The following is a 57,671-nucleotide window of genomic DNA, read 5'->3' on the forward strand; positions in this document are numbered from 1 at the left end:
ACTCAGCGTTAAATACTTCCTGGCCTTTGAGGAAAGGGTGGCGAGTCTGTGGCTTTTAGGGTTTAAATCAACTTATTCAAACCACAATTTGGGTCCCAGCGGCACTATCTGGGTTGGGTTAATGGTTTTGTGACTGAAATAATAATGCTGCTTGATGTGGGTAAAATTAACGGTTTCATGAATGCCCGGCATGTCATACAATCTGGCCAGGTAAGCCTGCAAGGCCGGGTAATCACTGATGCGGCGTTTATTGGTTTTAAAATGACCATAATAAACGGCATCAAAGCGAACCAATGTCGTAAAAAGCCGCCAATCCGCCTCCGTCAGGTGTTCGCCCACAAGCCAGGTCTGATGGTGTAAATGCGCCTCCAGTTCGTCTAATGTGGCGAATAATTCCTCATAGGCTTCCTCATAAGCCGCCTGGCTGGTCGCGAAACCACAGCGGTACACGCCGTTGTTAACGGTGCGGTAAATTTTATCATTCACAGCGTCGATCGCACCCCTTAAAGCCTTGGGATAGAAATCCTGTTCATCACCCGTCAAGTGGTTAAACGCCTCATTGAACTGACGGATAATATTCGCCGATTCGTTGCAAACGATGGTTTCGCTTTTTTTATCCCAGAGTACCGGCACAGTAACCCGCCCGGTGTAATGCGGCACGGCTTTGACGTAAAGCTCATAAAGGTAGCGCAAACCATACAGCGTATCACCGCTGGCCCCCATGCCTGTTTTGAATTCCCAACCGTATTCCAGCATATGCGGATGCACAATGGACACACTGATGTAGTCGTTCAGTTTTTTAAGCGTTTTGAAAATAAGTGTGCGGTGCGCCCAGGGGCAGGCTAAGGAAACATAAAGATGGTAGCGGCCTTTTTCAGCGGGAAAAAGCGCCTTCGCATCGGCTTCAATGGCCTGATTAAACTGGGCCGATTCGCGTTTGAAGGCGCCACCGCTTTTAGCGGTATCATACCATTGATCGCGCCATTGCCCCTCAACCAGTAATCCCATGCTATCTCCTTTCGTTAACCGAGCAGGAAGCGAAAACTTTTCTGGATTTCATTCAAACTGAATTTATTCAGGAACAGAGAAAAGCTCATCCAGGCGCTTAAAGCCGCCAGATCACGAAACGGCGGCGGCAGATAAACCGGTGCGGTAAGCAAATTCATATTGCGTAATTCGTTAAGCAGCGGCAAATCATCGAGCACCAGCTTGCCGGCAAATAACAACGGGATGGAATCAATATGCCGTTGGCTGATGGCAAACCGGATGAAGTTATAAATCATCACGAAGCCTTTGGCATAGGAGAGATCTTTGGTAAATGGACCGCCGTCCGGGGTGCTGCCGCGGAATACACGTACGGTTTGATTGTAACTGTCATCCTCGCTTAAACCACACTCGATAAAATAACGGTAAATATCAACAAACGTGGCCCCTTGCCTGACTTTATCCAGGGCAATCACGCGATTGGTAATTTTACGTATGCGGCCAGGATAGGAAGAAAAGGTTACGACCTCGGTAATAACAGCCAGGCCTTCCTGAATCACACTGCTTGAAGGCGAACCTTTTGACAGAAAAAAGCAATACGGTTGCGTGGCGCCATTTAAGGTGGTGCCGACATGCACCCAACCTTCATGGACCTCGAGATAGCGAAGATCACGATCGCTGAACATGGCTTGCTGGCTTAATTTGATGCTGTCAGCGCCCGCTGCCGCATCAGCCACCATGTCGTCACTGACCATCACGGTGATTTTGCCGGGATGCTGGGAAAAAAACGAACTTAAACGGGACTCCAGTATGACCTGCGCTTCCTGCGGGGTGTACCGCTTCATGTCCGCATCGGATTGTAACTGCACATCCAGCGCCGTTAACACATCAAACAGAAGCGTGCCTAATTCAGACAGGCGCGGCCCACCTGAATAAAACGCGTCATCAGGGCTTCCATAAAGCTCCATCGATAACTCAGAAAAAGAAGGTGTACCCCGCGCTTCCAGCATTTGCACAGCGCGGCAATACTCTTCGCACTGACGTTTAATCAGGCGGGTAACCGGCGAATATTGCCCCAACTGGTTAATTGTATCGCGTAAAATCAGACGGAATTCTTCCTGCTTTTCCACTGCATCAAAGGGTAACGGTTTTCCCAGGTAGTAATCCCGGTTGACTAAAGGCAACTTTTGGGCTTTCTTTTGGAAAAAGTCTTTCTTGATGCTCTCATCCCATTTGATGCTGTCTAAAATGCGAATTTTACGTTGCGCTTCCACCAGCCTTCTGGAGATATCCTGAATTATTTCTGACTCATTGGTTTCCATAGACATACGCGTCAACCTCAAAAGTTGGCCGCTCCTTTCCTGCTTTATTCAATCTTAGCAGATGGCGGCTCAATACTCACAATTGCTTTCTTATCCTGAGCGGGCAAGTCATAAAAATGACTGACATTGTCACTCGTCAGCGGCGGCGGTACCACAAGGCCCGGGCCATTGCGGCTTTGCAGGTATTTTTGATCGCTATTGCTCTTAATATGCGAACACCCGCTGGCAATCAGGGCTGACAACACAATAAAACTGACTTTTTTCACAACAAACCTCTTTAATTATATCAATTGTAATTTTTGTAATACCTGCTCAAGCTCAGGTTGATGCGCTTCACTTAAAACAGTCATCGGCAAACGCAATTCGCCGCCGATTAAACCCATCTTGTTTAAAGCCCATTTGGCTGGAATGGGGTTGGACTCAATGAATAACAGCTTGTGCAACGGCGCCAATTGCTCATTGATACGCAGAGTGCCGGCCTGATCATCATCAAAAGCCGCATCACAAAGCTTTGCCATCTGCCGGGGCGCCACATTGGCTGTCACGGAAATAACCCCTTTGGCACCCGCTAAAAGCCATTGCGCCGCTGTTTCATCATCACCACTGTACACGTCAATGCTGTCACCGCAAAGCCTTAATATCTGCTGAAGGCGGGACATATTCCCAGTTGCTTCCTTGATGCCGATGATATTGGAAATTTTAGCCAGGCGCGCCACGGTTTCCGGCAATAAATCACAGGCCGTTCGACCTGGAACATTGTAGAGAATAATAGGTATAGCCACGGCAGACGCAATCTGGCTGTAATGTTGATAAAGGCCTTCCTGAGTAGGTTTAATGTAGGCTGGCGTCATGATAAGCGCAGCATGAGCCCCGCATTCCATCGCCATTTCGGTCAAATGGATGCACTCTTTCGTGGCATTCGCGGCAGTACCGGCAATAACCGGAATGCGCTCGCGCGCCTGCTCAATCACGGTTTTTATCACCAGTATTTTTTCATCACGGTTTAATGTGCCAGCTTCGCCAGTGGTTCCTGCTGCAACAATGGCGTGTGTACCAGCACTGATATGGAATTCGACTAATTCACGCAAGCGTTTCACATCCACCTTGTCATCCAGTAACGGCGTGACTAAAGCCACAATGCTGCCACGAAACATATCAACCCCTGATTCACGTTTATTTACCCAATACTACTGGTGCCCCGATAATTTCTCAAGTTCGAATCAAAAAAGACCGCAATGACAAATAATGCACAATTTGACTTAATTTGTACTAATATGACTAATGAAGGAACAAATAGAGAGGAACTTTACCATGAAAAAAACACTACCTATAGTGCTCTTTATAGGATTATCAACAACTATCCTTGGTGGATGCACCTCAACGCAAGTAGGGACAGCCGCAGGCGCAGGTATTGGCGCAGGTATCGGTTACGCTGTTTCTGGTGGCGATGCGCTGGGTACAGCCATTGGCGCAGGAGCTGGTGCCTTGATTGGTAATCAAATCGGCCAGGAAGACGATCGACGTCGTTACTACCGCTATTATTACTACTAATAGCCATTTTGCCTCAATCCTTCACGGGATGTGTTGAGGCAAAATAAAAATTCATTGCTATACTGATTCTGTTACTGGTTTAATCTAACGTATAAACTGAATCATTCCAACCTGAAAGCCAATCTGGTTTATTCAGGTTGACGCATTGGCACTAACAGGACGCTTCACAAGAACGATAACAACAAGGAATGTTCGTATGCAATTAAAAGATAAAGTTTCAGTGGTTACCGGGGCCGCCAGCGGCATAGGCAAAGAAATCGCCCTGCTTTACGCCCGCGAAGGCAGCAAGGTCGCCATTGCTGATTTAAATCTCAGTCAAGCCCAGGTCGTGGCTGACGAAATCAAAGCCAAAGGCGGCCAGGCCATGGCCGTCGCCATGAATGTGACCGACGAAGAACAGGTCAATAACGGCATCGATGCGGTCGCCGATCAATTTGGCGGTATCGATGTGTTAGTCAGTAATGCCGGTATTCAGATCATTGAGTCTGTCGACAAGCTGTCTTTTTCTGACTGGAAAAAAATGCTGGCCATCCATCTTGACGGCGCCTTTTTAACGACGCGCGCCGCCTTGAAATACATGTACCGCTCAAACAGCGGCAGCATTATTTACATGGGCTCAGTCCACTCCAAAGAAGCCTCGTTGCTAAAAGCACCCTATGTGACCGCCAAACACGGTCTGCTTGGCTTATGCCGCGTGGTCGCCAAAGAAGGCGCCGCTCATGGCGTACGAGCCAATGTCATTTGCCCAGGCTTTGTCCGCACACCCTTGGTTGACAAGCAAATTCCTGAGCAAGCGAAAGAATTGGGTATTTCCGAAGAAGATGTCATAAAAAAAGTGATGCTGAAAGAAACCGTAGACGGTGAATTTACGACGACTAAAGACGTGGCTGAGACCGCCTTGTTTTTTGCCTCATTTAAATCCAACGCGCTCACAGGTCAATCGCTTATCGTCAGTCACGGCTGGGTAATGGAATAGTGGCTGCGCGGCTAAAACCGAACCGCCAGCATGATTATCTGGCGTGTTCCTTACAGGGAGGCGGCGCCTTAGGCACTTATCAGGTGGGGGTCTTACAGGCGCTGCAGGAAGCCAATTATTTTCCGGACTGGTTTGTCGGCACCTCCATTGGTGCTATCAATGCCGCTTTGGCAGCGGGCAATCCGCCGGCAGAACGTTTCCAGAAAATGCTATCTTTCTGGGAAAGCGTTACCACACCCACGTTTTTTGACGTGGATGCCTGGCACAACGACCATGCCGGCAGGCGCTGGGAACATTTCATGTCTGCCCAGTCTGCTTTATGGTTTGGACAGCCTGGATTTTTTACGCCACGCTACCCGCAGCCGGAATTAAGTATGGAAAGCGCTGTGGACAAGATCAGTTACTATGACACGTCCGCACTGAAAGGAACCCTGGAGCGCCTCATTGATTTTGACCGCATCAATGCCGGCGAAACCCGGTTGAGTGTCGGTGCGGTTGAAGTCTGTTCCGGTTCCATTGTTTACTTTGACTCTGCGAAGGAAACCCTTGGCCCTGAACACATTATGGCCAGCGGCGCGTTACCGCCCGGTTTCCCTGCCATTGAAATCGAGGGCAAATTTTACTGGGACGGCGGCATTTCCAGCAACTCCCCAATCAGTTATGTGTTAAGCCAGAATCCATCCAAAACCCTGCTGTGCTTTATGGTGCATTTGTTTAATTCACTGGGATTAAAGCCCTCTTCCCTGGATGAAGTCCTCAAACGCAAAAAGGACATCGAGTATTCGAGCCGCTTTGCTGAAATCGTCAACATGCACAAAGAAATCCACTCGCTCAAATACCGCATTAAAATGCTGTCAGCATTTATTCCTGAAACAGCTAAAGATAAAAATCCTGACGTAGAAGACTGCCTAAGCTGCGGTTGTGACAAAACCGTGGCCCTGGTACGTTTTCTTTATCCAGGGGACGATACGGATTTAGCTTCCAAGGATTACGAATTTTCACGCAAATCGGTGATGGAGCGTATTGCCGCAGGCTACCGCGATGGGCGCCGCGGCATTGAACGATCCCCATGGCATGCACAAATACCTGAGCTGTCTGGAATTGAAGTCTATGATATGGCGGTTACCCCCACTCATCTTACAGGAGTTTTATCATGAAGGAATCTGAAGTCAAAGATCAGGCATTTGCCATGCCGTTTACCTGTCCATGCTACCCTCGCGGCCCTTATCGCTTTATTAACCGCGAATATTTGATCGTGACTTATGAAACCGACATGGACTTGTTGCGGGAGGTCGTGCCTGAACCCCTGGAAGTCACAGACCCCCTGGTTAAATTTGAATTTATCCGCATGCCGGACTCCACAGGCTTTGGTGATTACACCGAATCAGGCCAGGTTATTCCAGTCCGTTTTCAGGGCAAAAGCGGCGGTTATACTCATGCCATGTTTTTAGACGATTTGCCGCCCATTGCCGGTGGCCGCGAAATCTGGGGATTCCCCAAAAAACTGGCGCAACCCACCCTGGTTGTCGACAAGGAAGTTTTAGTCGGTACACTCGATTATGGCCACACCCGCATCGCCACGGCTACCATGGGTTACAAGTTTCAGGCGCTGGATAGTAAAAAAGTAGCCGAATCGATGTCCGCCCCCAATTATTTACTGAAAATCATCCCCCATGTCGATGGCACAACCCGCATCTGCGAATTGGTGGAGTACTACCTGACTGACTTGACCATTAAGGGAGCCTGGTCCGGACCGGCACAGTTGGAGCTGTTTCATCATGCCTTGGCCCCTGTCGCATCCTTACCGGTTAAACGGGTGGTGAATGCGGTGCATCTGCAATCCGATTTAACCCTGCCGTACGGCAAAGTCGTTCATGATTATATGAATCAGTGAGGCGTGTTATGAAGGGTATGTTTTTTGCTTTTAAATTGGAAATTGTATGTAAGCATCCTGCGCTACGTTAGATAGGAAATTATTACATGCTCATTATTATCGGTTACATTGTTATTCTACTCTGTGTTTTTGGTGGCTTTGCCCTGGCAGGGGGCCATCTGGCGGCGGTTTTTCAGCCGCTGGAACTGCTTATTATCGGGGGTGCCGCAATCGGCGCCCTCATTGTGGGCAACAACCCGACGGTGTTAAAAGCCATTGGCAAAGCCTTACCAGCTGTATTTAAGGGCCAGAAATCAGAAAAAGTCCTTTACATGGATTTGCTGGCACTGCTTTATGCCCTGCTCAACAAATCCCGCCAGGAAGGTTTGATGTCCCTGGAAACAGACGTTGATGATCCGGCGAACAGCCCCATTTTCACGAATTTCCCACGCTTGATGGCCAAACACCATATCATTGAATTCATTTGCGATTATTTCAGGCTGATTATCACCTCCAATCTGCAGCCTCATCAGCTGGAAGCCCTGATGGACAGTGAAATTGAAACCCACCATACCGAAGAAATGATCCCGGCTCAGGCCATCACCAAACTGGCAGACGGTATGCCGGCTTTCGGGATTGTTGCCGCCGTATTGGGGGTCGTGCACACCATGGAGTCGATTCACCTGCCCCCTGCCGAGTTGGGGGTTTTAGTGGCTCATGCCCTGGTAGGAACCTTTTTGGGTATTCTGCTTGGTTATGGCTTCGTCGGCCCCGTCGCCAATGCCATGGAACAACGCGCCAACTCATCCCAGCTCATGCTCAATTGCATTAAAGTAACTATACTTGCCAGTATGAATAATAATCCACCGATTATTGCCACTGAGTTTGGTCGCAAAGTGTTATTTTCTGCTTCAAGGCCTTCGTTTAACGAGCTGAATGAACAAATCAAATCGGCTTCGACGATTGCAAAACCCGAAAGTGAATAGTAACAAGAGGTTTGTGTGGACGGCAACGACAGCAAAGACAAGGATAAGGAAGCCCATCCCCCGATTATCCGTAAAATCAAAAAGCATGGGCATGGTCATCATGGCGGCTCCTGGAAGATTGCCTACGCCGATTTCGTGACGGCCATGATGGCGTTTTTTCTCCTCATGTGGCTGCTGGCTTCTCTAAATAAAGCACAAAAAGAAGGCTTATCCGAATATTTCAAACAGCCGCTGAAAATCGCCCTGCTCGGTGGTGACAGTATGGGTTCGCGCGACATCAGTGTTCAGGGCGGGGGGCAGAACATTGAAAAGAAAGATGGCCAGGTTTCAGCCAGTAATCAGCCCATTAATGAAAAAAAGGAAGCGGCTAAAATCAAGGATCCGGGTAGTCAGGCCGATGAAATGAAGCAGTTGGAAAAATTAAAATCCGATATCATGCTGGCCATGGCCAAAGATCCAGCGCTTGCCGATCTGAAGGATCAATTGCTCATGGATGTGGTTTCTGAAGGCTTACGCATTCAGTTAATTGATAATAAAAACAGACCCATGTTTGATATGGGCAGTGACAAAATGGATCCGCAAATGCAACAGATCCTGATTAAAATTGCCAAACTTCTTAACAAAATGCCTAACAAGGTCAGCATTCAGGGCCATACAGATGGCCATCCCTATCAGAACCCCGAAGATTTGGAACTCACAAACTGGGAGTTGTCGACACTGCGTGCCAATACTGCACGGCGGGCATTGATCAAGGCCGGGATGAAAGACGATAAAGTGCTTGAAGTGACCGGTTTCGCCTCGACAGTCCTGTTCGACAAATCCGATCCCTTTAACCCCAATAACCGCCGTATCAGCATCATTGTGATGAAAAAAGAAGCCGAAGAGCAATTGCTTAAAAACGTGGCCCCGAAAGCCACAGACAAGAATATCTCCATGCCTGACGCTTCCCCATCCAAAACCGGCGTCACGCCGACGTCAACCACGACGCCAACGTCAGCCACAACGCCGACGCCAGCTACAACGCCAACGTCAACCACGACGCCAACACCAGCTACAACGCCAACGCCGGCTACAACGCCAACGCCGGCAAAAACTCAATAATGAGGCCTTAAGCGGTCATTTCCGAGCTCATGATGCATTGACCCTGCTCGCCCAACATGAGCATAACGCGGGTTTTAAACGGTTTGTAGATATGGAAAATAATCCGGTACAAAATGACCTGCTCATCGCCAATAGACTGGGGCGTTGGCGGCATGTCCGACATGAATGCATAATAATTGCTTAATCCCAAGGGGTGCAGGGTGTAATTAACCTTTTCCGATTTCAGTTGTTTTAAATAAGCCAAGCCGCGGTTGCGTGTAAAATCATAATCGTAGTCAATCACCACATCGGCATCACGGAGAAAGGGAGGACACTGCTTGTTACGCTCAACCGTGGTCAATTTTAATACTACACTACCCTGCTCAGGTGCTGCCTCACAAAACAAAGTGGTGACTAAAAGAAAAAGAAAAAGGAACGTTTTCATCATCCTTCCGTGATAAATCAAAACGTTAACCTTACCGTTCAGCAGTAAAAATAACAAGTTTATTAAGTTTAAGCCATCAAGACGGGACACGCTATATTATTGACCAGAGCCAGGGCATGGCCATTTTTTGGCTCTGCTTTTTCATTAAATAATCCATGACGCCTGGGGGCTTGAAGGGGCAGCTTGGCCAGTTCTTCATCCACACGCTCAGTCAGGCATACCTGGGTGTAGGTCCCCCCTAACAGCCCGCGAATCTGGCGAATAATCCATAACTCGGAACGTAATTGCCGAATGTATTGCAATTGCGGGACCTTGTCGCCATTTAAGGCCTGTCTGAAATCAGACAAAATCTTGCGCAGATGAGGGTTATTCGCTTGGGCGATGATGAAGCAGTCTAATGCGGAAATAGCTAAATCTTTTCTCATTTTGAGGGTAAAGCGTCCATCCTCACCTATGGCCTGAAACACCGCCAGCAACTCAGTCAGATTGGTGGCTTTCTTTGCTTCATTCAAATGAGCGGTAGGCAGTTGATAGTCCGACACCTGGCTGCGAAGCTTTCGTGTCATCGGGTAATTAAGTCCCTGATTAAGCAAATGATTGACTATAAAAAATGGGTTCTTTCTGGGATCGTTAAGGGCAGTTTTCTTTTCTTTGACCGATGAAACCAGACTTATTGCCAGCTGCATGGGCGTCACACCGTCCTTGTTTTTCCGGCGGGCAAAGCGGCTAAACGCATCCCAGGTTTCATCATAACGATAATCACCCAGGCGAATGGCTGTGTGCAGAGGCGTGTCTTTTTCCTTAAAGCCATGGGTTTCATCGTTTAATAAATACTGGTGAAAATCTGTTTCTTTCTTGAAATCAACCCGTAACTTTTCTTTAACAAGCGGGTCTACCCCGGTAAAAATTTCATCTTCAATGCATTGGAGATCACTGTCCGCATCCACATGCAGGCTTTTAACAAAATTGCGAAACTCGGCAATCGAGAAAAGCACGGCTCGCAAACGCGCTTGCCTCGCCACCACAGCATTGGTAATTAAGGTAATCTGGGCGCGATCGGCCGGATTATTCCGGTCAAAGCCCATGGCCACATCGTCTTCAATTAATTGCCGGGGAATCAGCACGTGTTTATAAAATTCCTGCCACTTGGCCCGAACAAACGCTTCATTGGTCGATAAAGCCGCAAAGGCCGTCATTTCATTGTCATCATTATAAACCTTTGGATCAAACGGCTTAACGAACAAGCGACGGCTGGTTGGCCAGTAATGATTCTTTGAATCGAGCAGCTTGGGGAAATGAAGCAAATCGCGCTCGGTAATGCTAAACGCGTCCTTCTGATAGAGCCAGTTGGCTACCCGGGCATGCCCATGCGACATGACACTGTCGGCCATCATCAGGTCGTGATCGATTTTCATGAAAACGACGTGCGGTTTAAGGCCATTTGCCGTCATCTTCCTAGTCAGGTAAAAACAAAAATTGCCTTTATGCAGATCATCTTCTTCAAGCGTATAAGCCGCCGCCAGAACACTGGCTAAGGAAGCCATGTCAAAGGTCAGACTTCCGTCCTTAAAGGCGCTGGTGAGACGGGTAAAATACCCAGCGGGTAAGTCATTAAAAAAATAGACAGGGATATTTTCCGGTTCCGCGTACGTCCTGGGTTGAAGATCAATGATTCCATCTGGGCCGATGGCATAGAATTGAGCGCCATCCCCTTCACGGTCACTGGCGGTATAGCCAAGGTACTCCGACAACACACCGGTAATTTTGCGCCCATCCATAACCAGTGCCTGTCTGGCTGTGAGCCTCGGTTTAAGAAAACGGGAGACGAGGCCGCTGAAAGCCACCTCCATTTGCGAAGCCATGCTTTCGCCGTGTTTGTTTTCTTTATAAAAGATGCTTTTTTTTGTATCGCCGTCCCTAAGCTTTGCCTTAAAAACGGCATGCCCCGTGCGCTTTAACGCTTTTTTATCCTCAATACGTTTTAGTTTTACCCGCTCTGGCATGATATCAGGCTATAAATACAGCAGAATTGGATATTATTTTATCAGTTTTCAGGTTCATTGAGAAGCCCTATCTGCTCAAAATTTGGATTTTTCATCTTCCTCAATGGTCAAGTCCACTTCACCTCCAATGCCGCGCTCTTCCGATAGTCGAATCTGAAGACCGACATTATTTTTCGAATCAGCAAAGCGAATGGCATTTTCTTTACTGATTTTGCCGGCTTTGTATAGATCAAACAAGGCCTGGTCAAATGTCTGCATACCCTGTTCGCGCGAACGAGCCATGACCTCCTTGATTTCATCGACCTTCCCTTTTTCAATCAAATCGGCAATATAAGGCGAATTGATCATGATTTCCACCGCAGGGACACGCTGGTTATGTAATCCCGGTATCAACCGCAGTGAAATGATGGCACGCAGGTTCAGGGATAAATCCAGCAACAACTGGTGCCTCGCATCTTCCGGGAAAAAATTGAGAATGCGATCCATGGTTTGGTTGGCATTGTTTGCATGGAGGGTCGACAAGCATAAATGCCCTGTTTCGGCATAGGAAATGGCATGTTTCATGGTATTGCGATCACGAATTTCCCCGATAAGAATGACATCAGGCGCTTCGCGCATGGCATTTTTTAAGGCATTGTCATAATCCAGGGTATCAATGCCGACTTCCCGTTGATCAACAATGGATTTTTTGTGTTTATAAAGGTATTCAATCGGATCTTCAATGGTCAAGATATGACCTCGATGATTTTCGTTACGGTAATCAATCATCGCCGCCAGGGTGGTGGATTTACCTGAACTGGTTGATCCCACGACCAATACCAACCCTCGCAGTTCCATGACGATGGAGTTTAATACCGCCGGTAACTGCAATTCTTCAATGGTTGGAATAATGCCTTTAATGTAACGTACGACCATGGCGGTTTCGCCGCGCTGCCTGAAGAGATTGACCCGAAAACGTCCTATTCCGCCAATGGAAATCGCCATGTTGAGTTCCATGGTGGCTTCAAATTCCTTGCGTTGCTCGTCATTCATGATGGACGCGGCGATTTCAGCCATTTGCTGGGATTTAAGCGGTGCTTGTCCTATAGGAGAGGTAATGCCTTCAATTTTGATATTGGGCGGCGCGCCTACGCTGAAAAATAAATCCGATGCCCCGCGATCAACCATTAGTTTGAAGAAAGGTGTTATATCCATATAGTTGAACCCCTGTTCTTTTTCTATCTTAATTGTAGATAAAAAAATCAATTAAGCAATTTTTGCGCTAAAATTAACACGTGTGACACGATTTTTCTCGAGTGGTTCTTCCAGACGTACCGTCGATTTACAGGTTTATCATGATGAGACATTTTTCACGCGACTCCGTGTATATCCCTAACCCACGCTTGCTGGCGGCTGTTTATTTTGCCTTAATTGCCATTGTGTTGACGATTTTGGTCAACACCGTGCTGTATGCAGCGGGATTCGATCAGTCCATGCATATCTTTAAAGCCATTCTTTTAGGGGGTCTCGTCGCTGCCCTCTTTGGCGCTTTATTTGGCCGCCGCATCCTTAGCGTAAAGCAGCCTTGTTGGCCTAAAGCCTTCCTGTTGGGGTTTTTAATGGCCATTGCCGCCATACCCGTGTATGATTTGGGTCTTCTTTACCTGATGAAAGATCAGCCGCACAACGCCTTTAACGAGGCATCTTTTGAACAAATAGTCATCATGTATTTGTTTGTCGTGGCGGAGAGCTATATACTGGCAGGATTGTGGCTTGGTTTAGTCGCTGGATTGGCCGCCGTTTATTTACGAAGCAAAATAATTTACACCCTGCTTCACATGGAGCACAATCCACAAAAGCTTAGGCAACAGCGCAGTCAAAGAAGCTATAAACGCAGACTGCGCGCGCATCACCATTAAAAAGGGGCAACCATTGACTCATCAATCATCGCTCAACGCCCGGGTTATCGGGGCTGTGTATTTTGGGGTATTTGCCCTGTTGTTCCTTTTTTTTGCCAAATACACCGTTTTAAGCTTGTATGGACGCCAAATCCTGCCCGCATTCCCGGCCCTCTTTTATGCCGTGTTCATTGGCGCCTTGACCGGGGCGGTCTTTGGCGAAACACTGGCTAAGCCAGGCCGCTGGTGGCGTGCTGTGCTTTGGGGACTTTTAATTGCTGTTCTCGTTTTGTTTGCGATAAGCCTCGGCACATTTATCCATACGTATTACAGTGATCCTGCCTTCATGAGCCGTGCCCAGCACTGGCAAGACTATTTTGTTATTTTTGGCGTGATTTTCCTCTCCATGCTACTGGTTTTAGGGATATGGCTTATCCCTTTACTCGCGTTGACCGCCCTTTATTTCAATCAACGTTTCATGCCCGGCATTCGAGCCGTCGAACAACACCAGATTCATGCATCAAAGGCAGTAAAGACCACGGATGAAGACCATCAATAATCGACAGGAACTGCTGTTGCAAATGGCTTCGGGGGCAACAGTCATTACCCCCAATAACCGCCTGGCCATGCAATTGCTTAATGATTATGCCTTAACGGCACTGTCCCCGGTCCTGGCCAAACCACGCTGTGTTTCCTATCAAGCCTTTTTATTGTCCCTGTACAAGGGCTGTGCCCAAACTAGCCGCCATCCCGTCCCGCGGTTATTAAGCACAGAGCAAGGGCGTTTTTTATGGCAACAGGTTCTGACAGAGCACTTGGGCGCGGCTCCCAATCAGGGGCTGATTCAGCAGGTACAGGACAGTTGGACGCGTTGTCATTTATGGCAAATAGACAACCGGCACCCTGCTTTTGAGAGCACCGTGCAAACCCGTCTGTTTCAACAGTGGCGAACCCTGATGGACCAGCGGCTGCATGCCCTGGATGCGATAACGACCGAGCAATGGGTGCCTTATTTTTTAGCGCATCCTCCGCATGACCTCCCTCATCAGGCGATCATCTGGGCCTGTTTTGACGATTACACCCCACAGCAGCAGGCATTGCAGGCGTATTTTTCAACCCGGGATATCGCCCAGCATCACGTCGATTGGCTAAAATCGGATAACAAAACCCAGGTATATGCCGCAAAAGACAATAACGATGAATACCGGCAATTGATTTACTGGCTTCATCAACAATTAAGCGAGGGTCGGGAGCGGATTGGCGTCGTGGTTCCAGACCTGCAACAACAGGCTGCCGCGCTTTACCGGTTAATGACTGACCATTTCCCCACCGATACCTTCAATTTATCACTGGGCAAGAATCTTCTGGATTACTCCTTAGTCAGCCATGCTCTTTGCTGGTTAAGCCTTGAGAATGAGCATTTAAACCGTCAGCAAGCCAATCTCTTGCTGTATTCTCCTTTTATTGGCCATTCACAAAACGAATTTTCAAAGCGCATGCACTATGCACAACACGGCCTGTTATTGCGGGAAATGCGGTTTGACCTGTCTTTGTTTATCCATGACTTGTCTTTAGAGGCGCCTAAACTCGCGGCATTGCTCAACGCTCTGCGGCCTTACCCTGATACAGCGACACCGCAGCAATGGGTTCACTTTTTTCATCAGCGGCTAAGCCAATTACAGTTCCCAGGCGAATACCCGCTTGATTCTGCCAACTACCAATGTTATCAACGGTTTTTACTGCTGCTGGATGAGTTCAAGTCCCTGGCGTTCCTTGCCCCATCCCTTGAAAAAACCCAGGCTTTGCACGTGTTGACCGAGTTGGCAAAAGCAAGCATTTTTCAACCTCAAAAAAGTAACTCGTCCCCCATTCAGATCATGGGTTTGCTTGAAGCGGCAGGGCTTGCGTTTGATTGCGTCTGGGTCAGCGGCCTTACCGAAGATTGCCTGCCGCAGAAAACGAGGCCTTCCGCCTTTATTCCGCTTGCCCTGCAACGCGAAAAACGCATGCCTTACGCGCTGCCTGAGCGCGAATTTGATTTGGCGGAAAAAACCTTGAGCAGGCTCTGCAATGCCGCAGCGGTGTGCATTTTAAGCTACCCTGGTCAGACAGAAGACAAACCCAACCGGCCAAGTCCGCTGCTTAAAGGCATCCCTTTTTACGAGGCCCTCTCCATACCGCCTGCAGCTTTATCTGCGTCCTCTATACTGGAGACGGTTATCGAAGATTACCTTGTCCCGGTTCAAACTGAAGAAGCCATTGCCGGTGGTACAGCGTTACTGGCCAATCAGGCCAAATGCCCCTTCCGTGCATTCGCCGCCCACCGCCTACACGCCAAAGCAGCGGCGGAGGTGTCCGACGGCCCGGATGCCCGTGAACGCGGCCAAATCATTCATCACATCATGGAAATCATCTGGACTTTACTGAAAGACCAGGCAACACTACTCAGTAAACCCCGGGAAGCGCTGGACTGCTTAATTGAAGAGGCGATCGAGCAGGCGCTTAAACCCTATGCCCGCATTCGAAAACACTCCTTCCCGCCTCTGGTTCAATCCGTAGAAATCACGCGCCTTAAGCGCCTTGTGCATGCCAGCCTCGAATGGGAAAGGCAACGCCCCGCCTTTACGGTAGAGGCTCTGGAGCAACGCTTTCACCTGCCTTTGTCAGGGATTGATTTTCAGGTGCGCATAGACCGCATGGACAGAATGGACGATGGTAAACAATGGGTGATTGATTATAAAAGCAGCATCCAAAGTACACCCTGGAACGAAGAACGCCCCACCGAACCCCAATTGCTGCTTTATGCCCTGCTCAGTGACAGCATCAATACCATTTTGCTGGCTGAGCTTAAAAACGGTCAGTTGCAATGCCGGGGCTTAAGCGAAGAGAAACAGGAACTGGCAGGCATCAGTTCCATTAAAAAAGACGAATCCTGGCAAAGCTGCCGAGAGCGCTGGCAACAACAGCTACATGCTCTGGCCGATGAATTTATAAAAGGGCATTGCCCACCCAGACCTGCCAAGGCAAGCACTTGCCAACGGTGTGACTTCCAAAGTCTCTGTCGTTTAAGAGTCGACAGTGATGCCGTTGATCTGGTGTAAGCCTGTTCCTCAAGCTACCCAGGGCAAATGCATCTGAATGAGATGAATTATCATAGCCGTACCCTGAGATATTGGTCATAATAAACAAATAGGCTTTCACAAGGATTACCCTGCCATGAAGCATTTAATTATCGGTTATGGCTACTCTGCTTATTACCTGGCGCACCACCTGTTGGAGAACAGGCAGGAGGTCACAGCATTATCACGGCACCAATCCATGCCGTTATTACCTGGCCTTAAGCACCAGTCGCATGATGTGCAACAGGGTTTGACCGTCGAGGAAAAAGACACGGTGCTTTATTATTTTATCCCGCCCTCATCCCATGGCCCAGAGGATAAGCTGCTTCAGCAATTTCTAAAAGAGGCCCATTTGTCGGTTAGCAAAGTCATTTATTGCAGCACCAGCGGCGTCTACGGCGATCATCAGGGGGCATGGGTTGATGAACAAAGCCCCTGCCTGATTCAATCAGATCGCCAGTTAAGGCGTCTCGATGCGGAAAAACAATGGCAGGCTTTCTGCCAACAGCAAAACATTCCCTGTCTGATTTTAAGGTTAGCGGGCATTTACGGCCCGCATCGTTTGCCAACGGCCAGTGCGCTGCAACAAGTCCCATTAATTAAACCCGATGAAGCACCATTCAGTAACCATATCTATGTGCGCGATTTGGCAAAAATCCTGGCCGCCCTGGGCGAAGAAAAAAACGACCAGTCCCTGACTCTAAATATTGCCGACGGCGAACCTGATAAAATGGGTGAATTGCAACGGCTAACAGCCGAACTACTTCAAGTTCCCTCCGCTCCCTACCTGCCTTTTAGGCAAATCTGGCAAACTGCGAGCGAAATGAAGCGTGAGTTCATGAGCGCTTCCAGGCGATTACTGATAGACCGCTTAAAAGCAACGCTTCCCGAGATCATACCGTTGACGCCCCTAAGGGAAGCCATTGCCGCAAGCCTTGAATATGAAAGGAGTAGCCAATGAAGTTGCTGATTGCCGGCGCCTCGGGATTTATTGGCCGCCAGTTTATCGATGCCATTAAAAATGAACATCAGGTCACAGCCCTCGGTCGGAACCTAAGCCGCCTGCAGCGTCTTTTTCCCACCGCCGTTGCTTTTGCCGAGTGGTCAACGCTTGAAAATCTGCCGGCTGGCCAGTTTGACGCAGTCATGAATTTAAGCGGGCATAATATTGGCGCTTCGCGCTGGAGTGAGGCGGTTAAACGGCAAATCATTCAGTCCCGCGTGGACACCACGCACGCCTTGATACACTGGATAAAACAACAGCAGGCTTCGCCGCATTTTTATTGCGCCAATGCCGTGGGCATTTACGGCGCCCAGGCCAATGGCGACCCTCAGGCTTTTGACGAAGACACTGTGATTGATGAACAACACCCGAAAGATTACATGCAGGAGATTGGCGTACGCTGGCAACAGGCGCTGGATGAGGCCTATGACATTAATTTACCGGTTACCATTACCCGTTTTGGGGTTGTTTTGAAGCGCAATGAAGGCATGCTTAAAAAATTGCACCCGTCGTTTAATCTGGGCTTGGGCAGCATTCTTGGCGATGGCAAGCAAATTCTCTCCTGGGTGCATTACCTTGATGTCGTGGAAGCCTTACGTTTTTTACTCGCTCATCCCGCCCTGCACGGCGCCGTGAACATCACCTCCCCCAATCCTGTCAGTCAGGCTGAATTTGCCCGTGCCCTGGCCAAGGCCATGCAACGCCCCCTCTTTTTAAAAACCCCAGCCATGGCCATTAAGCTGCTGTTGGGTGAGATGGGTGAGATGCTGGTGTTGAAAGGTCAACGCGTTATCCCCACGCGTTTGCTTAAGGCCGGCTATTGTTTCCGATTTGAAGACATTACCCGTGCTTTAGATGAAGAATATGGCGCTTAAGCGCGGGAAAAATCAAAGGCCATGACCCTGGCTAATGCAGGTTGGTTAAATGCCAGCGCCAGCAGCCGGTCAATGCCCAAGGCCACGCCGCTGCAAGGCGGCAACCCATGCTTGAGGGCCGCCAGTAGATAACTGTCGACGGCAGGACTTGGCAAGCCCTGGCGCTGGCGTATGGCTAAGTCCTGATCAAAGCGCTGCTGCTGAGCCCTCGCATCCGTCAACTCGTGAAAACCATTTGCCAGTTCAACGCCGCGAAAATACACTTCAAAACGATCGGCAAACCCTTGCGCATTGATTTTAGCGAGTGCTGCTTGTGAGGCTGGGAAATCATATACCGCCACTGGTGCCGGCAAGTGGCCCAGTTGAGGCTCAACCACATGACTCATCAGCAAAAACAGGTATTGATCGCGATCCTCTTCCGCCTCATCCAGCACATTATCCAATTGATAGCGCCTTAAAGTGGACTTAAAATCATCAATGCCCGCCTCAACAGGGTGAAGCCCGCAGGTTTCAAGAAAAGCCTGGCAATAGGTTTTTTTAATCAGGGGCGGACAGGATAAAACCTGTTGCAGCAAGGCATCGACTTCCGTCATCAAGGCATGATGATCAATCCCCAACTGATACCATTCCAGCAGGGTAAATTCCGGATTGTGCCAACGACCCAGTTCGTCATCGCGAAAAACCCGCGCTAACTGGTAAATCGGACCGCTGCCAGCAGCCAGCAAACGCTTCATGGCGTACTCGGGAGAGGTTTGCAAACAATAGGGTTTATTTCTGAACGTCGCCACGATATTGCTTAAGTACACGTCGGTGATGCCAAAACGGCACATGATCGGCGTCTCAACCTCAAGATAACCGCGGTGATTAAAGAAATGGCGAATAGCCTGCATGGTTTGGGCACGCTGATGCAGCAGGTGAAGTTCAGCCGACGGTTGCCAGCTTTCATGGGTCTCGTTGGTCGTCATTTCAATAAAAAATACCCAGTTCCAGACGCGCCGCTTCGGTCATGCGTTCCTGAGTCCAGGGTGGATCCCACACCAACTCCACGGTACAATCGCTGACGCCTTCCACCTTATTCACCGCTTGCTCCACCGTTCCCGGAAAAGTCTGGGCTACCGGACAGCCGGGCGTCGTTAGTGTCATTTTGACGTGAACGTGATGCTCCTCATCAATGCTGACATCATAAATTAATCCCAAATCATAAATGTTGACCGGGATTTCAGGGTCATAGACGGTTTTTAAGGCAGCAATGGCATTATCCTTTAACACATCCAGATCCTGCTTTTTTTTAAAACCAAACATGACTTACTCCGTACTGACAACCGCTGTTTCTTTGTTCAATGCCGATTCCAGGGTATGCCAGGCTAATGTGGCGCATTTAACCCGGGCCGGATAAGCCCTGACACCGGCTAAAACAGCGAGTTTATCGAGGGAGCTTAAGTGGCCGTCGTCGTCACGAGTCACCATGGCATGAAAGCGCTGAAATAATTCATGGGCTTCGGACACGGTTTTTCCCTGTAGCGCTTCCGTCATCAGGGAAGCAGAGGCTTGCGAAATGGCACAACCGCAACCCACAAAACTCAATTGTTTCAAGCAATCATTTTCAACTTTTAAATAAAGCGTCAGTTTATCGCCGCACAAGGGATTAAAGCCATTGGCCGTCGACGTCGCATCGGCCATCGTATGATGGTTTCTTGGATTACGATTATGGTCGATGATAATTTCCTGATATAACTCGCGTAATTCCATACTCATGCAAACACCTCTTTCACCCGTTCAAGCGCGCAGGCAAACCGATCGATTTCTTCTTTGGTATTATAAAAGGCCAACGAAAGGCGCGAGGTCGCCGCCACGTCGAAAAATGCCATCAACGGCATGGCGCAATGATGACCGCTGCGTACCGCAATGCCCTCGCTGTCAAGAATGGTACCGATATCGTGCGCGTGAATTTTTCCATGGACAAAGGAAACAATGGGCACTTTATGACGCGCGGTACCGATGATCTTAAAGCCTTTGACCGATTGCACCGCGCGGGTAGCATAATCCAATAAATGCGCCTCATAAGCTGCAATCGCTTCCATATCCAGGGACCATAAATAATCAAGCGTCGCACCAAGACCAATGACACCGGCAATATTTGGGGTCCCTGCTTCAAATTTATGAGGAAGCGGGGCATATTCCGTGGCGTCAAAGGTGACGTACTGAATCATTTCACCGCCGCCCTGGTAAGGAGACATGTCATTGAGCAGATGCTCTTTGCCCCACAGAACGCCAATGCCGGTTGGGCCATACATTTTATGGCCGGAAAACGCATAAAAATCACAATCCAGATCCTGCACATCGATGGGTAAATGGGCCGTGGATTGCGCACCATCCAACAACACCAGCGCCCCACGGGCATGCGCCATATCAATCATCTGTTTGACCGGATTAATGGTGCCCAGCGCGTTGGAAACGTAACTGATAGCCACCAGTTTAGTCTTGGCGTTTAATTTTTTCTCAAACTCATCCAGGAGCACTTCCCCATCATAAGAAATAGGTGCCACCTGCAATTGCGCTCCGGTTTGTTGACAAACCATTTGCCAGGGAACAATGTTGGCATGGTGTTCCATATGGGTAATCAGGATTTCCTCACCGGCGCGAATACGCGGACGAACATAACTTTGGGCAACCAGGTTGATCCCTTCTGTCGTACCCCGTACAAAAATACATTCCTGTGGTGCCCTGGCATGAATGAAGCGTTGAACCTTGCCGCGTGCCGCCTCATACTGGATAGTGGCTCGCGCGGAAAGCGTGTGCACCCCGCGATGCACGTTGGCATTATCCTGGGTGTAGTAATGATTCATGGCCTCAATGACAGCCTTGGGCTTCTGGGTCGTGGCCGCATTGTCAAAATAAACATAAGGACAATCATTCACCCTTTGATGAAGAATAGGGAATTGCGCCCTTATTGTGTGTAATTCGGTCTCACTCAGCAAGGCGGTGGCTGTAGTCATGACGGTTCCCTCAACTGTTGACTGATGAGCGCTGCCATCCAGTCGGCTAATGGGCGGTGGGGAATCAAGCGTAAATTCGCGGCGGCAAACGCATGAATTAAATAATGAATTGCCTCTGAACGCTCAATACCTCGCGTTGCCAGATAAAACAACGCCTCTTCGTCCAACTGCCCCACTGTCGCACCATGTGAGCAAATCACATCATCAGCAAAAATTTCCAATTGCGGCTTGGTATCGATTTCGGCCTGGGGGGACAACAGCAGGTTTTTATTCTGTTGATGGGCCTCGGTATGCTGGGCATGTCTGGCGACAATGACTTTGCCATTAAATACCGCGCGGCAACGTCCGGAAAGGATACCCTTATAATCCTGTTCGCTATGGCAATGGGGCACCTCATGATTCACCACCGTGTGATGATCCACATGCTGGTTATCTGAAGTCATGTAAATGCCATTCATCAATGCCTGAGCTTTTTCCCCTTTAAAGGTAATGCGGGTATCGCTACGCGCCATTTTAGCGCCAACACTTAAGGATTGACTGTTGAATTGGCCTAAAGCCGCCACATGAGCCGCCACTTCACCGATATGGTAAGCTGCCCGGCTTTCATTCTGAATCTTATAATGGGTGATGCTGGCGCCCGAATCAACCCTGATTTCCGTCAAGGTATTGCTGAAATAACAACGCCCCGGGCCGCCCTGAAAATACTCAATTACCGTGGCTTCGCTACCCGCTTCCGCAATAATCAGCTGACGGGTATGTACCGCTTGATGGTCATTATCCTGCCAATGCTCAATGAGCAAAGGCTCTTCAAGCTTAACGCCCGCGGGTAGATAAATAACCACGCCACTTTGCATCATCGCGGAATTCAATGCCTGAAAGCCATGTTCATGGCGGGCAATTTGCCCTAGCCAGGGTTTTATACGCTCAGGAATGGTTTGAAGGGCATCCTGCAGGGATTGCACCATCATCCCTGGCGGTAATTGCGGCGCCAGTGCCTCGGCACCCAGCACCTGGCCATTATGCACCATGAGACGCAGAGCACAAGGTATGTCTGAAGGTACTGCCTGAGCAGTAGAAAACGCACCCTTGGCCGCAGTAAACGGCTGCTGCAAAAAACCGTCGAGGCTGGTGTATTTCCAGTCCTCCTGCTGCTTTGCCGGAAACCCCTGACGATTAAAGTCACGCAAGGCTTTCTTCTGCAAATCAGCCAGCCAGGCAATAGGCGACAGGCCCGCCTCGGCTTGCTGTTGATAAAAACTCAAGACCTCGCTCATACCTGCTCCGTCTCCTCAAGCCAGCTGTACCCTTTTTTCTCCAGATCGAGCGCGAGCGATTTGTCGCCTGATTTGACAATACGGCCATTGGCGAGCACATGAATAAAATCAGGTTCAATGTAATCCAGCAACCGTTGATAATGGGTCACCAGAATGATTGCCCGCTCAGGCGAACGCATGGCGTTCACACCCTGGGAAATAATGCGCAAGGCATCAATGTCCAACCCTGAATCCGTTTCATCCAGAATCGCGAGTTTTGGCTCTAACGCAGCCATCTGCAAAATTTCATTGCGTTTTTTTTCACCACCAGAGAAGCCTTCATTGATGCTTCGGTACAGAAAACTTTCATCCATATCCAGTAACTGGCATTTTTCGCGGATAAAACTCAAGAATTCAATCGCATCCAGGGTGTTTTTTTGTTGGCCCTTACGCACAGCATTCACAGAAGCTTTCAAAAAATTAATATTGGTGACGCCCGGAATTTCAACCGGGTACTGGAACGACATAAAAACCCCAGCCTGGGCCCGCGCTTCAGGCGGCATAGACAGTAAATCCTGATTCAGGTAAGTCACATCTCCCGCCGTCACCTGGTAAGCGGGATGGCCGGCAAGTACTTTTGACAAGGTGCTTTTTCCTGAACCATTTGGACCCATGATCGCATGGACTTCCCCGGCTTTAATCGCAAGGTCAATGCCTTTTAAAATGGGTTGCTCGTTAATGGCAACATTTAAGTTATTGATTGTTAACATATTAGCCTACTGCCCCCTCCAGACTGATACCCAGCAATTTGGTCGCTTCGACGGCAAATTCCATAGGTAACTCTTTTAACACTTGTTTACAAAAACCATTGACAATCATGGACACCGCATCCTCTGTATCGATGCCTCGCTGCTGGCAATAAAATAATTGCTCCTCACTGATTTTGGAGGTGGTTGCTTCATGCTCAAGTTGAGCGGTGGGATTTTTCACCTCGATATAAGGAAACGTATGCGCTGAACACTCACTCCCCATCAGCATGGAGTCACATTGGGTAAAATTGCGTGCATTGACGGCCGTAGGCGCTATGCGGACCAAACCGCGGTAAGCATTATGGGAACGTCCAGCGCTGATGCCCTTGGCGATAATCGTTGAACGGGTATTTTTGCCGATGTGAATCATCTTGGTGCCGGTATCCGCCTGCTGACAATTATTAGTCAGGGCTACCGAATAAAATTCACCCACCGAGTCGTCGCCCTGCAAAATCACACTGGGGTATTTCCAGGTAATGGCCGAACCGGTTTCAATCTGTGTCCAGGAAATCTTGGACCGTTTACCCCGGCAGGCACCGCGCTTGGTGACAAAATTGTAAATTCCACCCTTGCCGTCTTTATCCCCCGGATACCAGTTTTGCACGGTAGAGTATTTAATCTGCGCGCCATCGAGAGCCACCAACTCAACCACCGCCGCATGCAGCTGGTTTTCATCCCGCATGGGTGCAGTACACCCTTCGAGATAAGACACATAGCTGTCGCTGTCGGCCACAATCAGCGTGCGTTCAAACTGCCCCGTGGAAGCGGCATTGATGCGGAAATAGGTGGATAATTCCATCGGGCAGCGAACACCTTTGGGAATGTAGACAAAGGAGCCGTCACTGAATACAGCGGAATTTAAAGCCGCATAAAAATTATCGCGGTAAGGAACCACAGAGCCCAGGTATTGACGTACTAACTCGGGGTATTCGCGCACGGCTTCTGAAAACGAACAGAAAATAACACCGGCTTCGGCGAGCTTGGCCTTAAAGGTGGTTGCCACCGAAACACTGTCGAATACCGCATCGACGGCCACACCAGCCAGCATTTCCTGTTCATGCAGGGGAATGCCGAGTTTTTCATAGGTGCGCAGCAATTCGGGATCGACTTCATCCAGGCTTTTTGGCGCATCTTTTTTGCTTTTCGGCGCGGAATAGTAAGACACGGCCTGGTAATCAATCGGCGGGTAGTGGACACTTGACCATTCGGGATGCGGCATGCTTTGCCAATATTCAAACGCCTTCAAACGCCATTCAAGCAAAAATGGAGGTTCCCCCTTAATCGCAGACAAACGGCGAATGACCTCTTCATTGAGGCCCGGCTCGAAGGTATCCACTTCAATGTCGGTTACAAAACCGTGTTGATATTCCCTTTCAAGGAGAGAATGAATCTGTTCGTTGCTTTTAGCCATGAGTAACTCCACTTGCTAATTGCCTGATGCGGTCAATTTCCACCGCGGGCAGCGTGGGTTTAGCCAGTACTTCAAGACTGACACTGTCCAACGCCGCTTCAATTGCCTGGCTGATTAATCGCCAATTGCCCTGTACATGACAAACACTCTGCAGCGAGCAGACATTCTGTTGCAAACTGCATTCGGTTAAGCCGAGCCGCTCTTCCAGAGCACTGATAATCTGTCCTACGGATATCTCGGAAGCCGTGAGCTTTAATCGATACCCCCCGCTGACGCCGCGTACGGACGTCAATAACCCAGCCGCCGTCAGGCGTTTGAGTAATTTACTGACTGTGGGAACCGCAATGTGTGTATGCTGGGCAATATCCCTGGCATTACAAAGCGCCGGGGCACGCCGTGCAAGATATACCATCATCACTGTTCCATAATCGGCCAATTTGCTGATGCGCAGCATACCACCCCCACATCAAATAATCTAGTACTAAACAGGTCTTAATTAGCGTTTGGCTACCTTTAATATAGTACCAAATTAGTTCTATTTAAAGCAAATGCGAAATGATACCCCATTTTATAGTGACATTGAAGAAATTTATCGCGATGTTTACAAGGCAGGTTATCCTGGGTACGGCCTTGGATTCTGATAAGAATATGACCCCAATGGAGTCATATTGTGCAATTGACAAACAAAATAGGCATTATATAATACGCTCACCCTGATTTTGTAGGATAGTGATGAAAGCTGTATCTTCTTTTTTCCTGACGTTGTTCCTGTCCCTTTCTTTCTTTATTTTACCTCATTCGCCCGCGCTGGCTGAACCACCCAACTTAAGCATTGTAAAAAACGAAATCAAGACCTACCATGACTCCGGTATTTACAATCAGGAACTGACCCAGGCCATTGCCAGGGCGCATCGTTACATCATGGCCCAGGTGAAAGCCAATGACCACCAGGCGATTAAACGAAAACTGGCCATTGTTCTGGATATTGATGAAACCAGCCTCAGTAATTATGATGACATCATCAAACATGATTTTACCGCCAATCGTCAAACCATCCATCAGCAAATTCTGAAAGCTCAGGCACCTGCCATTAAACCTATGCTTGCGCTATACAAAGATGCCATAGAGCATGGCGTCAAGGTGTTTTTCGTGACCGGTCGACATCAATCCGAATTGAAAGCCACAGAAGCCAATCTGCTTAAAGCCGGCTATAAGCACTGGACAGGCCTGTATGTCCGCCCGGACAATTACCAGCAACAATCCATCGTGCCGTTTAAAGCCCATGCCCGTGAATTAATCAGTAAAAAAGGTTATACGATCATTGCCACCATTGGTGATCAATACAGTGATTTGATGGGTGGTTTTGCAAAAAGGGAATTCAAACTGCCGAATCCATTCTATTTTCTGCCTTGATGTCTCCATCGGTATCCTCAGGCCAGCCTCTTTTCTGCGTGAATGGAAAGAGGCAAAAAAAATGACCATGGCAACCGTATGCACTTTTTATGTGCTAAAACCATCTTGTTTGCCTACGTGCTGTGCTTTATGCACAGCATCCATTTGATCTTGAATCCAGCCGCCTGGATTCCGCGCATAAAGCGCGGAAAGTAGACATTTGCATTGTGCATGGGACGTAGAAAGTAGACATTTGGGTTGTGCATGGGACGCGGAAAATAGGCATTTGCATGGGCAAAGTACGTTTCAGTGCGTTTGCCCTGAAAAGGATCAGTCACCCAGGGAAGAGTAATTACTCCGCGACGTAATGGACTTCAATGATGTCATACTCTACTGTACCGCCCGGGGTTTGCACCACCACCGTATCGTCGATTTGTTTACCAATGAGCGCACGGCCAATGGGGGAGCTGTAGGATATTTTATTTAATTTGATGTCAGCCTCGTCTTCACCCACAATCTGGTAGCAGATTTCCGTGTTATTCACCAGATGACAAATTTTCACGGTGGCGCCGAAAACAACCTTGCCCTGATTAGGTAGCTTGCTGATATCCACGATCTGGCAATTGGATAGTTTGGCTTCCAGCTCCTGGATACGGCCTTCGTTAAAACTTTGCTGTTCACGGGCGGCGTGGTATTCTGCATTTTCTTTGAGATCACCATGTGCACGTGCCGTGGCAATGGCTTCCACAATGCGCGGGCGCTCGACAGTTTTCAAACGATGTAATTCACTTTTCAGCGCTTCGGCGCCCTTAACAGTCATTGGATGTTTTGACATAACCCACCTCTAATGTAAATCCTGTAAACGAGAGACCGTCTCCCGGTCCTCATATTTCATAGCCAAACAAGCGGCCTCAGCTCCGGACAATGTCGTCGTGTAGCTCACCTTGTGTTGCAAGGCACTGCGTCTAATTGCAAAAGAATCGGCGATAGCCTGTTTGCCCTCCGTTGTATTGACGATGAAATCAATTTCATTATTTTTGATAAAATCTAGCACATGCGGTCGTCCCTCTGCTACCTTGAATACACGCCGGCATTCCACCCCTGCTGCCTGCAATGCCAGGGCTGTACCCCGTGTTGCTATAATATCAAAACCTAACTGAATCAATCGTTTTACAATTTCCCCTACCCGTGTCTTGTCGGCATCACGAACCGAGACGAATGCCCGACGGCGTTTGACGATATTGCAACCGGCACCCAATTGCGCTTTGGCATAAGCCTGACCAAAGCGGCGGGCAATCCCCATCACTTCCCCGGTGGATTTCATCTCAGGCCCAAGAATGGAGTCGACACCTGAGAACTTGATGAAGGGAAAAACCGGTAATTTGATGGAATAAAACGATGGCATGGGGTAATGCTGGCTTAACCGCTGTTGCTTTAAGGAAACGCCGATTTTACACAGTGCGGCAATTTTCGCTAAAGGCAAACCGGTGGCCTTGGAGACAAAAGGAACCGTTCTCGAGGCTCTGGGGTTCACTTCCAGCACATAAATATCATCGGCCTGAATGGCAAACTGGGCATTAATCAAGCCCACCACACCGAGTTTTAAAGCCATTTGCCGTACCTGCTCGATCAAATCCTGTTGAACCACGACACTTAAGCTGAATGGGGGCAGGGTGCAGGCTGAATCGCCGGAATGCACACCCGCCTGTTCAATATGTTCCATGATGGCGCCAATCATCACATCCTTGCCGTCGCAGACTGCATCGATATCCACTTCGATGGCGTCGTTAAGAAACTGGTCCAGCAACACCGGCGAGTCATTGGAAACGGCCACCGCATGTTTCAGGTAATGCTTCAGATCATCTTCATGGTAAACCACTTCCATCGCGCGGCCCCCCAGCACATAGGAGGGTCTAACCACCAAAGGATAGCCAATGCGTTTAGCGACTTCGAGTGCTTCCTCTTCGCTGCGCACAGTCCCGTTGGCCGGTTGGTCAAGCTTCAGCTCAGCCACCAGTTTCTGGAAGCGTTCACGATCCTCGGCCTGATCAATAGCATCGGGCGACGTGCCGATAATGGTTAAGCCATTGGCTTCAAGATCCCTCGCCAGTTTCAGCGGCGTCTGGCCGCCATAATGGACAATGATACCATCCGGTTTTTCCACGGCGGCAATGGAAAGCACATCCTCCAAGGTAACCGGTTCGAAATACAGGCGATCGGAGGTATCAAAATCAGTGGAAACCGTTTCCGGGTTACAATTGACCATGATGGTTTGATAACCGGCTTCACGCAGCGCCATGGAAGCATGGACGCAACAATAATCAAATTCAATGCCTTGACCGATGCGGTTGGGTCCGCCGCCCAGGATCATAATCTTTTTCTTGTCAGATTGTGGACGCGCTTCACAAGCGGTTTCGTAGCAGGAATACAGGTAAGCTGTATCGCTTGGGAATTCACCGGCGCAGGAATCAATGCGCTTGTATACCGGGACGACGCCCAATGCCAACCGCCGCGCCCTCACCTGTTCTTCATTGCAATAGAGCAGCCGGGCCAAGTAAGCATCGGCAAAACCGCGCTGTTTCATTAAACGCAGGGTCGGCTCATCCAGTTCATTAATGGATTTACCATATAACGAGCGCTCAAGCATCACCAGTTCCTGGATTTGCGATAAAAACCAGGGATCGATGCGGCTTTCCTGATGGATGTCTTCAAGCGACATGTCTTGACGAAACGCATCAGCAATATACCACAGGCGATCAGGCGTTGGCTCGTGTAAATGACCCTGCAAACGCGGCAGGTCGCCCTTTTTAAACAGGGGGATGAGACCGCTGCGGCCAATTTCAAGGCCACGGATGGCTTTTTGCAAAGATTCCTGGAAATTGGAACCAATGGCCATTACCTCTCCCACCGACTTCATTTGCGTCGTTAAAATGGGCGAGGTCTGCGGGAATTTGTCAAAATTAAACCGGGGAATCTTGGTGACGACGTAATCAATGCTGGGTTCAAACGAGGCCGGTGTCTGGCCGCCGGTAATCTCGTTCGCCAATTCATCAAGGGTATAACCCACCGCGAGCTTGGCCGCGACTTTGGCAATTGGAAAACCCGTGGCCTTGGAGGCCAAGGCTGAACTGCGCGACACACGGGGGTTCATTTCCACCACCAGCATGCGGCCATCTTCTGGATTGATTGCGAACTGAACATTGGAACCGCCAGTATCAACGCCGACCGCCCGCAGCACTTTAATGGCGGCATCACGCATACGCTGGTATTCTTTGTCAGTCAGGGTTTGCGCTGGCGCGACTGTAATGGAATCGCCTGTGTGCACACCCATGGGATCAAAATTTTCGATCGTGCAGACAATAATACAATTGTCGTTTTTATCACGCACCACTTCCATTTCATATTCTTTCCAGCCAAGCACAGACTCGTCAATAAGCAGTTCATGGGTGGGCGATAACTCCAGACCGCGCAAACAGATTTCTTCAAACTCTTCACGGTTATAGGCAATCCCGCCGCCGCTGCCGCCCATGGTGAACGAAGGCCTGATAATAGCAGGGTATCCAAGCCGCGCCTGCACCTGAAAGGCTTCTTCAAGGCTGTGGGCAATGGCTGAGCGTGGCATGTCAAGACCAATTTTTTTCATTAACTGGCGAAACTGATCCCGGTCCTCGGCCCGATCAATGGCTTCACGGGTAGCACCAATCATTTCGACATTGTAGCGCGCCAAAACCCCTTCTCGCACCAGGTCCAGGGCACAGTTCAGCGCCGTTTGTCCACCCATGGTGGGCAATAAGGCATCGGGCTTTTCCTTTTCGATAATACGCGCCACTTCCTGCCATTGCACGGGTTCAATGTAAGTAGCATCGGCCAACTCGGGGTCGGTCATGATGGTAGCCGGATTGGAGTTGACCAGAATGACGCGGTATCCTTCTTCTTTTAAAGCGCGAACTGCCTGGGTTCCGGAATAATCAAATTCGCAAGCTTGACCAATGACGATAGGACCTGCGCCGAGAATCAGAATGGATTGTATATCAGTGCGTTTTGGCATAGTGACTGCAAATTAAAATAAAGTGGCTTATTTTACCGAGTTTTGACTAAAGTTTATACCTGTCACCGCAAGGAAATTCACGATCAGCAATAATTTATACCAGCGTGAACGTATCCGCCCTGGCAGCGATTGTCAGACACTGCCCGAGGGCGATTGCCATAGCCTGCCTGGCGATGGCTTTACCTCCCCCCTGTTAATGGGCGGTCGGTTGATTGTCCTGTTTAAAGTGGAACATTTGCTGACCTATTTTTTCCAACTCGTCTTCGCTCAACAGGGTTTTCACTTTAGGAAACAGAATCTGCTCTTCTTCAGTGGCATGATGTTCCACGTCCTTTTTGAATTTGGAAAATTTTTCTTCCCAGGTTGCAGCCGTGGCGGTTTCATCCAGTTGCCTGATTGCCCGTTCAGCCCCTTTTTCTTCACTGACCAAGTGTTTCACCGTATCATCCAGCCTGTCTTTAAAATGCGGGTACCAGACGGTATGTTCCATTTTTTCATGCCGGATTAAATCTTGAGACAAAACGGCAAACAGTTTGCGCCGGGTTTCTTCCCGATGCGAAGCATCATTGATATCGGCCAGCATCTTCCGTACCCGATTATGTTCTTTAATTAAAAAATCAATGGCGTTCATAATACTATCCTCTTTACTTTGTTTCTTCCTTGTTCATTAGAAGTATAGTTTTATTTTGCCAACACATCGGTCACTTCAGAGCAACCCATTGAAAAGAAAATCATTTTTTATGCGAATTGCCCATTCCTCGACCACCAGGGATAGAAGGAGGGGCATCTTTAGCCAACACCGCCGCCACCATTTGCCGTTTCTGAAAAAAATTAACGCTGGGGTTGGTGCGATGATGCCCTGAGGATTGTTCTGGACTTGCGGGAACCGAATGAAGAATAGGGGCTGGGGCGACTGTCACCGCCACATCATTCGCGCTGTACGATTTAGGCAGCGGCGGCAACGGCTTCCTTTTTTGCTCAAGATCAGAGAATGAAGGCGTTTTTGCAACGGGGGTCAGCTTTTCTGAAGGGGATGCATCAAACGTTTGCACAGGATTAATTGTCCATTTTTTTGCCGGAACAATCGCTGCCTCCTCCTGTTCCAGAGGAAGCCTGTTCTTCCCAGTTGGTCGCTCAGGAAACGTGGGGTAGCTGTTTTTATTCACCGTGATTGCAAGCGAGTCTTGGGTATGGGCTGATTTTTCATGACAGGCCGCATAAGAAACCGTATTGTCATGATATTCCTTAATGATTTGATAAATGGTCGTCAGCACTTCCTTAAAAAAAGTCTCCGCCGGTTCATCCTTTTTTTTGATGTAGGCTATGCAAACCTCAAGCGGTATATCCGCAAGACAGGCTTCAATTTCTTTGCACATCATGAGGTAATCGCCATGCGTCGGCTCAAGTTTGCTATCCTGGTAAGCCGCAACCATTTTGACAGCAGCGATAGGCCTGGCCATGCGGGGATCAGGAAAAAGGCGTTCTTCCTGCTCTCGATAGAAGACCTCAAATTCCTTTTGGTATTCGGGAGGGTAATAATCTGCCACCGATTTTCTGGCCGAATTCAACACATCATAAAAATTAACAAGATTAGCCCCATAGGATTGCAAATTATTGCGGAACTGGAGTGGCTGCAGTTCAATGCCATACTTGTCTTTTAAGTAACTGGTTGCGCGGCCAAGTTTGACTTCAGACGTTTCTGCAACACTCATATTCAGGCATTCGTCCATGCCTGATTCAGCAAAATCAAGCAACAGAAACTGAACCTGGGAACGCTGATTGTTCATCTCAATTTCTTTTTTACGCTCGGCAATAAAATCGTTGTATTTCTTGCGATAATAGCGCGTCCTTTCCTCCGTGGTTAGAAAGATACGCTCAGCCCTGGCGGCCTGGGTATGGTTATCGGCTTTGGTATTAATCAGTTCCTTCAGTGTCAAACGGTGTTTGTCACTTAAAATATCGCCGAAGTTATGCAGCGTTTTCGCGACCTGCTCAAACCGTGCATCCGACATGTTAAAGAGACTGCTTACAAACGTGATACGCGCTTCTGCCAACGTTCCAGGAATCTCCGTCACCGAATCATAGGCCAGAATGATTTCTTTCGCGGAAAGAAAACTGGAATACTCCTTTTCAACATTCTCATCGTCTCTGGTGATTGAACCTTTGCGTAAACCCTCTTTAATTCTGCTTAAAAACACAGCCACATCCCCTGCTGATCGTTCAGTGTGATTCATCACTCCAAACATTGGTTAAGACAAGACTACTGATTTCAGATTTAGCGCGAAGGAAAAGTGTACTGGCTAAAATGCGATTGAAGCAAGAACTTAAAGCAAGTAATTTGAAATCGCTCAAAAGAAAAAGGCGTCTTTAAACAAGACGCCTTTATTTAAGAAAAAGCCTTATTTTTTAGGCAGGTTGCTATCACGGCTTAAGTGAGACGGTATGTTCATGGAACCATACTTGTTGTGCTCACTGGTCATGGTTTTGTTATCACGGACAGTAGCCGATGGGTTAATGATTGGCTTGCTCATGTCCTTAGACGCCATGGACGGAGTAATGGGCCTGGATGGCTGCATTCCGGGTCTTGATGTGGTGCTGCCGGCAGTGGTCTGGGGCTTGGTTGAAATACCTTGCTTTGAGCCGCCATTTGAACCATGCATCATGCTGGACGATGTGCCGGGTCTGTTCATTCCCACGGAAGACGTGCTTTTTGCCATCGTTGGTTTAGCCGTTGTTTTAGCGCGTGATGCCGTGCTCTGCGTGCCAGTGGCTATTTTTTTGGTGGCTGTTGATGGTTTTGCGCTGGTTCTAGCTGTAGTGGTTTTGGCTTTCGACGCGGTGATTTTTTTAGCGGCAATTGGCTTTTTGGCAGTCACTGTTTTTTTAACAGAACTGCTTTTTGCCGTGCGGCTTATCGGTTTAGCCGATTTGCTCAGGGTGCTTTTCGCCTTGGACGCCACTTTTTTTATCGAACTTTTACTGGCGCTTGAAGCCGATTTTTTAGTCGATGTGGATTTGCTTATGCCAGTCGTAGCTCTGGATGCAGAAGCCGTTTTACGGGATGCTGTTTTGCTGGCAGGAGACGCCGTTCTGCTGGCTGACGCAGTTTTTTTGGTCGTAGTGGTTTTAGGTCTTGATGTGCCATTACCGGAGCTCTTGATGCTTGAACCCAGGGTACGAGCAATGGATTGGCCCTGTTGCATAGCCTGACTGGTGTTGCTTTTGATGGTGTCAGACATAAAAAGCCAGTGTCTTTCAAAAATGTTGAAAGCCTGTTGCATGAAATCGAGCGCTTTGTGGCTGTTTTGGATAAACAGCTTGATGTTTCTATCCCAGATTTCTTCCGGATTTTGCATTCTGGAAAGTTCTTCGGGTTTGATATAAGACAAATTTTGCAGTGTTCTGGCATGAAGCGCGGCTAGTTCCTGTACTGGCTTCTGCAAATTATTCAACGTGGTTTTTAATTGTTCGAAATGTTCCGTATGCATGGCTTCCTCCTTTGTTGCAATGCACAATAAGATTAGTAATGATTGTCCAATTTGTCAAATTTCATCCCCAAGCCTTTGAAAAAATTGTTCAATCATCCATCACAAACTCTTCTATAATTGAAAGAATAAAACATGCTGCTTTGGTTTGACGAACGACTGCCAATGGCGAAGGACAGGATTCGATGATTTCCATATCAGGCTATGCATTACAGGAAAAATTACGACACAATCATAGTATCGATACTTATCATGCCCTGCGCCTGAAAGATAAGTGCAAGGTCTTGTTAAAAATACCCAATAACTATTACGCCTCAACCGACAATTTGGCCATCTTGCAGCATGAGTTCCATCTCCTTAACAGCATTGAAGCCCCCACCATTATCAAAGCCTATGATTTTCTGCAGCACACACCGGCTCCCGTGCTGGTTTTAGAAAGCGTAAAAGGTCAGTTACTTCACGCCTACCTCATGACCAACCAACTTAAAATTGACGATTTCTTTAATCTGGCTATCCAGTTGATTGATATCCTCTGGGAGCTGCATCAGCGCAATATCATCCACAAAGAAATCAAACCAGCCAACATCATTATTGATCCAGAAAAATTAAAGCTTAAACTGGTCGATTTAAGCGCATCTACGCGGCTTTCAGAAGAAAATCTCGACTATTTGAACTTAAATGAATTCGAGGACAGCCTGTCCTACATTTCTCCGGAACAGACTGGCCGCATCAACCGCCCCGTGGATTACCGAACGGATTTTTATTCCTTGGGCATCACCCTTTATCAGATGCTGACGAATCAGTTACCCTTTCAAACCATGGATACCCTGGAACTGGTCCATTGCCACATTGCCAAAAAACCGCCGTCACTCACGGAACTGCGCCCCAATATTCCCCCCATGCTTGAAGCCATTATCAACAAGTTACTGGAGAAAATGCCGGAAGAACGGTATTCAAGCATTGTCGGTTTGCGTGCCGATATGCAGGAATGCCGTAATCAGTGGCGCAGCAAGGGCAATATTAAAGAGTTCACCTTAGGCAGTAATGATATCCGCGACCATCTCAACATTTCCCGTAACCTGTATGGTCGCCAACCGCAGGTGCAACAATTAATCAATACCTTCAAACGGGTCAGTCTCGGTACCAAAGAAATTGTCTTGATTGCGGGGTATTCTGGAATCGGCAAAACGTCGCTGGTCAAAGAAATTCATAAACCCATTGTCCAGCACAAAGGATACTATATCGATGGGAAATTTGATCAGCTGCAACGCAGCATGCCTTACAGCGCCATTGTCTCCGCCTTCCAGAGCCTGGTGAAACAGGTGCTTTCCGAAAGTGAAGACAGGCTGGACGTGCTTCGCCATCAGCTGATTGCGGCCTTAGGCAATGTTGGACAGGTTGTGGTGGATGTTATACCCGATGTCGAATTGATCATCGGCCAGCAACCGCTGGTGCCCAAGTTAAACCCAACGGACGCCCAAATTCGTTTTAATCTGGTTTTCCAAAATTTTGTCCGTGTTTTCGCCCAGCCCTCACATCCCTTGGTCCTGTTCCTGGATGATTTGCAGTGGGCAGATAATTCATCCCTTAATTTCATTGAAAACCTGCTGCAGGATAATGACACCAATCATTTGCTCATCATTGGCGCCTACCGCGATAATGAAGTGGATGAACGGCATCCGCTGCAACTGACCATCAATAATCTCCATAAGCACAAGGTATCTCTTGGCACGTTAAAATTACAACCCCTGCTGTTTCAGGATATCCAGGAACTTCTGCAGGACACGTTATCAACGTCGAGTGAAAAAATTCAAACGCTGGCGCAAGCCATTTATGATAAAACCCAGGGTAATCCCTTTTTTATCAATCAGTTTTTAAAGATCATTTATCAGGAAAAATTGCTTTTTTTTTCTTATGATAAAGGTTTGTGGGAATGGGATTTAACCCGAATTCAGCGCACCAGCGCCACCGATAATGTCATTTCACTGCTGACATCCAAAATTCATCTGCTGTCCAAGCCCACACAAGAAATTTTAAAACTGGCGGCTTGTTTCGGTCATCAGTTTGATTTCAGAACCTTACAGATTATTAACGGGCAAAGCACCAGTCAAATCGCTGAAAACCTGTGGCAGGCCATTAAAAGCAACTTAATTTATCCTTTGGAAGAAAGCTATAAAACCATGGGTTTGGTTGGACTTCGGGAAAACCTCTCCAAAATTAATATCACGACATTAAATTACCGTTTTGCCCATGACCGTATTCAACAGGCAGCCTATGAGTTAATTGATGAAGCGGAAAGGCCAGCCCTTCATTTGAAAATCGGGCGTTTGTTATTAAAGGACAGGCCACTAACCGAAGACGACGAACGGTTATTTGATGTCATGGAACATTTCAATCAAAGCCTGCCGTTAATTGATGATCCTGAAGAACGATTGCAACTGGCCCGCTACAATTTCTGGGCCGGGCAAAAAGCCAAACTGTCTTCTGCCTATTTTGCCGCCAATGAATACCTTTCTGCCGCCGTGGAACTGTTACAGCCCGTGAACTGGAAAAAACATTATGACCTTGTCTTTCCTGTCTACCGTGAACAGGCTGTGTGCAAATACCTCATCAGTGATTTCAACGGCGCAAACACCTTTTTTTCTGAACTGTTGGATAATGTCAAGGACGAATTGGACAGGTTGGGCATCTATCGTTTAAAAATTGAAATGCTCTCCACCCTTAGCCAGCATACCGAAGCGTTAGAGATTGGCTTAAATGCCCTCAGAAAATTCGACATCCGGATTCCTCAAAAGCCCAAACTCATTCATATACTCGCGGCCATTTATAAAATCAAATTCAAGCTTAGAAAAACAAGGATAGAAAACATTGATCTGCCGCTGATGGAGGATGCCAAACAGCGGGCTATCGTCAATCTGATCACGCAGCTTCTAAACAGCGCCTTTATTACCAACCAACAGCTTTTTGTTATCCTCACCTGCAAAAATATCAGCCTGAGTTTAAAGTATGGTTATACCGACAGCACATCCATGTCGCTACCGGTTTTTGCCTTCATCATCATGCATTCGCTGAACTGGTACGATGACGCCATTGCCTTTGTCAAACTCTACAACCGGCTTAAACAAAAATATGGCGCGTCCAATTTCGAAGGGAAGAACCAGTTCGTTATCGGTGCATTCATTGAGCCTTATCAGAATCCGCTCAGCGTTTGCAATAACACAGTGATTAATGCCTTCAGGCTTTGCTGTGAAGTCGGTGATTTGGTGTATAGCAATTACAGCAATCTCCTCTTAGTCGTTCACTCACAAACCAACGGCAAAAAACTGGAGGAAATGAAAAAGAATATTCAATCGGCTATTGCGTTCATGTCCAGGGTCAATATTTCTGATTTCCTTAACTTCATCCGGTTTTCAGAATATGCTGCTCAATGCCTTGAAAATACTTCCCTCGCTTCTGATCAGAAATTCAAAGCTTACGAGCAGGACATCATCAAAGGCAAGAATAAAACCGAACTCAGCTTTTTTTACAGCTCGCTTACTTTTTTGTATTTTATGCTCGGCCGCTACGGGGACGCCATCGAGGCGGGCGAAAATCACCTGCGCTATGCCGAATTCAATACCGGCATGATGAGCCACCTGGACGGTAAACTGTTTTTAGCGCTTGCCATGTTTTATCATTTACCGGAAATATCGCATGTGCAACGCCATGGCTATTTAAAAAAATTACGCGGGCTCAGCCGCTTTATTGAGAAATACGCCACTTGGTGTCCGGATAATTTCAAAGCCTATGCCCTGCTGCTTCGCAGCGAATTTGCCCGGCTGGAACAGGGGTATGAGCCAGTCGTCGCATTGTATGAGCAAACCATGGAAACCGCGACTCAAAGCGGTTTGAATCTGATTGTCGCCATTGCCTCAGAGCGCGCCGGTTTTCACTGCATGACCGCTAAAGTCAGCCGCATTGCCAATATGTATCTTCATAATGCTTATCGTCATTTCAAAGATTGGGGGGCGGGTTCACGCGTCAAATTACTGGAAGAAAATTATCCCATGTTGACCTTTGACTACTCCCTGCCTAATTTCAACTTAAACCCGACCCCGGCGTCGTCCCCCAAGGTGAATACTCAAAGCATCGACATGCTGGCTATCTTAAAATTCACGCAGCTGATTTCCAGTGAAATCCGCCTGGACAAATTGTTGCAGAAATTCTTAGTCATCGTTTCTGAAAATGCGGGGGCGCAGCGCAGCATGATTCTGACTCAGGTTCAGGATAAATGGGTCGTTGAAGCCGAGGGCAATCTTGAACAACAGATTATTTATCTCAATAATCAGAAAAAAGAAGACATGCTGCTGCCCACATACCCGGCTTCCATTTTAAATTACGTGCAGCATACGCAAAAACCCATTATTTTAAACGATGCCATTCAATCGGAGCTAACGTTTCAGGATCCCTATGTACAGCGAGAAAATCCCCGTTCACTGTTGATGATGCCTCTATTCTATAAGGGGCAGCTCTCGCGCATGCTTTATCTAGAAAATAACAGCAGCAGTCATACCTTCACCCCCAATCATTTGGACAGTTTAAATTTGCTGGCGTCCCAGGCAATGACATCCCTTGAAAACGCCAAATTGTATTATCAGGCTACTCACGATCCATTAACGGGGCTCGCCAACCGCAACATGCTTTATGAAATGTTCCAGCACCTGACCAAGCAGGCTTCGCGTTCGCAGGGGAAAATTGCCTTGGTCTTCCTGGACATTGACTATTTTAAGGTGATTAATGATACCCTGGGACATGACAATGGCGACAAGCTCCTGATTCATGTGGCCAATACCCTCACCGCAAGCCTGCGTGAAGGCGATATCGCAGCACGGCTGGGAGGCGATGAATTTACTCTGATTTTAGCCAACACCTCGACTGATCAGGTTACAGCTATCGTTGAACGGTTGTTTAAGGAAATGTCCAAACCCATACCCATCGATGATCACCTGATTCAAATCACCTCCAGTATGGGCATCAGTATCTATCCCAAAGACGGTCATGACATCGAAACCCTGCTCAAACAAGCCGATACGGCGCTTTACCAGGCTAAGGAAAAAGGCAGGAATCAATACCACTATTACTCCACGGCCCTGTATGAAGAGTACCAGCAAATTCACGGTCTCGGTAAAGAATTGCAACGCGCTTATGACCGGCAGGAATTTTTCCTGGTCTATCAACCATTTTATGACGGGGTGACAGGAGAAATCATCGGCCTTGAGTCCTTGCTGCGCTGGAATCATCCGGAAAAAGGCGTGCTCGCCGCGGGGGATTTCATCCATACCCTGGAAAAAAGCCCCTTGATTATCCCGGTCAGTGAATGGATTATTAAATCGGTCTGCCAACAGGCCAAAATCTGGAAAGACAAGAAAATCTTGCCGGGTCCCATTGCCATCAATGTGTCAACCGTGCAGTTTTTGCGTCATTCATTGAGCCATGTCATCAATGATATTCTCGATGAAATCCAGCTGCATCCGTCCAGCATTGAATTGGAAATCACGGAAACCTTTTTTATTGAATACAATGAGCGGTTATACAAAGAAATTGATTCGCTGAAGAAAGGCGGCATAAACCTCGTGATTGATGATTTCGGTACCGGATATTCGAGCCTGTCTTATTTAAAACATTTGCCCGTCAATAAAATTAAAATTGATAAAGCCTTTATTGACAATTGCCAGCATGATTACCTCGATCAAACCATCATCAGCGCCATCATCACCATTGCCCACAAACTCAACATCAGTGTGATTGCTGAAGGCGTTGAGGTAGAAGAACAGTTAGACACCTTAAAGGTTCTTGGTATCGACGGCATCCAGGGCTATTATTACTCCCGCCCGCTGACCATGGACGATTGCGAAATTGAGCTCAAAAAATCCATTATCGAAAAATACCTGAAAGACTAGGCAAGGTCAAACCACATCCCCGCCAAGATTTGCCCAGGCCATGCCCAATAACTCATGCAAAGCGATACTTAAATAAACCATGTTCTGGGGATTGGGTAAATACCTTTTTTCCCAGCGTTCATCCTGCCAGTAAAGGGTTTTGTCAGCTGGAGCCGCGACAGGATTAAGACCCTGACTTCGACACAGGGCCATGGCTCTGGGCAGATGGATTGCAGACGTAACGAGGTAAAAGGGTTGGTCATGCACCCACTGCTTAATGGCCTTCGCCTGTTGCGCCGTATTTAAAGAAGCCGTCTCGAGCATCACAGGCTTTGGCGGGTTGTTAAACCAGTCTGCTAATTGCGCCATGCGCTTAGACTCCGCCATCTCACCGCCAAAGCCGCCGCCAGAAAGCAATAAGGTGGCATCCGGCAATTGGCGGTACAGGCGCAGCCCTTCCAGCAAACGCTTGATACTGGCGTTGTAAAGCAGGATATGTTCAGGCTGCCTGGCTTCTTCAGCCTGGCCACCACTCAAAACCACCACCCAGTGCAACTCAGGATCGGGTTTATTGACGAAAGGATATTGCCCCTCAAGATAAGTTGTCAGCGCTCTTGGCAACCAACCCAGGCTGACCAGTAAAAGCATCAGGTAGAGCCACGTAAAACCGGTTCTGCCTTTTCCACCCCGACACCAAAGCCTGATTAATAGCAGGGTATAAACGAGAAGAATAAGGCACAGAGGATTTAACAGCGCTTCCAGCAGATGTCGAATGGCCACCATCATTTCGCCTTAGCCATCATAAAAAGCCCAAGCAGGGCAAAGATCAATGTCGGGCCAATTGCCGCGAGAATGGGGGGCCATTGAAACACCTGGCTGACTGGACCAAAAAATCGGTTCAGAATATGAAAACCAAACCCGACAGTAATACCCAGCAGTAATTTGGATCCCATGGTGGACGAGCGCAGCGGACCAAAGATAAAGGGGATAGCCAGAACCATCATCACCACGGTCGTCAAGGGTTGAATCAGGCGCTGCCAATACGCCAGTTGATAATTGCTGGCGGTCTGATGGCTTTGCTTTTGTTCGCGAAGATACTGACGCAGTTCATACAAGGTCATTTCATCCGGTTCGCTGCTGGTTAAATTCAATAATTTGGGCCTAACCGACACATCCCAAATCATTTCTTTCGCCGCACTGGCTACCGTCTTTGTCCTGTAAATGTCGGTTTGGGCAATACCATAAGCTTTCCACTGGCCATTCTGGTAATCAATGCGCTCCATACGCCGTGCGAATCGTAAATGATGCCGTTCATCAAAGCGAAACTGAAACACGCCGTGCAGGGTGTTTTTTTCAATGCTGCCAATGGTGATAAAATCATTTTGATTGCGCAGCCAAACCCCCTGGGCTGTACGCAATGCCTGCCCGCCGCTTAAGGCCTGGGTCCGCAAATCATTGGCGAAATAAGCAAGCTTCGGCACCACGGTTTCTCCCACCACGGTTACAAACACAATGATTAAAAAGGCTACTTTCAAAACGGCTAACGTAATTTGGCCAATGGACATACCCGCCGCCCGCATGACAATCAACTCGCGGTGATTGGCCATCATGCCAAGGCCAATCAAACACCCCATGAGACTCGCCATGGGGAAAAAGAGATACACTTGATAAGGCATCTGCAGAAAAACAAACAGGGCTGCGTTCACAAGGCCAAAATCCGCACGCCCCAAATCATCGAGCTGATTGACAAACAGGATGAATACCTGCAGTCCTGCAAGCATAAGGGTCACGAGGCCAATGGAGGCAAGAACCGTTTTGGCAATGTAGCGTTCAATTAAAATCATGACAGCTTCACCCGGTTATAGCCCACAAGTATCAAGCCGATGAGAAGAACTACCCCATGCAGCCACCACATGCCGATCCATTGCGGGACCTTACCGGCCGCGACCCAGTCACGGGCGACAAACATAAAATTGGCGTACACAATGTAGAGCAAAATGGCCGGCAGCAGTTTGGCATATTTACCCGACCGTGGATTGACACGGCTTAACGGCACCGCCACCAGGGTTAGGGTAAGGACCATAAGGGGTACGGAAAGGCGCCATTGCAATTCAGCCGCCTTGCGGTTATCGGGGTTAAAAAACGGCAGTAATGCACTGGTTTTAGCGGTACGCAGATCGTCTTTGATTTCAATGGTGGGATGTGGCAAGCGAGCCTTGTACTGCTTAAATTCAGCCACCTGGTAATTGGCCTGTCCCGGCGCCCCTTCATATTCTGTCCCATGAGCCAGCACGATGTAGTCTTCAAGCGTTTCCTCATCGGTTTCTGCAAAGGCCTGTTCCGCCCATAAAATATCCCAGCGCGGTTGCTTGTCTTTGATAACCTGCTTCGCAAGAAAAATATTCCTGGCTTTGGTGTGTTCCCGGTTCATGGATTCCACATAAAACACCTGACGGCCATTGGAAATCGCCCGGAAACGGCCAGGCAAAATGGTTTGCACCAGGGTTTTCACACCGGTGGCGCGCAGCAGGGAGGAACGCTCCTTGGCGATGACAGGGCTTACCCAAATCATAATAAAGGCGACCAGCAATGCGACCCCGAAAGCCATATAAAAACTGTGTTTTAATAAGCGGTTTGGCCCATAGCCGCAAGCCTGCAACACCGTCATTTCACTTTCGGCATACATTCTGCCGTAGGCAATTAACAAAGCGACAAAAAAACCGAGCGGCAGCAAAAGCCCCATGAGGTTAGGCAATTCGAGCATCATCAGCTTCATGATAATCATACCCGGAATTTGCCCGTTAGCGGCCCGGTTTAAATAACGCACAAACTGGTTGCTCATGAAGATAAGCATGAGGATGGTGGTCAGAGAGGCTAAGGTTACGAACACTTCTTTAGCCAGATAACGGAAAATCAACACAGTCTGTCTCTCGGCAAAAGGGTTGGGGTTGGCGTATTCACACATGTCTCATGGATAACAATCGCCCTAGCTTATCATGATATCGCCTGACCGTCAGGTTTTCGTTTACGGAAATTCGCTTTAAGAAGTGGTATTACAACGTAAGGCTCGGTAAACTAGCACTCTTTGCCTTTCACAGGAAGCACAATGAATTATGGATTAGTGGACACGCCTTCGTTAAACGATGCGGAATGCCTGGTTTTGGGCCTCTTTTGCGATGGCGAGTGGGATGCGTTTGCCCAGGTGCTCGATGGTCAATTCAACGGTTTAATCTCGCGTCTTTTTACCCGATTAAAGGAAAAAGGCGATTCAGCCTGGCAATCTGAAATCAATCATCACAGCCTTTTGGTTTTAAATTGTGGAAAAAAAGCGGAGTTTACTGGCGACGCCCTTCAAAAACGATTGGGCGACATCATGGCCGCTCTGCTGAAGCAACGTGTCGCCTCAGCCACGCTATACCTGCCGCCCGTGGTTGATAAAACCCCGGATTGGCAACTAAAGCAGATGGTGCTGCAGGTTGACGCTCAATGTTATCAATCAAATGAATTTAAAACCGGAGAGAAAAAGCCGCTGGCACTAGAATCAGTAACCTTTAGTCTTCCGGGAGCAAGCCATGAAACCCTGCAGCAAAGTGAAGCCATTGCCAAGGGCGTGCAGCTGACGCGGACCTTGGCTGACCTACCCGCCAACCGCTGCACGCCAGCTTATCTGGCTGAACAGGCCATGGCTCTGGCAAACGAATACCCTGCCATTGAAGCAGCCATCATGGGGCCTTGCGAAATCCGTCAGATCGGCATGGGTGCTTTGTTAGCGGTTGCCCAGGGCAGCAACGAGGAGCCGCGCTTTATTGAATTGCGCTACCAGGGCGGCGGCGATACCCAGCCCATTGTTTTAGTTGGTAAAGGCATCACCTTTGACTCTGGCGGTTTAACCATAAAACCGGGCGATGCAATGACTGAAATGAAATACGATATGTCGGGTGCTGCGAGCGTATTGGGTACTTTAAAAGCCTGCGCTTTACAAAAGCTGCCGATTAATGTCATCGGTCTTATTCCCAGTGCTGAAAACATGCCCAGCGGATCTTCGGTCAAGCCGGGCGACATCATCACCACCCTGTCTGGGCAAACCGTTGAAATTCTCAATACCGACGCGGAAGGACGACTGGTGCTGGCTGATGCCTTAAGTTACGCCGAACGGTTTAATCCGGCCATTGTCTTGGATATCGCCACACTGACTGGCGCGATTATTATCGCCCTGGGCTTTATTACCACCGGCTTTATGACCAGGGATGACCCATTAGCCGCCGATTTATTGGCAGCGGCTTCTGAAAGCAATGAAAAAACGTGGCGCATGCCGCTTGATGATGCTTACCAGGAAGCGCTCGACAGTCCCATGGCTGACATGATTAATGGCGCCTTTGACCGGAGTGCCGGTGCGATTACCGGGGCCTGTTTTCTGTCGCGTTTTACCAAAAAATACCGCTGGGCCCATTTGGATATTGCAGGAACAGCCTGGGTATCCGGCAAAAAGCGCCAGGCTACCGGAAGACCTGTCCCACTACTTGTTGAGTTTTTACGCCATGTCAGTAATACGCGTTGATTTTTATCTGCTAAACACCAGTGAGCCGCAGGAGAAATGGGTTTTTGCCTGCCGCTTGCTGGAGAAAGCCTATTTACGCGGCCATCAGGTCTTTGTCTACTGCAATGATCAACAGGATGCCGAAAAGCTGGATGAATTACTCTGGACATTTAAAGAAGACAGTTTTATTCCCCATCATCTGCAGGGAGAGGGACCTGAACCACCACCTGTTGTACAAATCGGCTATGGCCCGGAGCCACGCGGTTTTCGGGAAATCCTGATCAATCTGGCAAACACCATTCCTCCGTTTTACTCGCGTTTCAAACGTGTTATTGAAATTGTCGCCAATGAGGAAACCGCTAAACAGTTAAGCCGCCTCCATTATCGTGAGTACCGGGCCAATGCCTGCGAGCTGCAAACCCATACGATTGACACGGCTTGATTTCACTGTTCCAAGTCCTTTAGGGAAGCATTGCCATATAATTTAACATTTTGTCTTTATTTTATTTTTTTATTACTTAAAATACCCACTTTTGCACACCGAGATAAATAATGACAATGAGTAAACAAGAAACAACCAAAACCGCGACATCGCCTGTCTTTAATGCCGGGAGCAAGATTGAGCTAATTTTGGACAACTCACCTGACTTTAAAAACGCCGAAGTGATTATTGATGTGTCAGGAATCTTGAGGAAAAACTTATTGCGCCTGGTCGCCAAGTATCCTGAGAAACAATTTACTGTCAACAATATGGCCCCCGATCTGTTAGAGCGTATAAAACAAATTAAAACCATGACGGTAGAGACGATGCTGCAATCCAATGTCATGCCTTTAACTCCGCCCTCTGTAAACACGCCCAGCTGTCATAAAGACACATTGGCATTAGATAAAAAATGGTTAAGTCGTGGCAACATTGAATTTACAGAAGAATCGGCTGAAACCATACTGAGTGCGTTTAAACCAAAGACTTTTTTTATCTTAAGCCTGGACAAGCTTCAAAGTCACGATGCAAATTCTGTGAATCAACTGTTTAAGAAACTTCAGGAAGCAAACTGTCCATTTGTCGCTCTTTGTCCAAGCCAACCGGTTTCCCCTGTGCCATTTAAAAAGGAGTTGGAATCAAAAATAGAATATTTTGATTTAATAGACCTTAACCGGCAAACCATTAGATGGTCTTTATTTGTGTCTGGCAATTTAGATAATGTCGATAAGTTGAAGGACGCATTTATTCAATCATACAAAGAAAGAAAGAAGGAGATAACCCAGCAAATTGAGCATTTCCGTTTAAAATTAAATACCGCTGAAGGGGTTGAAAAAGCCCAATTCCAAGGCGCGATAAGAACCGCTGAATCGTTAATACGTTGTATTGATATCTGTTTTAAAAGCTCACCCCTTAACATCGATCATGCGACCGTTACAACCCCACCCTCCGTCACGACAGAAGGACAATCTCAAGCTAAAGAAATGCCTCTCTCCAGCGAGGTCATTGTTGCAACCAATCCTTCGGTCCCGGCACAAAAGCCAATACAATCTCAAACGAATACACCTTTACACAGCATCCCATCCAAAGCAGTCATTGTTGCAACCAATCCTTCAGCCCAGGTACAACGACCACAACCATTACAAACAAATACACCGGACTCCAGCATGCTTCGATTCAAGGGAACCCTTGTCACTCCCTCCCCTTCCCTGATACAAAAACAAGGACAATCGCAACCGAATACATTGAGATCCAGTATGTTTCCTTCCAGGGACATCTTAACGAGCCCTTTAATCCCCGCACAAAAACAACCGGCTCAAATGACCCCATCTCCCAGTGTCCTGGTAAAGTCAGGGTATCCACAGGGCGTTCACCATGCTTTTTTTTCTAATCCATCCACAACACAACGACTGACGCAATCGAAGCCACAGGATCCTGTTACAGCATTTAAGTTAGCCGCCATAAAAAATGAACTTGAAACAACCGCCAGGCAATTAACCTCTTTTTCTGCCTTGTTATCCACGGCAGCCACGGACGTAGGCAATTTAGTCGAACTTTTTGACGATTTACAACAAGATGCTCAAAAAAAATTGAAGCTCGCTGGAGAAAAAATAGCCAAGCTTGGTAAGCCAACTGAGACCCCGGAAGAGAAGTCCAGAAAAAGTTCTCTTACTGCAGCGCAAATGAGTTCTTCTATGGAGGTATCGAGCCAACCCAAAAGCCCTGGGCAATAATCACGAGGTCATGGCTTTTTGCCTATTGCTGTTGAATACGACTTCAGGTTATATCCAACAGCAATTGTAACTATTGCGTAGGGATTGATTGCAATTGTTTAATTCTACCGCAGATTTATTTATTTTATGCCTGATTTTTCTAAAATACCGGCCTTTACAATCCGGCAGGAATAATAATGAAACCCAATCAACCTAATCAAGACGGCAAAAGCGAACAGCCAGAAGAGACTAAGGCCAACCGTACTCCAGGGAGTTGGGACCAGTTTCAGCTATTACTCTATCAAATCATCACCTCAGAAAGCGCGGACAATGTGGTTGACATGGTCGGTATACTGGGTTCACATCTGTTTCATTTGGCCGCCATGCTTCCCCAAAAAAAATTTTTTGCTGGCAATATGAATCCCAACCTGAAAAAACGTATTGCCACGATAAAAGATACCGACATCAATAGCCTGCTCGAAGCCAATATCATGCCCCTAACCCCTCTGGCAAACCCTGATAGCCTGTCCTTGCGCAAGGAAATGCTTGAATTAGAAAAACAGGTACTTGAGAAGAACTCGATTTTGTTTGATAAAACGGCTAGCGAAGAGATTATTAAATCTTGTGATGCCAAAAATTTTTATTTCCTCCCAATTGCCAATCTTTCCGCTGAAGCAACCGCAACCCTGTTTACCCGGCTTCAAGACAAAAAATGCTCGTATTTAGCCGTTTATCAAAACCAGCTATCGTCCCTTCCCATTACAGTTAATGGGGTGTCTTGTTTTGACTTCATTGACATTCAAGGTCCTAACCCGGTTCGCTGGTTCCTTTATACATCCAGCACGATGGCTCCAGTCATTCAAGCGTTTTGTCTTAAGGTATACGTTGACAATGAACAATTAGCAAAAGCTAAAGTGAATACCATTCAATCCGAATTGAAAACGGTTAAAGACCCCATTCAAAGGCAGCGGCTCGAAATAAATTTAAAAGTGGCGACTGATGTGTTTAATTTTATCAGAGAATCGTTTGAAAATTCACCGCTTAATGAAAAGCAAGCAACCAGTAAGGCGCTGTCTGCAGCAGAAGCAAAAACACCTGCAAACCCTAAACGACAACTCATTGGTCCGGAACCTGCGCTTTGCAAAGCGAAAACGTCTCAACAATCCGGTGGTCATCCATGGTCACAACGGCAACAACCTGCCCTGGAATTTTTTGGCAGGAAAGTATACTCCGCCACTGAAATTAAACACCAGACAATACAGGCAGACATGATGGCGTTAAGCACTGAATTCCAACATATGGCTACTCGATTGGCGCAAACAGACTTTACAAAATCAGAAGAAACCTTGAGGATCATGGAGGCTTTGGAGTTATTAAAATCCAGGGCGGCCCATCAGGTGGAAAAAGCAAAAGAGGTAATAGACGCATTAACGCCTGAAAAGGCTGACTCGATGACCAAAGTATCCGAAGCCAACCCTAAACGACTTAAACCAAACCTTATTGCAGACAATCCGGTATCAGCCCCTTCTCCAGCAACAACGACCCAAACCCGGGAGAAGAAACACAGCGTTTCCTTCCTGCTGAACTAGGCCCATGCTACTCAGGCCGCAGCTTGACTGCAGTCTGGAGGCTTTAGCCGTATTTTTCCTTCAGGTAGCGAGCCACCGTGCGTACCCCCATGGCTTCACCGCCTTCCGGTTTTCCGGGTTTACTCGCTAAATTCCAGGCCATGATGTCGAAGTGCACCCATTGGGTGGCGGCATGAATAAACCGCTTTAAAAACAAAGCAGCGGTGATGGCCCCCGCATAGGGCGATGGGCTGGCATTGATAACGTCGGCCACGGTGGAGTCGAGCATGCTCTCATAACCTGAAAACAGGGGAAAACGCCAGACAGGGTCACAAATTTCTTCCCCAAGGCGGCTTAAGGTGCTAGCCAATTCATCATTACCGGTAAACAGGGCTGCAATATCTGTTCCTACCGCTACCCGTGCGGCACCTGTTAAGGTAGAAAAATCGATCAGCAATTCGGGTTTTTCCTCACAGGCCTTGACCATGGCATCGGCAAGAATGAGGCGGCCTTCCGCATCCGTGTTATCCACCTCCACCGTCAGACCATTGCGCATGGTGAGCACATCGCCCGGACGAAATGATCGCGAACCAACAGCATTTTCTACAGCAGGAATAAGCACCTGCAGGCGCACAGGCAGCTGATTGGCCATAATCCATTGGGCGAGGCCCAGCACGTGGGCCGCCCCACCCATATCCTTTTTCATCAAGCGCATATTCAGGGCGGGTTTAATATCCAGTCCGCCGCTATCAAAACAAACGCCTTTACCCACCAGGGCAATGAGTGGATGATCGGCCTGCCCCCAGGTTAACTGGATTAAACGCGGTTCAAATTCCGAAGCACGGCCCACCACATGAATCGCCGGGAAATTGGCAGTCAGCAATTCATCCCCCACCCATTCACAGAAATCCGCCTGATACTGCCTGGCCAGTTCGGCGGCAGCAGCAGACAACTGCTCAGGACCTAAATCGTTGCTCGGGGTGTTAATGAGATCCCGTACTAAAAAAACCGCCTCCACCTCTGTTGTGAGGGCTTTTAAATTTTCTTTCGAAACCACCAGCCGACGCGGCGAGCGTTCCTGTTTTTTATAACGATCAAAACGGTATTGCGCCAAGCCCCAATTCACTTGGGCAAATGCCGATAGCGGATGAGTCGTCTCATACTGTCCTTCCGGTAGCAAGGTTGCAGCATAGGCCATGGCCTGGGCATCGCCTGCCTCCCCTTGCCCTAAAAACGCTTTGGCCAGATGGCCGGACGGTGTATAGATCAGGCACAACTGCCCCAGCCTGGCGTTAAACCCCTGGGATTGCAATTGGCAACGCTCGCCTTCATTCAACTCGATGTTGCCATCCTGCCATTGGGGTGAATTCACGAGCACCAGGGGCACAGTCCCCTTCCCCTCCGTCTGGTAAAACACATCAGCGTGCATAATCACTCCTTCATTGAACCACGAAACTGCGCCGGCCTTATTCCAGCAAGGTACAGGCACAGGAAATATATGAATAACGTCGCAAAAACATGGACGAATAATACGCCCAGTCGAGTGAGGGGGGGCTTAGCCAGCCATTCGCTGACATCGCCGGCCATCAACCAGAGGTAAACGGCAATGGCACCATTGGCAAACAACAACTGAGCTATAAATTTAGGCCAACCCGCCATGGGTGTAAAAATTTGCCGGCGTCTTAAAAGGATGAACAATAAGCCGCAGTTTAAATAACCGGCCAAGGTGGAAGCCAACGCCAGACCGGCATGAGCCAGAGGCCAAATCAGCACGGCGCATAACAGGCTGTTGACCACCATGGCGACAGCGCCTATTTTAACCGGCGTTTTGATATTCTGTTTAGCATAAAACCCGGATGCCAAGACTTTGACCATCATGAAAGCGGGAACGCCGGAACCAAGCGCAATCAAGCTTTTCTGGGTCTGCAACACGTCAATAGCCGAAAATTTTCCATAAGCGAAGCAGCAGGCAATCATTGGCATGGAGAACAGGGCAAGCCCCACGCCTGAAGGCAGGCCGATGAGCAAAATACTGCGTAAGCCCCAATCCAGGGCACGGGAATATTTTTCAAGATTCTGTTCGGCATGCTTTCGCGACAAATGCGGCAGGATAACGGTAGCAATTGCCACCCCAAAAACCCCCAGGGGAAAGTCCGTCAATCGATCGGTATAGTATAGCCAGGACACGCTGCCCACCTGAAGAAACGAGGCGAAAATGGAATCAATCATTAAATTAATCTGGGCGATGGACACACCGAATAAGGCAGGGACCATTAATTTTAAAACACGCCTCACCCCGTCATCCCCCCAAAACAGACGGGGCTTAACCAGCAACTGGCGCTGATAAAGAAAGGGAATCTGAAACAGCAATTGCGCAATCCCTGCCAACAAAACACCCCAGGCCAAGGCCACAACGGGCGTATCGGTGTAGGGGGTTAAATAAACAGCCGCAAGAATCATGAAAACATTGAGCAACACGGGTGTAAACGCAGGCACACCAAAATAACCGTAGGTGTTTAACACCGCCCCGGCCATGGCCGTTAAGGAAATCAGCATCAAGTAAGGAAAGGTCAGACGCAACATCTCGGTGGCAAGAAGGGTCCTGGTGCTGCCTTCGCCAAATCCCGGTGCGAAAATAAAAATAATAACCGGTGCCGCCAGCACGCCAATGACTGTGATAATCGACAGGACAAGACTTAAATGCCCAGTGATGCGGGCGATAAACAAACGTACATCATTGACAGGCCGCTTCTGTTGGTATTCCGCCAGCACCGGCACAAAAGCCTGAGCGAACGCGCCCTCAGCAAAAAGACGGCGCATAAAATTGGGGATACGAAAAGCCACGTAAAACGCATCCATTCCCGCCTGTGCACCAAAAAAATAAGCCAGCAGCATGTCGCGGGCAAAACCCATCAGACGCGACGCCAGCGTCATGATGGAAACAAGCGAAGTGGAGCGCAATAAACTTTGTCGTTTGGGAATCATGGTTTCTGTCGCTGACATAGTGTAAAATGGGTTTTTGACCTGCGACTATGATATACCCGATGAGGGAGAATTGCTTTCTTTTAAGCGAGATTTTCTCATTCTCTCCGCATCAAACCATTTACCCGAGGAGTCAGGTCATTGAATCGGTTTTTTTTGTTTTGCTAACAACCTGAAAAACCATGGTTTTTGTTTGCTAATCAACCAGAATATATTGACAAATTCTAAGGCATTGTGCATGATTAGCTTCTTTTGTGACATCTAAAAATGAGTGGAGATTTGTAAGTGGCAAATATTAAATCAGCGATCAAACGTGCTCGCCAAAACGAAAAGTTACGCAACCATAACGCCAGCGCGCGTTCCATGTACCGTACTTTCATCAAAAATGTTCTGAAAGCTGTTGAAGCGGGTGATAAAGAAGCTGCACGTGCTGCTTACGCAAAAGCCCAGCCTATTATTGACAAGGCCGCCAGCAAAGGCTTAATCCATAAAAACAAAGCATCTCGAATTAAAAGCCGCCTCAGCGCACGCGTTAAAGCCCTGGCTGCTTAATCCCGGTGTTTCCGTCGCTCTAAGTCCGTAAACATCCGAACCGGCTCATCCGGTTCGGACCCTTAAGCCTGATTCATATACTACCGTATAAAAAGCAGTGAATTAATAAATCGGAAATCACTCAGATGAAAATTTAAATAAACCCAAGTGACTCTGAGCAGTCGGAACAATTCGACTCATTCATCGGAGTCAGCTAATCTTTTACCTTTAATGCCCCAAGAGTAGCCCCCTAGAACACCGACGCCCACATACAAAATCACTTTTAATATTTCCAATACTATTTGATCTTTGTCATATCGAATAGCAAAGCAAAACAGGATACATAATCCAATGATGATTACAGTCGCAAACCGGTATTGAAATTTAGTATTATTGGACTCATGCTGCCGTATACTTTCCCTGTCTTTAAGTTGCGCCTCAAGAGACTTTAACGCATATTCATGATCATATTCCCTGGCTTGCTTGGAATGCTCGAGTTCTTTTTCCCTCAGCGTCAGCTCTTTTTCTTGAACCGAAAGAAATTTATCTACCGTGGCCGGAGATAACTGCTTTTTATTATTATCAGTCATTATTTATAAATTGGTTTTTTATAGTGGACTTTAATCTTACCAAAATCTCTCTGGCCAAGACGTGCGGGAATAACTTGTGTATAAGCAATATTAACCTTATCCCCAGGCTTTAAATTTATGAATTGCCTGGGAGATAAAAGCTCCTCATCTATTTTGTTCAGTGTAATGGCACTATTTGTGTTCATTTTTTTATCCTCATGGTCGATGATTATAGAACACCAGAAGAAAGATCGCTATACCATGTTTATCCTATTTTTACTCCTCGTAAGCATAATTCTGGCATGAATCAATAACAATACTGTTGCAGAGTACAACCGCCATAATTGCTACAGACCTGATAAATTTTACAGGTACGGATAATGCCCGGGTTATACCAGTAATTGTTATAATAATTGCCTTGTTTATAACGCCAGTGGTTGTTGTACTGTTTCTGGTGGTATTTTTTATAGTACTGGTAATTCGGGCCTCGATAGATATTGCCGCGATAATACGGATTGTATTGGTTATTATTATTGTAATAACCAAAATTTCCGCGGTTACAGCCCTGATTTTGCCAGGCGAAACTGGCCGTGCTGACCATCAGCACCCCCAGCAGGACAACGGCCTGCCAGAGCTTGTGTTTTATCCCTGTATTCATAACGCCTACCTCTTGCGGTTTAAGCCGCCGTTACTCCTTTTTTTCGGCTTTACAGCAGACGCCTGCAAACGCGTTGTAAAGCAAGGCAATAATCACGCCGCCGATAAAGAGATCGATAAAACCAATCACTGCACCAATGAGGCTGCCTAACACCGTGGGCTCAAAGCCAGGATAAAGAAGCCCCATCGATGCAACAAACGGTCTGCCATAAGCATAGTACGTGGCAATTAATCCCATAATCAGAATGGAAATGCCCCAAAAAATACCCAGCGCCAAACCCAGAGCGACCGGACTCAATCTTGCATTATTCATCCTCATCTCCTCTGTAACCACCCTATACTAAGTATAGTTGATTGCCTGTCATCTCTCTGCACACACTGAGCCAGAAACGACTTTACTGCTCATCTTTCTCTCATGATCCAATAGCCATTGCTTCTTGGCGATGCCGCCGCCGTAACCACCCAGCTCGCCATTGCTGTTAATCACACGATGACAGGGAATAATAATCGCCAGCTGATTAGCGCCATTGGCATTGGCGACTGCCCGGCAGGCCAGGGGTTTTCCCAGCGACTCAGCCACCTCAGTATAGGAACGGGTTTGTCCGGGGGGTATTTGACGCAAGGCTTCCCAGACCTGTTGTTGAAAAGAAGAGCCCATAAAATACAGAGGCGTGGTAAATTCTGTTAATGTCCCGGCAAAGTAAGCCTGCAACTCTTGCTTAATCCACTCAAGCGGCGGTGCATGCCCCGGCACAACCGCCGCTTGAGTTCGCCGGCGCAGACGCTCAATTTCTCGTTCTAGACCGCGGCGCTCGATAAATTCAAGCAGATACAGTTGCGTATCACTGGCAATAGCCATCATCGGGCCTAAAGGTGTATCCAACAGGGCGCTTTTTAACAGGGTAAGCGATCCTTTTTTAGATGGGGCAGCGCCCATAATTCGTGTGAAGGCATCACGAAAACCGCTGCCGGATTCATAGCCCGTGGCGAGTTGTGCTTCGATAACCGACTCCCCTTCCCTGATTTTTTTAACCGCTAATCCCATACGACGCGCCCGCGCATACTCCACAAAGGTCATGCCAAAGCGTTTTTTAAATTGCCGCCGCGCCTTGACTGCATCTGTCGACAGGGCCTGGAAATCACCATTTTTCCAGCGCTTTTCAGGATTGGCTTCGATTGCTTCAACCAATTGTTGCACCACATCGGAGACCTGATTGGGATGCGACAGGGGACGGCAGCGTTTGCAAGGACGATACGAAGCCAACAAGGCTTGTTGCGCGGTCAGAAAGAATTCACAATGCGCGTATTTTGGTTTTCTGGCAGTGCACGTGGGGCGGCAAAAAATACCTGTTGTTGTGACGCCCACATAAAAAACCCCCTCATAATGCGGGTTATGGTCCAACAGGGCCTGGTAATATTGTTTTTTTATGGTTTCGGTCAACATGACGGCCTCAATTCAATCATCACTTGTCAATAACAGTGTAGCGAATTAAAAAAATGACGCCGCCGAAAATAGATCATCGAATTTTTTGTGCCACCCCGAAGAAGGTTTAGGACGGGACAACCTGGGTATCGGAATCATGCTGCGTGGAATCTGCTTCAGAATCTGATGCCAATGCCAGCATTCGCGGATGGATCCACCCATTGCCGCGTATCACACGCCAAAAACCAAACATGGAGTTAACATACATGGATAGACCAAGGGCGGGATCAAGCGGCGTTCGCCACTGCACCAATTGGTCCTGAATTTTCATACGGCTTGACATGGCACCGAGTTTGAGCTCAGCAGAAGATAATGCACCTTTAATCTTGTCTTTGCACCCTTCGACCTCTGATTCCAATTGATGACAGGCACGCGCCCGCCCCTGCCCTGCTGATTCAATCAATTCATTCACGGCATTATTTTGAATCGTCAGGGTATTCACTGAAGCATGCTGGTAACTTAAGCGTCCAAAAAGGGCTTTGCTTGTGTCAATCAACAGGCTTTGCCAATGATCATACATCACATATTTCAAAAAGCTGGTATTGGGATAATCTTGATAAAGTGTTTGCAATTGGTTTTGGATAAGCGTCAGGATATCAATAAAATCAGACTGGCAATCCTGGTGCTGTTTTTTATATAAATACAGGGCCAGCTTTGCTTCACGATCAGCCACAGCAAAATCGTGCCGAGCTTTGGCCAGGCGTCTTTGGTAATCTGCAATCACATCGACGTTTTCGGGCGCTTTATTAAGCTCTTGATCCATGTTGCCAGCCAGCAAGGCAAAATAACTTAAGTCCTCTAAATGGATCAGTTGAGGAACAGTAGCAAGAATTTCTTCAGCACGAAGCAACAATTCATAGAGATTAATGATCTGGATAAATTGCCCATACGAAGCGTCACCATTTAAAACGTATTGTCGTCTGATTGCCGGTGGGCGAACGGCAGGCATTGCCTCGGCGCTGTCGATATGATGCGCCTCAAAATCATTAGCCACCATCGGCAATTCATTTTGGCGGGTGGTCGTCAATAACGATTCCCGGGTCTTAGAGGCAAAACAGGCTTGCCATTTTTCTCTCTCGTTTAGCGACAGCGGTTGCTGGATAAGCCAATTGGAAGCGGCTTGTCTGAAAGCCTGTTGAGCGGCTTGAATTTGTTCTTTAATTTGCAATAGTGATAAAACCATAATAATACTGCGCGTCCTTTTATTAAAGTGCGCGCAGTTTACCTATGGTTTGGGCATAATTCAACCAAAAATACTGATCTGGTTTTGTTGGTTCAATTGTTCATAAGCCCGTTTTGCCGGGATGTAATGGGGAAACTGGCTCATCAACCGATTCAGAATCATACGCGATAAGGTTTCATCCCCGCGATTCCACTCGCTTAACGCATCGAGGTACATTAAATCAGCCGTTTGACCAGCCAGAACCGGCGCCCTGTTCAGGATAAGCGGCTCAATGAAGCTGATGCGGCTGGCCTGTTGCGCATCAAGCCATTGCAGCACTTTTTGCGCCTGTTGACTGCCGTTATTGCTGGCTTCTTTAAGCAACTGCCTGCCCCTTTCCGGCATTTTTTCACCCAAAGCCCCCTCCAGATACAACATGGCCAGCCGGTATTGAGCATAAGCATTGTTATTGGCCGCTAATTCTTTGTACAAATCACCGGCATGATGAATGTCTTTCTCAACCCCTAACCCATACTGGTACATGCGTGCCAGCGCCATCTTGGCTTTCTCATTACCCAGATCGGAGGATTGTTGGTAAAACCGGACCGCATCACCAAAATCAAGTTTGGTCGCAACCCCAGTTTCAGACAATAATCCCAATTGATAGTTGGCATCCCTGTCGCCCAATTCGGCGGCTTTTTTATACCAGTGCAAGGCTTTCTGCTCATCGCGTTTGCCTTTATCACCACGGAAATAGATACCTGCGAGTTGATTCATTGCCGGACCGTACCCTTTCTGGGCCGCTCTGAGATAAAGTGCTTCCGCCTTGTCGTAATTGACTGGTTGACCTTTGCCGTATTCATAGACCAACCCGAGATTGAATATCCCGCGGATATTGTTACGGTTAGCCGCCTGCTGATAATTGTCGGCCGCATTCAAATAATCATCATCCACCGTATCGTAGACGAATCCCAAGGCGACTGCCGCCGGTGCAAAGGATTTTTTAGCCGCGGTATACCATTGTTTGGCTTTATCATAATCGGGTTTTAACCCGCCGCGCCCCATTTGGTAAAACTGCGCCAACAGGTATTGCGCCACCGGTTGCCCCTGTTCAGCCGCGGCCGTGTACAGCTGTTCTGCCAATTGCGCATTGGCTTCCCCGCCCAAACCGCGGTCATACAGATAAGCCAGTTTCAGTTGCGCGTCTTTATCGCCTTTATCAGCAAAATGCTGATAAATATCACGCGCCTGCTTCATATTGTCAGGATTATCCGCTTTTTGAAGGAAATAATCCGCCAACAGCAACCCGGCTAAACTGTTATTCTGCTGCCTTGCTTTATCCAGTTCCGGCAGGAATGATTCACCCGCCTGCTTTTTAAGAATGGCCAAATTCAGATTGGCGTATGAAAAACCCTGGTTTGCCGCCTGTTGCAACAAAGCCCGTCCCTTCTCCATGTCTTGATTGAACCCCTGCCCTTCCACGTAGTAGGTACCCAGGATGAAGGCTGTTACGGGATTTAACGACGCTTTTTGATACCAGTAGCGTGATTCAATCTGATTCTTGGGCACTGAAATGCCCCGCTCATAGAGAATAGCCAGCAGCAAAGCCGCTTCAGGATTTCCGGCATCCGCTTCGCGTTTTGCCGTTTCAAAAGCCTGCTTTTGCCTGGCCGGATCGGCGTCCATGGCATGGTAGAAAGCCAGCGGCAATACCGCTTCAGCAACACCCTGTTTCGCAGCCCCCTGCAATAAACGTTTAATTAACTGATTACGGTTTTTCCTGGCAGCCACACTTAATCCGGCATTGTTTTCTTTAACCAGGTAATCAGCCAGCCGGTATTGCGCCTCGCCGAACCGGTTGGAAGACGCCAGATAATACATGGCCATAGCCTGTTGATGATCCGGCTGCACCACGAGGTTACCCTGCGGATCGTTAAAGCCCTTTTCATAGATGTTGGCCAGTGCGTACTGAGCATAAGGATTGCCCTTGAATGCCGCATCGGTCATCCAGTCTATCCCCTTCTGATAATCCACCGGGTTGGTTTGTCCTTCAAGATAAAGGATTCCTAAGTTATATTCCGCCCGCACATCCTGCTGAGAGGCCGCCAGTTCAAAATAAACCACAGCCTGATCAGGGTTTTTAGCGACGGCAATGCCATATTGATAAAGCTGCCCAATCTCATATTGAGCATCCGATTCACCTAAAATGGCCTGATCATACAATTGCGTTAACACGGATTGATAATTCGCCTGATGTTCCCAACCATGCGTCAGGTGTTCGATATAATCCAGTGTCGGTTTATCATTGGGGACAGGGTAAGGCACGACTCCCTTTGCCACCCTGAATTGTTTTGGATGCTTAAGGGCTAAGGATTCACTGTCCTTCAAATCCTGAATCTGTCGGTTAATGGGATAGCGCTTGAACGACCAGTCATTGGCTTCATTGCCGCTTAACATCGGCGCCAGCACGTCGAAATATTCACTGATGGCAATGTCCTGGGGATTAGCCAGCTTGAATTTTGGCTTATAAAGCGACTGACGCGTCACTTCATCCATTCTGGGGTACTGGTTGTAGTTATTTTC

General features: G+C 48.0%; 51 protein-coding genes (1 of these 51 only partly in view). 20 read left to right on the top strand and 31 right to left on the bottom strand.

Translation table 11 applies throughout. The features are described 5' to 3' along the window. Positions 1-72: 72 nt before the first annotated feature. The 4 genes from Lery_RS01915 to dapA are packed head-to-tail and all read right to left on the bottom strand — an operon-like array spanning position 73 to position 3,460. A complete protein-coding gene (locus tag Lery_RS01915) occupies positions 73-1,008 on the bottom strand; it encodes a glutathione S-transferase family protein (protein WP_058525556.1) in 936 nt (311 codons plus the stop codon). Between the two features lie 14 nt (positions 1,009-1,022). Further along, positions 1,023-2,312, bottom strand: a complete 1,290-nt coding sequence (locus Lery_RS01920) for a flavohemoglobin expression-modulating QEGLA motif protein (RefSeq protein ID WP_058525557.1) — start codon at positions 2,310-2,312, stop codon at positions 1,023-1,025. A 38-nt stretch (positions 2,313-2,350) separates the two neighbouring features. Then, a complete protein-coding gene (locus tag Lery_RS01925; protein ID WP_058525558.1) occupies positions 2,351-2,572 on the bottom strand; it encodes a hypothetical protein in 222 nt (73 codons plus the stop codon). A 15-nt stretch (positions 2,573-2,587) separates the two neighbouring features. Then, positions 2,588-3,460 carry a 4-hydroxy-tetrahydrodipicolinate synthase gene (gene dapA, locus Lery_RS01930; protein WP_058525559.1) on the bottom strand — a complete coding sequence of 291 codons (873 nt, stop codon included), beginning with the start codon at positions 3,458-3,460 and terminating at the stop codon, positions 2,588-2,590. A gap of 157 nt (positions 3,461-3,617) precedes the next feature. Here dapA and Lery_RS01935 point away from each other — a divergent pair, with 157 nt between their 5' ends. The 6 genes from Lery_RS01935 to motB all read left to right on the top strand — a co-directional run bounded on the left by Lery_RS01935 (position 3,618) and on the right by motB (position 8,793). Beyond that, a complete protein-coding gene (locus Lery_RS01935) occupies positions 3,618-3,857 on the top strand; it encodes a glycine zipper domain-containing protein (RefSeq protein WP_058525722.1) in 240 nt (79 codons plus the stop codon). Between the two features lie 196 nt (positions 3,858-4,053). Next, entirely contained in the window at positions 4,054-4,833 is a 780-nt protein-coding gene (locus Lery_RS01940; protein ID WP_058525560.1) for a 3-hydroxybutyrate dehydrogenase, read from the top strand. Then, on the top strand, positions 4,833-5,990 hold the full coding sequence (locus tag Lery_RS01945; protein WP_058525561.1) for a patatin-like phospholipase family protein: 1,158 nt from the start codon (positions 4,833-4,835) through the stop codon (positions 5,988-5,990). The genes Lery_RS01940 and Lery_RS01945 overlap by 1 nt, the downstream gene beginning before the upstream one ends. Then, on the top strand, positions 5,987-6,727 hold the full coding sequence (locus Lery_RS01950; RefSeq protein ID WP_058525562.1) for an acetoacetate decarboxylase: 741 nt from the start codon (positions 5,987-5,989) through the stop codon (positions 6,725-6,727). Before Lery_RS01945 ends, Lery_RS01950 begins: the two co-directional genes overlap by 4 nt. Positions 6,728-6,813: 86 nt before the next feature. Next, entirely contained in the window at positions 6,814-7,692 is an 879-nt protein-coding gene (motA, locus tag Lery_RS01955) for a flagellar motor stator protein MotA (protein ID WP_058525563.1), read from the top strand. Between the two features lie 15 nt (positions 7,693-7,707). Beyond that, on the top strand, positions 7,708-8,793 hold the full coding sequence (motB, locus tag Lery_RS01960; protein WP_065230221.1) for a flagellar motor protein MotB: 1,086 nt from the start codon (positions 7,708-7,710) through the stop codon (positions 8,791-8,793). Between the two features lie 7 nt (positions 8,794-8,800). Here the strand turns inward: motB and Lery_RS01965 are convergent, their stop codons facing one another. The 3 genes from Lery_RS01965 to Lery_RS01975 form a co-directional block, all read right to left on the bottom strand. Continuing rightward, on the bottom strand, positions 8,801-9,220 hold the full coding sequence (locus tag Lery_RS01965) for a hypothetical protein (protein WP_065230222.1): 420 nt from the start codon (positions 9,218-9,220) through the stop codon (positions 8,801-8,803). 65 nt (positions 9,221-9,285) lie between these two features. Further along, complete coding sequence (gene ankK / locus Lery_RS01970; protein ID WP_058525565.1) at positions 9,286-11,220, bottom strand: Dot/Icm T4SS effector AnkK/LegA5; 1,935 nt, start codon at positions 11,218-11,220, stop codon at positions 9,286-9,288. 75 nt (positions 11,221-11,295) lie between these two features. Beyond that, entirely contained in the window at positions 11,296-12,414 is a 1,119-nt protein-coding gene (locus Lery_RS01975; RefSeq protein WP_058525566.1) for a PilT/PilU family type 4a pilus ATPase, read from the bottom strand. Positions 12,415-12,554: 140 nt separating this feature from the next. Between Lery_RS01975 and Lery_RS01980 the strand changes: the two genes are divergently transcribed. The 5 genes from Lery_RS01980 (at position 12,555) to Lery_RS02000 (ending at position 18,094) form a co-directional block, all read left to right on the top strand. Beyond that, positions 12,555-13,118 (top strand): hypothetical protein, encoded by a 564-nt coding sequence (locus Lery_RS01980; protein ID WP_131750928.1) that lies wholly within the window; start codon positions 12,555-12,557, stop codon positions 13,116-13,118. Between the two features lie 13 nt (positions 13,119-13,131). Continuing rightward, positions 13,132-13,656, top strand: a complete 525-nt coding sequence (locus tag Lery_RS01985) for a hypothetical protein (protein ID WP_058525568.1) — start codon at positions 13,132-13,134, stop codon at positions 13,654-13,656. Next, a complete protein-coding gene (locus Lery_RS01990) occupies positions 13,640-16,198 on the top strand; it encodes a PD-(D/E)XK nuclease family protein (RefSeq protein WP_058525569.1) in 2,559 nt (852 codons plus the stop codon). The genes Lery_RS01985 and Lery_RS01990 overlap by 17 nt, the downstream gene beginning before the upstream one ends. A 115-nt stretch (positions 16,199-16,313) precedes the next feature. Further along, positions 16,314-17,177 (top strand): NAD-dependent epimerase/dehydratase family protein, encoded by an 864-nt coding sequence (locus Lery_RS01995; protein ID WP_058525570.1) that lies wholly within the window; start codon positions 16,314-16,316, stop codon positions 17,175-17,177. Then, entirely contained in the window at positions 17,174-18,094 is a 921-nt protein-coding gene (locus Lery_RS02000; RefSeq protein WP_058525571.1) for a TIGR01777 family oxidoreductase, read from the top strand. Before Lery_RS01995 ends, Lery_RS02000 begins: the two co-directional genes overlap by 4 nt. Here Lery_RS02000 and epmA read toward each other — a convergent pair. Genes epmA through Lery_RS02040 form a run of 8 tightly spaced genes read right to left on the bottom strand, consistent with a single transcriptional unit; the run spans position 18,091 to position 25,017 of the window. Beyond that, entirely contained in the window at positions 18,091-19,059 is a 969-nt protein-coding gene (gene epmA, locus Lery_RS02005; RefSeq protein WP_058525572.1) for an elongation factor P--(R)-beta-lysine ligase, read from the bottom strand. The genes Lery_RS02000 and epmA overlap by 4 nt on opposite strands. A gap of 1 nt (position 19,060) precedes the next feature. Continuing rightward, positions 19,061-19,396, bottom strand: coding sequence for an SUF system Fe-S cluster assembly protein (locus Lery_RS02010; RefSeq protein WP_058525573.1), 336 nt, complete (start codon positions 19,394-19,396; stop codon positions 19,061-19,063). A 3-nt stretch (positions 19,397-19,399) separates the two neighbouring features. Next, positions 19,400-19,849 (bottom strand): Fe-S cluster assembly sulfur transfer protein SufU, encoded by a 450-nt coding sequence (gene sufU / locus Lery_RS02015; RefSeq protein ID WP_058525574.1) that lies wholly within the window; start codon positions 19,847-19,849, stop codon positions 19,400-19,402. After that, complete coding sequence (locus Lery_RS02020; protein WP_058525575.1) at positions 19,846-21,090, bottom strand: cysteine desulfurase; 1,245 nt, start codon at positions 21,088-21,090, stop codon at positions 19,846-19,848. The genes sufU and Lery_RS02020 overlap by 4 nt, the downstream gene beginning before the upstream one ends. Next, positions 21,087-22,364: a Fe-S cluster assembly protein SufD gene (sufD, locus tag Lery_RS02025; protein WP_058525576.1), complete on the bottom strand. Its 1,278-nt coding sequence runs from the start codon at positions 22,362-22,364 to the stop codon at positions 21,087-21,089. The genes Lery_RS02020 and sufD overlap by 4 nt, the downstream gene beginning before the upstream one ends. Continuing rightward, complete coding sequence (gene sufC / locus Lery_RS02030; protein WP_058525577.1) at positions 22,361-23,113, bottom strand: Fe-S cluster assembly ATPase SufC; 753 nt, start codon at positions 23,111-23,113, stop codon at positions 22,361-22,363. Before sufC ends, sufD begins: the two co-directional genes overlap by 4 nt. A 1-nt stretch (position 23,114) precedes the next feature. Then, complete coding sequence (gene sufB, locus Lery_RS02035) at positions 23,115-24,563, bottom strand: Fe-S cluster assembly protein SufB (protein ID WP_058525578.1); 1,449 nt, start codon at positions 24,561-24,563, stop codon at positions 23,115-23,117. Continuing rightward, positions 24,556-25,017, bottom strand: a complete 462-nt coding sequence (locus Lery_RS02040; RefSeq protein WP_058525579.1) for an SUF system Fe-S cluster assembly regulator — start codon at positions 25,015-25,017, stop codon at positions 24,556-24,558. Before Lery_RS02040 ends, sufB begins: the two co-directional genes overlap by 8 nt. A 278-nt stretch (positions 25,018-25,295) precedes the next feature. Between Lery_RS02040 and Lery_RS02045 the strand changes: the two genes are divergently transcribed. After that, positions 25,296-25,976, top strand: a complete 681-nt coding sequence (locus Lery_RS02045) for an HAD family acid phosphatase (RefSeq protein ID WP_058525580.1) — start codon at positions 25,296-25,298, stop codon at positions 25,974-25,976. A gap of 331 nt (positions 25,977-26,307) precedes the next feature. On the opposite strand, the gene greA is transcribed toward Lery_RS02045, so the two are convergent. From greA to Lery_RS02065, 4 genes are all read right to left on the bottom strand, one after another. Further along, entirely contained in the window at positions 26,308-26,790 is a 483-nt protein-coding gene (gene greA / locus Lery_RS02050) for a transcription elongation factor GreA (RefSeq protein WP_058525581.1), read from the bottom strand. A 9-nt stretch (positions 26,791-26,799) separates the two neighbouring features. Further along, positions 26,800-30,003: a carbamoyl-phosphate synthase large subunit gene (gene carB / locus Lery_RS02055; protein ID WP_058525582.1), complete on the bottom strand. Its 3,204-nt coding sequence runs from the start codon at positions 30,001-30,003 to the stop codon at positions 26,800-26,802. Positions 30,004-30,196: 193 nt separating this feature from the next. Next, positions 30,197-30,634, bottom strand: a complete 438-nt coding sequence (locus tag Lery_RS02060) for a hemerythrin domain-containing protein (RefSeq protein ID WP_058525583.1) — start codon at positions 30,632-30,634, stop codon at positions 30,197-30,199. 100 nt (positions 30,635-30,734) lie between these two features. Further along, complete coding sequence (locus Lery_RS02065) at positions 30,735-32,237, bottom strand: hypothetical protein (protein WP_058525584.1); 1,503 nt, start codon at positions 32,235-32,237, stop codon at positions 30,735-30,737. A 214-nt stretch (positions 32,238-32,451) separates the two neighbouring features. Between Lery_RS02065 and Lery_RS02070 the strand changes: the two genes are divergently transcribed. From Lery_RS02070 to Lery_RS02080, 3 genes are all read left to right on the top strand, one after another. Next, the gene (locus Lery_RS02070; protein WP_131750927.1) at positions 32,452-33,213 is read left to right on the top strand and encodes a hypothetical protein; all 762 of its coding nucleotides are present in this window, start codon (positions 32,452-32,454) and stop codon (positions 33,211-33,213) included. Next, positions 33,201-33,425, top strand: a complete 225-nt coding sequence (locus tag Lery_RS02075; protein ID WP_058525586.1) for a hypothetical protein — start codon at positions 33,201-33,203, stop codon at positions 33,423-33,425. Before Lery_RS02070 ends, Lery_RS02075 begins: the two co-directional genes overlap by 13 nt. A gap of 248 nt (positions 33,426-33,673) precedes the next feature. Beyond that, the gene (locus Lery_RS02080; RefSeq protein WP_058525587.1) at positions 33,674-39,427 is read left to right on the top strand and encodes an EAL domain-containing protein; all 5,754 of its coding nucleotides are present in this window, start codon (positions 33,674-33,676) and stop codon (positions 39,425-39,427) included. Between the two features lie 6 nt (positions 39,428-39,433). On the opposite strand, the gene Lery_RS02085 is transcribed toward Lery_RS02080, so the two are convergent. The 3 genes from Lery_RS02085 to lptF are packed head-to-tail and all read right to left on the bottom strand — an operon-like array spanning position 39,434 to position 42,326. Further along, complete coding sequence (locus Lery_RS02085; RefSeq protein ID WP_237759124.1) at positions 39,434-40,192, bottom strand: YdcF family protein; 759 nt, start codon at positions 40,190-40,192, stop codon at positions 39,434-39,436. After that, positions 40,189-41,250 (bottom strand): LPS export ABC transporter permease LptG, encoded by a 1,062-nt coding sequence (lptG, locus tag Lery_RS02090; RefSeq protein WP_058525589.1) that lies wholly within the window; start codon positions 41,248-41,250, stop codon positions 40,189-40,191. The genes Lery_RS02085 and lptG overlap by 4 nt, the downstream gene beginning before the upstream one ends. Then, positions 41,247-42,326, bottom strand: coding sequence for an LPS export ABC transporter permease LptF (lptF, locus tag Lery_RS02095; RefSeq protein ID WP_058525723.1), 1,080 nt, complete (start codon positions 42,324-42,326; stop codon positions 41,247-41,249). Before lptF ends, lptG begins: the two co-directional genes overlap by 4 nt. A 186-nt stretch (positions 42,327-42,512) precedes the next feature. Between lptF and Lery_RS02100 the strand changes: the two genes are divergently transcribed. The 4 genes from Lery_RS02100 (at position 42,513) to Lery_RS02115 (ending at position 47,725) form a co-directional block, all read left to right on the top strand. Continuing rightward, on the top strand, positions 42,513-43,964 hold the full coding sequence (locus tag Lery_RS02100; RefSeq protein ID WP_058525590.1) for a leucyl aminopeptidase: 1,452 nt from the start codon (positions 42,513-42,515) through the stop codon (positions 43,962-43,964). After that, positions 43,945-44,385: a DNA polymerase III subunit chi gene (locus tag Lery_RS02105; RefSeq protein WP_058525591.1), complete on the top strand. Its 441-nt coding sequence runs from the start codon at positions 43,945-43,947 to the stop codon at positions 44,383-44,385. The genes Lery_RS02100 and Lery_RS02105 overlap by 20 nt, the downstream gene beginning before the upstream one ends. Before the next feature lie 221 nt (positions 44,386-44,606). Next, positions 44,607-46,157 carry a hypothetical protein gene (locus tag Lery_RS02110; RefSeq protein ID WP_131750926.1) on the top strand — a complete coding sequence of 517 codons (1,551 nt, stop codon included), beginning with the start codon at positions 44,607-44,609 and terminating at the stop codon, positions 46,155-46,157. 176 nt (positions 46,158-46,333) lie between these two features. Beyond that, a complete protein-coding gene (locus Lery_RS02115) occupies positions 46,334-47,725 on the top strand; it encodes a hypothetical protein (protein WP_058525593.1) in 1,392 nt (463 codons plus the stop codon). Positions 47,726-47,768: 43 nt separating this feature from the next. Here Lery_RS02115 and Lery_RS02120 read toward each other — a convergent pair whose 3' ends face one another. Continuing rightward, positions 47,769-49,133: a leucyl aminopeptidase family protein gene (locus Lery_RS02120; protein ID WP_058525594.1), complete on the bottom strand. Its 1,365-nt coding sequence runs from the start codon at positions 49,131-49,133 to the stop codon at positions 47,769-47,771. Positions 49,134-49,135: 2 nt separating this feature from the next. Further along, positions 49,136-50,707 (bottom strand): murein biosynthesis integral membrane protein MurJ, encoded by a 1,572-nt coding sequence (gene murJ / locus Lery_RS02125; protein ID WP_058525595.1) that lies wholly within the window; start codon positions 50,705-50,707, stop codon positions 49,136-49,138. Between the two features lie 264 nt (positions 50,708-50,971). On the opposite strand from murJ, the gene rpsT reads away from it, so the two are divergent. Beyond that, positions 50,972-51,238: a 30S ribosomal protein S20 gene (gene rpsT / locus Lery_RS02130; RefSeq protein ID WP_058525596.1), complete on the top strand. Its 267-nt coding sequence runs from the start codon at positions 50,972-50,974 to the stop codon at positions 51,236-51,238. Positions 51,239-51,414: 176 nt separating this feature from the next. On the opposite strand, the gene Lery_RS02135 is transcribed toward rpsT, so the two are convergent. From Lery_RS02135 to Lery_RS02165, 7 genes are all read right to left on the bottom strand, one after another. Beyond that, positions 51,415-51,807: a hypothetical protein gene (locus Lery_RS02135; RefSeq protein WP_058525597.1), complete on the bottom strand. Its 393-nt coding sequence runs from the start codon at positions 51,805-51,807 to the stop codon at positions 51,415-51,417. Continuing rightward, positions 51,807-51,992, bottom strand: coding sequence for a hypothetical protein (locus tag Lery_RS02140; RefSeq protein WP_058525598.1), 186 nt, complete (start codon positions 51,990-51,992; stop codon positions 51,807-51,809). Before Lery_RS02140 ends, Lery_RS02135 begins: the two co-directional genes overlap by 1 nt. A gap of 101 nt (positions 51,993-52,093) precedes the next feature. After that, positions 52,094-52,444: a hypothetical protein gene (locus Lery_RS02145; RefSeq protein WP_058525599.1), complete on the bottom strand. Its 351-nt coding sequence runs from the start codon at positions 52,442-52,444 to the stop codon at positions 52,094-52,096. 30 nt (positions 52,445-52,474) lie between these two features. Then, complete coding sequence (locus Lery_RS02150; RefSeq protein ID WP_058525600.1) at positions 52,475-52,756, bottom strand: bacteriophage holin; 282 nt, start codon at positions 52,754-52,756, stop codon at positions 52,475-52,477. 48 nt (positions 52,757-52,804) lie between these two features. Further along, on the bottom strand, positions 52,805-53,887 hold the full coding sequence (locus tag Lery_RS02155) for a bifunctional transcriptional activator/DNA repair enzyme AdaA (protein WP_058525601.1): 1,083 nt from the start codon (positions 53,885-53,887) through the stop codon (positions 52,805-52,807). Positions 53,888-53,993: 106 nt separating this feature from the next. Continuing rightward, complete coding sequence (locus Lery_RS02160) at positions 53,994-55,109, bottom strand: hypothetical protein (RefSeq protein WP_058525602.1); 1,116 nt, start codon at positions 55,107-55,109, stop codon at positions 53,994-53,996. A 60-nt stretch (positions 55,110-55,169) separates the two neighbouring features. Further along, positions 55,170-57,671: the 3' portion of a tetratricopeptide repeat protein gene (locus tag Lery_RS02165; protein ID WP_058525603.1), read on the bottom strand. The gene runs 1,113 nt beyond the window's last position; 2,502 of the gene's 3,615 nt are visible here — the last part of the coding sequence; its start codon lies off the right edge, out of view; its stop codon occupies positions 55,170-55,172.

The sequence above is a fragment of the Legionella erythra genome (genome assembly GCF_001467615.1).
GTDB lineage: Bacteria > Pseudomonadota > Gammaproteobacteria > Legionellales > Legionellaceae > Legionella_C > Legionella_C erythra.

What these genes read in the sequence shown, in the direction of transcription:
- epmA (WP_058525572.1), bottom strand. Translation starts at nt 19,059, where the DNA reads ATGACGACCAACGAGACCCATGAAAGCTGGCAACCGTCGGCTGAACTT.
- Lery_RS01965 (WP_065230222.1), bottom strand. Translation starts at nt 9,220, where the DNA reads ATGATGAAAACGTTCCTTTTTCTTTTTCTTTTAGTCACCACTTTGTTT.
- Lery_RS02150 (WP_058525600.1), bottom strand. Translation starts at nt 52,756, where the DNA reads ATGAATAATGCAAGATTGAGTCCGGTCGCTCTGGGTTTGGCGCTGGGT.
- dapA (WP_058525559.1), bottom strand. Translation starts at nt 3,460, where the DNA reads ATGTTTCGTGGCAGCATTGTGGCTTTAGTCACGCCGTTACTGGATGAC.
- sufB (WP_058525578.1), bottom strand. Translation starts at nt 24,563, where the DNA reads ATGGCTAAAAGCAACGAACAGATTCATTCTCTCCTTGAAAGGGAATAT.
- Lery_RS02070 (WP_131750927.1), top strand. Translation starts at nt 32,452, where the DNA reads ATGGAACCATACTTGTTGTGCTCACTGGTCATGGTTTTGTTATCACGG.
- Lery_RS02135 (WP_058525597.1), bottom strand. Translation starts at nt 51,807, where the DNA reads ATGACTGATAATAATAAAAAGCAGTTATCTCCGGCCACGGTAGATAAA.
- Lery_RS02000 (WP_058525571.1), top strand. Translation starts at nt 17,174, where the DNA reads ATGAAGTTGCTGATTGCCGGCGCCTCGGGATTTATTGGCCGCCAGTTT.
- Lery_RS01995 (WP_058525570.1), top strand. Translation starts at nt 16,314, where the DNA reads ATGAAGCATTTAATTATCGGTTATGGCTACTCTGCTTATTACCTGGCG.
- carB (WP_058525582.1), bottom strand. Translation starts at nt 30,003, where the DNA reads ATGCCAAAACGCACTGATATACAATCCATTCTGATTCTCGGCGCAGGT.
- greA (WP_058525581.1), bottom strand. Translation starts at nt 26,790, where the DNA reads ATGTCAAAACATCCAATGACTGTTAAGGGCGCCGAAGCGCTGAAAAGT.
- Lery_RS02160 (WP_058525602.1), bottom strand. Translation starts at nt 55,109, where the DNA reads ATGGTTTTATCACTATTGCAAATTAAAGAACAAATTCAAGCCGCTCAA.
- Lery_RS01990 (WP_058525569.1), top strand. Translation starts at nt 13,640, where the DNA reads ATGAAGACCATCAATAATCGACAGGAACTGCTGTTGCAAATGGCTTCG.
- Lery_RS02140 (WP_058525598.1), bottom strand. Translation starts at nt 51,992, where the DNA reads ATGAACACAAATAGTGCCATTACACTGAACAAAATAGATGAGGAGCTT.
- lptG (WP_058525589.1), bottom strand. Translation starts at nt 41,250, where the DNA reads ATGATTTTAATTGAACGCTACATTGCCAAAACGGTTCTTGCCTCCATT.
- Lery_RS02105 (WP_058525591.1), top strand. Translation starts at nt 43,945, where the DNA reads ATGTCAGTAATACGCGTTGATTTTTATCTGCTAAACACCAGTGAGCCG.
- sufU (WP_058525574.1), bottom strand. Translation starts at nt 19,849, where the DNA reads ATGAGTATGGAATTACGCGAGTTATATCAGGAAATTATCATCGACCAT.
- Lery_RS02020 (WP_058525575.1), bottom strand. Translation starts at nt 21,090, where the DNA reads ATGACTACAGCCACCGCCTTGCTGAGTGAGACCGAATTACACACAATA.
- Lery_RS02145 (WP_058525599.1), bottom strand. Translation starts at nt 52,444, where the DNA reads ATGAATACAGGGATAAAACACAAGCTCTGGCAGGCCGTTGTCCTGCTG.
- ankK (WP_058525565.1), bottom strand. Translation starts at nt 11,220, where the DNA reads ATGCCAGAGCGGGTAAAACTAAAACGTATTGAGGATAAAAAAGCGTTA.
- Lery_RS01920 (WP_058525557.1), bottom strand. Translation starts at nt 2,312, where the DNA reads ATGTCTATGGAAACCAATGAGTCAGAAATAATTCAGGATATCTCCAGA.
- Lery_RS01915 (WP_058525556.1), bottom strand. Translation starts at nt 1,008, where the DNA reads ATGGGATTACTGGTTGAGGGGCAATGGCGCGATCAATGGTATGATACC.
- Lery_RS02120 (WP_058525594.1), bottom strand. Translation starts at nt 49,133, where the DNA reads ATGCACGCTGATGTGTTTTACCAGACGGAGGGGAAGGGGACTGTGCCC.
- sufC (WP_058525577.1), bottom strand. Translation starts at nt 23,113, where the DNA reads ATGTTAACAATCAATAACTTAAATGTTGCCATTAACGAGCAACCCATT.
- Lery_RS02085 (WP_237759124.1), bottom strand. Translation starts at nt 40,192, where the DNA reads ATGATGGTGGCCATTCGACATCTGCTGGAAGCGCTGTTAAATCCTCTG.
- Lery_RS02010 (WP_058525573.1), bottom strand. Translation starts at nt 19,396, where the DNA reads ATGTTTGGTTTTAAAAAAAAGCAGGATCTGGATGTGTTAAAGGATAAT.
- Lery_RS02115 (WP_058525593.1), top strand. Translation starts at nt 46,334, where the DNA reads ATGAAACCCAATCAACCTAATCAAGACGGCAAAAGCGAACAGCCAGAA.
- Lery_RS02155 (WP_058525601.1), bottom strand. Translation starts at nt 53,887, where the DNA reads ATGTTGACCGAAACCATAAAAAAACAATATTACCAGGCCCTGTTGGAC.
- Lery_RS01980 (WP_131750928.1), top strand. Translation starts at nt 12,555, where the DNA reads ATGATGAGACATTTTTCACGCGACTCCGTGTATATCCCTAACCCACGC.
- murJ (WP_058525595.1), bottom strand. Translation starts at nt 50,707, where the DNA reads ATGTCAGCGACAGAAACCATGATTCCCAAACGACAAAGTTTATTGCGC.
- Lery_RS02065 (WP_058525584.1), bottom strand. Translation starts at nt 32,237, where the DNA reads ATGAATCACACTGAACGATCAGCAGGGGATGTGGCTGTGTTTTTAAGC.
- Lery_RS02045 (WP_058525580.1), top strand. Translation starts at nt 25,296, where the DNA reads ATGAAAGCTGTATCTTCTTTTTTCCTGACGTTGTTCCTGTCCCTTTCT.
- Lery_RS02040 (WP_058525579.1), bottom strand. Translation starts at nt 25,017, where the DNA reads ATGCTGCGCATCAGCAAATTGGCCGATTATGGAACAGTGATGATGGTA.
- Lery_RS02100 (WP_058525590.1), top strand. Translation starts at nt 42,513, where the DNA reads ATGAATTATGGATTAGTGGACACGCCTTCGTTAAACGATGCGGAATGC.
- Lery_RS01940 (WP_058525560.1), top strand. Translation starts at nt 4,054, where the DNA reads ATGCAATTAAAAGATAAAGTTTCAGTGGTTACCGGGGCCGCCAGCGGC.
- Lery_RS02080 (WP_058525587.1), top strand. Translation starts at nt 33,674, where the DNA reads ATGATTTCCATATCAGGCTATGCATTACAGGAAAAATTACGACACAAT.
- sufD (WP_058525576.1), bottom strand. Translation starts at nt 22,364, where the DNA reads ATGAGCGAGGTCTTGAGTTTTTATCAACAGCAAGCCGAGGCGGGCCTG.
- Lery_RS01950 (WP_058525562.1), top strand. Translation starts at nt 5,987, where the DNA reads ATGAAGGAATCTGAAGTCAAAGATCAGGCATTTGCCATGCCGTTTACC.
- Lery_RS01935 (WP_058525722.1), top strand. Translation starts at nt 3,618, where the DNA reads ATGAAAAAAACACTACCTATAGTGCTCTTTATAGGATTATCAACAACT.
- Lery_RS02060 (WP_058525583.1), bottom strand. Translation starts at nt 30,634, where the DNA reads ATGAACGCCATTGATTTTTTAATTAAAGAACATAATCGGGTACGGAAG.
- Lery_RS01975 (WP_058525566.1), bottom strand. Translation starts at nt 12,414, where the DNA reads ATGGATATAACACCTTTCTTCAAACTAATGGTTGATCGCGGGGCATCG.
- motA (WP_058525563.1), top strand. Translation starts at nt 6,814, where the DNA reads ATGCTCATTATTATCGGTTACATTGTTATTCTACTCTGTGTTTTTGGT.